51 protein-coding genes and 3 tRNA genes (1 of these 54 running past the window's edge) are annotated in these 57671 nt (G+C 62.4%); 28 read left to right on the top strand and 26 right to left on the bottom strand.

From position 1 onward, the window contains the following. The 3 genes from J7E83_RS15360 to trxA all read left to right on the top strand — a co-directional run. Nucleotides 1-1172 carry the 3' portion of an ABC transporter substrate-binding protein gene (locus tag J7E83_RS15360; RefSeq protein ID WP_214963797.1) on the top strand. It extends 439 nt beyond the left edge of the window, so 1172 of the gene's 1611 nt are visible here — the last part of the coding sequence; its start codon lies off the left edge, out of view; it ends in the stop codon at nt 1170-1172. A gap of 247 nt (nt 1173-1419) precedes the next feature. Then, a complete protein-coding gene (gene trxB, locus J7E83_RS15355; protein ID WP_214963794.1) occupies nt 1420-2376 on the top strand; it encodes a thioredoxin-disulfide reductase in 957 nt (318 codons plus the stop codon). Between the two features lie 37 nt (nt 2377-2413). Then, the gene (gene trxA, locus J7E83_RS15350) at nt 2414-2740 is read left to right on the top strand and encodes a thioredoxin (RefSeq protein WP_214963791.1); all 327 of its coding nucleotides are present in this window, start codon (nt 2414-2416) and stop codon (nt 2738-2740) included. Nucleotides 2741-7742: 5002 nt separating this feature from the next. Here trxA and J7E83_RS15345 read toward each other — a convergent pair. The 8 genes from J7E83_RS15345 to rpmH all read right to left on the bottom strand — a co-directional run bounded on the left by J7E83_RS15345 (nt 7743) and on the right by rpmH (nt 13431). Next, nucleotides 7743-9005, bottom strand: coding sequence for a ParB/RepB/Spo0J family partition protein (locus J7E83_RS15345; protein ID WP_214963788.1), 1263 nt, complete (start codon nt 9003-9005; stop codon nt 7743-7745). 66 nt (nt 9006-9071) lie between these two features. Next, nucleotides 9072-10139 carry a ParA family protein gene (locus J7E83_RS15340; protein ID WP_311379700.1) on the bottom strand — a complete coding sequence of 356 codons (1068 nt, stop codon included), beginning with the start codon at nt 10137-10139 and terminating at the stop codon, nt 9072-9074. A gap of 83 nt (nt 10140-10222) precedes the next feature. Beyond that, a complete protein-coding gene (gene rsmG, locus J7E83_RS15335; RefSeq protein WP_214963785.1) occupies nt 10223-10876 on the bottom strand; it encodes a 16S rRNA (guanine(527)-N(7))-methyltransferase RsmG in 654 nt (217 codons plus the stop codon). A 20-nt stretch (nt 10877-10896) separates the two neighbouring features. Beyond that, the gene (locus J7E83_RS15330) at nt 10897-11463 is read right to left on the bottom strand and encodes a R3H domain-containing nucleic acid-binding protein (RefSeq protein WP_214963783.1); all 567 of its coding nucleotides are present in this window, start codon (nt 11461-11463) and stop codon (nt 10897-10899) included. Continuing rightward, a complete protein-coding gene (gene yidC / locus J7E83_RS15325; RefSeq protein ID WP_214963781.1) occupies nt 11463-12440 on the bottom strand; it encodes a membrane protein insertase YidC in 978 nt (325 codons plus the stop codon). The genes J7E83_RS15330 and yidC overlap by 1 nt, the downstream gene beginning before the upstream one ends. Nucleotides 12441-12456: 16 nt before the next feature. Next, on the bottom strand, nt 12457-12852 hold the full coding sequence (yidD, locus tag J7E83_RS15320; RefSeq protein ID WP_214963779.1) for a membrane protein insertion efficiency factor YidD: 396 nt from the start codon (nt 12850-12852) through the stop codon (nt 12457-12459). After that, nucleotides 12845-13255 (bottom strand): ribonuclease P protein component, encoded by a 411-nt coding sequence (gene rnpA, locus J7E83_RS15315; RefSeq protein ID WP_214963777.1) that lies wholly within the window; start codon nt 13253-13255, stop codon nt 12845-12847. The genes yidD and rnpA overlap by 8 nt, the downstream gene beginning before the upstream one ends. A 38-nt stretch (nt 13256-13293) precedes the next feature. Beyond that, entirely contained in the window at nt 13294-13431 is a 138-nt protein-coding gene (rpmH, locus tag J7E83_RS15310; protein ID WP_003800212.1) for a 50S ribosomal protein L34, read from the bottom strand. A 462-nt stretch (nt 13432-13893) separates the two neighbouring features. Between rpmH and dnaA the strand changes: the two genes are divergently transcribed. The 13 genes from dnaA (at nt 13894) to J7E83_RS15245 (ending at nt 28286) form a co-directional block, all read left to right on the top strand. Continuing rightward, nucleotides 13894-15315: a chromosomal replication initiator protein DnaA gene (gene dnaA / locus J7E83_RS15305; protein WP_214963775.1), complete on the top strand. Its 1422-nt coding sequence runs from the start codon at nt 13894-13896 to the stop codon at nt 15313-15315. Between the two features lie 525 nt (nt 15316-15840). Then, nucleotides 15841-16965, top strand: coding sequence for a DNA polymerase III subunit beta (gene dnaN, locus J7E83_RS15300; protein ID WP_214963773.1), 1125 nt, complete (start codon nt 15841-15843; stop codon nt 16963-16965). 102 nt (nt 16966-17067) lie between these two features. Then, on the top strand, nt 17068-17952 hold the full coding sequence (gene gnd / locus J7E83_RS15295) for a phosphogluconate dehydrogenase (NAD(+)-dependent, decarboxylating) (RefSeq protein ID WP_214963770.1): 885 nt from the start codon (nt 17068-17070) through the stop codon (nt 17950-17952). Between the two features lie 44 nt (nt 17953-17996). Continuing rightward, complete coding sequence (gene recF / locus J7E83_RS15290) at nt 17997-19202, top strand: DNA replication/repair protein RecF (RefSeq protein ID WP_214963767.1); 1206 nt, start codon at nt 17997-17999, stop codon at nt 19200-19202. After that, a complete protein-coding gene (locus J7E83_RS15285; protein WP_214963764.1) occupies nt 19195-19758 on the top strand; it encodes a DUF721 domain-containing protein in 564 nt (187 codons plus the stop codon). Before recF ends, J7E83_RS15285 begins: the two co-directional genes overlap by 8 nt. A gap of 387 nt (nt 19759-20145) precedes the next feature. Then, nucleotides 20146-22230, top strand: a complete 2085-nt coding sequence (gene gyrB, locus J7E83_RS15280; protein ID WP_214963761.1) for a DNA topoisomerase (ATP-hydrolyzing) subunit B — start codon at nt 20146-20148, stop codon at nt 22228-22230. Between the two features lie 60 nt (nt 22231-22290). Continuing rightward, nucleotides 22291-24969, top strand: coding sequence for a DNA gyrase subunit A (gene gyrA / locus J7E83_RS15275; RefSeq protein WP_214963757.1), 2679 nt, complete (start codon nt 22291-22293; stop codon nt 24967-24969). Then, the gene (locus tag J7E83_RS15270) at nt 24966-25565 is read left to right on the top strand and encodes a DUF3566 domain-containing protein (RefSeq protein WP_214963754.1); all 600 of its coding nucleotides are present in this window, start codon (nt 24966-24968) and stop codon (nt 25563-25565) included. The genes gyrA and J7E83_RS15270 overlap by 4 nt, the downstream gene beginning before the upstream one ends. Nucleotides 25566-25663: 98 nt before the next feature. After that, a tRNA-Ile gene (locus tag J7E83_RS15265) sits at nt 25664-25737 on the top strand. Between the two features lie 8 nt (nt 25738-25745). Next, nucleotides 25746-25919: a DLW-39 family protein gene (locus J7E83_RS21535; protein WP_311379699.1), complete on the top strand. Its 174-nt coding sequence runs from the start codon at nt 25746-25748 to the stop codon at nt 25917-25919. 72 nt (nt 25920-25991) lie between these two features. Then, nucleotides 25992-26067 (top strand) — tRNA-Ala (locus J7E83_RS15255). Nucleotides 26068-26424: 357 nt separating this feature from the next. Next, nucleotides 26425-27228 carry a glycoside hydrolase family 16 protein gene (locus J7E83_RS15250; protein ID WP_214963747.1) on the top strand — a complete coding sequence of 268 codons (804 nt, stop codon included), beginning with the start codon at nt 26425-26427 and terminating at the stop codon, nt 27226-27228. A 107-nt stretch (nt 27229-27335) separates the two neighbouring features. Continuing rightward, nucleotides 27336-28286, top strand: coding sequence for a DMT family transporter (locus J7E83_RS15245; RefSeq protein ID WP_214963744.1), 951 nt, complete (start codon nt 27336-27338; stop codon nt 28284-28286). A gap of 43 nt (nt 28287-28329) precedes the next feature. Here J7E83_RS15245 and J7E83_RS15240 read toward each other — a convergent pair whose 3' ends face one another. Together J7E83_RS15240 and J7E83_RS15235 are read right to left on the bottom strand one after the other, a co-directional pair. Beyond that, on the bottom strand, nt 28330-29205 hold the full coding sequence (locus J7E83_RS15240) for a glycosyltransferase family 2 protein (protein WP_214963742.1): 876 nt from the start codon (nt 29203-29205) through the stop codon (nt 28330-28332). Nucleotides 29206-29341: 136 nt separating this feature from the next. Beyond that, the gene (locus tag J7E83_RS15235; protein ID WP_214963739.1) at nt 29342-30307 is read right to left on the bottom strand and encodes a hypothetical protein; all 966 of its coding nucleotides are present in this window, start codon (nt 30305-30307) and stop codon (nt 29342-29344) included. A 154-nt stretch (nt 30308-30461) separates the two neighbouring features. Between J7E83_RS15235 and J7E83_RS15230 the strand changes: the two genes are divergently transcribed. Next, nucleotides 30462-31007 (top strand): peptidylprolyl isomerase, encoded by a 546-nt coding sequence (locus tag J7E83_RS15230; protein WP_214963736.1) that lies wholly within the window; start codon nt 30462-30464, stop codon nt 31005-31007. A 9-nt stretch (nt 31008-31016) separates the two neighbouring features. Further along, nucleotides 31017-31898, top strand: coding sequence for a rhomboid family intramembrane serine protease (locus tag J7E83_RS15225; protein WP_214963733.1), 882 nt, complete (start codon nt 31017-31019; stop codon nt 31896-31898). Nucleotides 31899-32542: 644 nt separating this feature from the next. Here the strand turns inward: J7E83_RS15225 and J7E83_RS15220 are convergent. Next, nucleotides 32543-33871 carry an MFS transporter gene (locus J7E83_RS15220; protein WP_214963731.1) on the bottom strand — a complete coding sequence of 443 codons (1329 nt, stop codon included), beginning with the start codon at nt 33869-33871 and terminating at the stop codon, nt 32543-32545. Nucleotides 33872-34131: 260 nt separating this feature from the next. On the opposite strand from J7E83_RS15220, the gene J7E83_RS15215 reads away from it, so the two are divergent. Next, on the top strand, nt 34132-34599 hold the full coding sequence (locus J7E83_RS15215) for a carboxymuconolactone decarboxylase family protein (protein ID WP_214963728.1): 468 nt from the start codon (nt 34132-34134) through the stop codon (nt 34597-34599). A gap of 218 nt (nt 34600-34817) precedes the next feature. On the opposite strand, the gene J7E83_RS15210 is transcribed toward J7E83_RS15215, so the two are convergent. Both J7E83_RS15210 and J7E83_RS15205 read right to left on the bottom strand, forming a co-directional pair. Then, nucleotides 34818-35432: a DNA-3-methyladenine glycosylase I gene (locus J7E83_RS15210; protein ID WP_214963725.1), complete on the bottom strand. Its 615-nt coding sequence runs from the start codon at nt 35430-35432 to the stop codon at nt 34818-34820. Between the two features lie 7 nt (nt 35433-35439). After that, on the bottom strand, nt 35440-35694 hold the full coding sequence (locus J7E83_RS15205) for a cell division protein CrgA (protein ID WP_214963711.1): 255 nt from the start codon (nt 35692-35694) through the stop codon (nt 35440-35442). 174 nt (nt 35695-35868) lie between these two features. Here J7E83_RS15205 and J7E83_RS15200 point away from each other — a divergent pair, with 174 nt between their 5' ends. Both J7E83_RS15200 and J7E83_RS15195 read left to right on the top strand, forming a co-directional pair. Beyond that, entirely contained in the window at nt 35869-36645 is a 777-nt protein-coding gene (locus J7E83_RS15200; protein WP_214963707.1) for a class E sortase, read from the top strand. Nucleotides 36646-36814: 169 nt separating this feature from the next. Beyond that, a complete protein-coding gene (locus J7E83_RS15195; RefSeq protein WP_214963704.1) occupies nt 36815-37456 on the top strand; it encodes an aminodeoxychorismate/anthranilate synthase component II in 642 nt (213 codons plus the stop codon). Nucleotides 37457-37559: 103 nt separating this feature from the next. Here the strand turns inward: J7E83_RS15195 and pknB are convergent, their stop codons facing one another. The 7 genes from pknB to J7E83_RS15160 are packed head-to-tail and all read right to left on the bottom strand — an operon-like array spanning nt 37560 to nt 47052. Further along, nucleotides 37560-39509 carry a Stk1 family PASTA domain-containing Ser/Thr kinase gene (gene pknB / locus J7E83_RS15190; protein WP_214963702.1) on the bottom strand — a complete coding sequence of 650 codons (1950 nt, stop codon included), beginning with the start codon at nt 39507-39509 and terminating at the stop codon, nt 37560-37562. Nucleotides 39510-39524: 15 nt separating this feature from the next. Further along, the gene (locus tag J7E83_RS15185) at nt 39525-41183 is read right to left on the bottom strand and encodes a protein kinase domain-containing protein (RefSeq protein WP_214963699.1); all 1659 of its coding nucleotides are present in this window, start codon (nt 41181-41183) and stop codon (nt 39525-39527) included. Beyond that, complete coding sequence (locus J7E83_RS15180) at nt 41180-42637, bottom strand: penicillin-binding protein 2 (protein ID WP_214963696.1); 1458 nt, start codon at nt 42635-42637, stop codon at nt 41180-41182. Before J7E83_RS15180 ends, J7E83_RS15185 begins: the two co-directional genes overlap by 4 nt. Further along, nucleotides 42634-44031 carry an FtsW/RodA/SpoVE family cell cycle protein gene (locus tag J7E83_RS15175; RefSeq protein WP_214963694.1) on the bottom strand — a complete coding sequence of 466 codons (1398 nt, stop codon included), beginning with the start codon at nt 44029-44031 and terminating at the stop codon, nt 42634-42636. The genes J7E83_RS15180 and J7E83_RS15175 overlap by 4 nt, the downstream gene beginning before the upstream one ends. Further along, a complete protein-coding gene (locus J7E83_RS15170) occupies nt 44028-45827 on the bottom strand; it encodes a PP2C family serine/threonine-protein phosphatase (protein WP_214963691.1) in 1800 nt (599 codons plus the stop codon). The genes J7E83_RS15175 and J7E83_RS15170 overlap by 4 nt, the downstream gene beginning before the upstream one ends. A 2-nt stretch (nt 45828-45829) precedes the next feature. Next, the gene (locus tag J7E83_RS15165; protein WP_214963688.1) at nt 45830-46312 is read right to left on the bottom strand and encodes an FHA domain-containing protein; all 483 of its coding nucleotides are present in this window, start codon (nt 46310-46312) and stop codon (nt 45830-45832) included. Beyond that, nucleotides 46309-47052 (bottom strand): DUF3662 and FHA domain-containing protein, encoded by a 744-nt coding sequence (locus tag J7E83_RS15160; RefSeq protein WP_214963685.1) that lies wholly within the window; start codon nt 47050-47052, stop codon nt 46309-46311. Before J7E83_RS15160 ends, J7E83_RS15165 begins: the two co-directional genes overlap by 4 nt. 343 nt (nt 47053-47395) lie before the next feature. Here J7E83_RS15160 and J7E83_RS15155 point away from each other — a divergent pair. Then, nucleotides 47396-47478, top strand: a tRNA-Leu gene (locus tag J7E83_RS15155). Between the two features lie 48 nt (nt 47479-47526). On the opposite strand, the gene J7E83_RS15150 is transcribed toward J7E83_RS15155, so the two are convergent. From J7E83_RS15150 to J7E83_RS15140, 3 genes are all read right to left on the bottom strand, one after another. Beyond that, complete coding sequence (locus J7E83_RS15150; RefSeq protein ID WP_214963684.1) at nt 47527-48231, bottom strand: FadR/GntR family transcriptional regulator; 705 nt, start codon at nt 48229-48231, stop codon at nt 47527-47529. A gap of 10 nt (nt 48232-48241) precedes the next feature. Continuing rightward, nucleotides 48242-49369 (bottom strand): L-talarate/galactarate dehydratase, encoded by a 1128-nt coding sequence (locus J7E83_RS15145; RefSeq protein WP_214963683.1) that lies wholly within the window; start codon nt 49367-49369, stop codon nt 48242-48244. Between the two features lie 124 nt (nt 49370-49493). Beyond that, nucleotides 49494-50222, bottom strand: coding sequence for a TetR/AcrR family transcriptional regulator (locus tag J7E83_RS15140; protein WP_214963681.1), 729 nt, complete (start codon nt 50220-50222; stop codon nt 49494-49496). A 140-nt stretch (nt 50223-50362) separates the two neighbouring features. On the opposite strand from J7E83_RS15140, the gene J7E83_RS15135 reads away from it, so the two are divergent. The 3 genes from J7E83_RS15135 (at nt 50363) to J7E83_RS15125 (ending at nt 53769) form a co-directional block, all read left to right on the top strand. Then, a complete protein-coding gene (locus J7E83_RS15135) occupies nt 50363-51757 on the top strand; it encodes an NAD(P)/FAD-dependent oxidoreductase (protein WP_214963679.1) in 1395 nt (464 codons plus the stop codon). 101 nt (nt 51758-51858) lie between these two features. Continuing rightward, nucleotides 51859-52341, top strand: a complete 483-nt coding sequence (locus tag J7E83_RS15130) for a pyridoxamine 5'-phosphate oxidase family protein (protein ID WP_214963677.1) — start codon at nt 51859-51861, stop codon at nt 52339-52341. A gap of 129 nt (nt 52342-52470) precedes the next feature. Continuing rightward, nucleotides 52471-53769 (top strand): BNR-4 repeat-containing protein, encoded by a 1299-nt coding sequence (locus tag J7E83_RS15125; RefSeq protein WP_214963675.1) that lies wholly within the window; start codon nt 52471-52473, stop codon nt 53767-53769. A gap of 64 nt (nt 53770-53833) precedes the next feature. Here J7E83_RS15125 and J7E83_RS15120 read toward each other — a convergent pair whose 3' ends face one another. Further along, nucleotides 53834-54445 (bottom strand): DUF6919 domain-containing protein, encoded by a 612-nt coding sequence (locus tag J7E83_RS15120; protein ID WP_214963672.1) that lies wholly within the window; start codon nt 54443-54445, stop codon nt 53834-53836. Nucleotides 54446-54514: 69 nt separating this feature from the next. Further along, a complete protein-coding gene (locus tag J7E83_RS15115; protein WP_311379698.1) occupies nt 54515-55102 on the bottom strand; it encodes a hypothetical protein in 588 nt (195 codons plus the stop codon). Nucleotides 55103-55227: 125 nt separating this feature from the next. Here J7E83_RS15115 and J7E83_RS15110 point away from each other — a divergent pair, with 125 nt between their 5' ends. Next, a complete protein-coding gene (locus tag J7E83_RS15110; RefSeq protein WP_214963666.1) occupies nt 55228-55608 on the top strand; it encodes a VOC family protein in 381 nt (126 codons plus the stop codon). A 96-nt stretch (nt 55609-55704) separates the two neighbouring features. Here the strand turns inward: J7E83_RS15110 and J7E83_RS15105 are convergent, their stop codons facing one another. Then, nucleotides 55705-56109 carry a DUF5997 family protein gene (locus J7E83_RS15105; RefSeq protein WP_214963664.1) on the bottom strand — a complete coding sequence of 135 codons (405 nt, stop codon included), beginning with the start codon at nt 56107-56109 and terminating at the stop codon, nt 55705-55707. On the opposite strand from J7E83_RS15105, the gene J7E83_RS15100 reads away from it, so the two are divergent. Further along, a complete protein-coding gene (locus J7E83_RS15100) occupies nt 56072-56959 on the top strand; it encodes a LysR substrate-binding domain-containing protein (RefSeq protein ID WP_311379697.1) in 888 nt (295 codons plus the stop codon). The genes J7E83_RS15105 and J7E83_RS15100 overlap by 38 nt on opposite strands. A 171-nt stretch (nt 56960-57130) precedes the next feature. After that, on the top strand, nt 57131-57649 hold the full coding sequence (locus J7E83_RS15095; RefSeq protein WP_214963662.1) for a MarR family winged helix-turn-helix transcriptional regulator: 519 nt from the start codon (nt 57131-57133) through the stop codon (nt 57647-57649). Nucleotides 57650-57671: the final 22 nt, after the last annotated feature.

The following is a 57671-nucleotide window of genomic DNA, read 5'->3' as shown; positions in this document are numbered from 1 at the left end:
ACCACCCGGCCGAGGTTGACGCTCACGGGACGGCCCCGGTGGTTCCCCCCAGGCCGCCGGCCCGTCCGACGTCGGCTCCTTCTTCGGGTGCGCCAGGTGCCAGTGCGGCAGCAGGTGCCGCCGCTTCGGGTGCCGCAAATGCCGCCGCTTTCAGTGGAGCGGGAGCCAGCAGGGATGCCCCGGGCGCTGAATCGTCCAGAGACTTCGCTGCCCGGCAGCAGGCCACCGCACCACAGCCTGTCCAGCCGGTTATGCCGCAGGCTGATGCTCCAAGCTCGGAAACCACCGGATCGAACGACGGCCCGGGCCCCGGCTCTCCCAAGGTGTCGCTCTGGTCGGAGGACGACTATGGCAACGCTGCAGCGGATCCGAACGTCGCCGATGAAGAGCCAGCCGAGGCCAGGGAACCACGCGCGGCAGATGGCTCGAAGAAGATGTTTCCTGCTTTTGCCCGGTCCACCTCATCTGAGAGGCCCATGCCGCCCGCTTCGGAGCCCGGGGACGACTACGAGGACGAAGCCGAGCGCGAACCCCGTTCCATGCGCTGGCTTGTGGGCGGCCTTCTCGCCGTCGTCCTGATTGCCGGCCTGGTGTTCGCTGTTACCAACCTTGGCAGCCTCTTCAAAAGCGATCCGCAGGCAAACACCACCTCCGGTGCGTCCTCTTCTTCCACGCCGGGGACCGGTTCTACCGGCCCGACGGCGAGTTCCGCGCCTCCAGCGGCGCCACCAGCCATTGAGAGCATCACCCGGCAGGGGGACTTCGACTTCGCTGCCACTTACGACGGCGATTTGGTGAAGGCCTTTGACGGGAATGCTGCCAGTTACTGGTCGGACATGGAGTTCGCCACGGAAGCGTGGGGCGGGCTGGCCCCCGAAGGCGTACCGCTCATTGTCAAGCTTAAGAACTCGGCCCGGATTTCCTCCATCACCCTGAACCAATTGGGAGCATCCGGCGGAAACATCAGCGTCCTCACCAACGATCGCCCATCCGTGGACGGTGCCAAGCTGGTGGGAACGAACAGTTTCACCTCAACTGACCTGACCATGCCGCTGGCTGAGCCGGTCCAGGCCCAGTACGTCATCATCAACATCAAGGCACTCCCGAAACTGGCTGCTCCCAAGACCCGGTACGGTTACGGGCTTCGCCTTGCGGAGATCAAGATCCAGTAGCGCTGGCAGTTGTGTTCGGCCCCGGGCCGCGTCTATGTTGCGTCGAGTTGCTTCGGCGGTCACAGGACGCGGCTCTGGCGTCTGCAGACGGTAATCTGGTATGGCGTCTTGTAGAGGTGACTCTGTGCCCTGATTCACGGTTCCTCCGTTTCCATGGCGCCCGGAATATTCATCATCAAGATTCAGTTGTGCCATGTGGCCGGCCCTCAAGGCCAGCGCATCGACTAAGGAAGAGGTTCACCGTTCAGTGAGCAACGCAGAAAACACCGCGTCCGAAGTACGTGATGTCATCATCGTCGGCTCCGGCCCGGCTGGTTACACGGCAGCCGTCTACACCGCGCGTGCCAACCTGAAGCCGTTGCTTCTGGCAGGATCTGTCACCGCCGGCGGGGAACTGATGAATACCACCGACGTCGAAAACTACCCGGGTTTCCCGGAAGGCATCATGGGTCCTGACCTCATGGAGAACTTCGAAAAGCAGGCGGCACGGTTTGGGACTGAGATCCAGTTCGAGGATGTCACGGCGCTGCAGCTCGACGGCGACATCAAGACTGTCACCATCGCTACCGGTGAGTCTTTTCAGGCCCGCGCAATTATTCTCTCGACCGGGTCCGCTTACCGCGAACTTGGCTTGCCTAACGAAAAGCGGCTTTCCGGGCACGGCGTCAGCTGGTGTGCAACCTGCGATGGTTTCTTTTTCAAGGATCAGGACATCGCCGTCATCGGCGGAGGAGACTCTGCCATGGAAGAGGCGCTCTTCCTGACCAAGTTTGCCAAGTCAGTTACGGTGGTTCACCGGCGCGACTCCCTCAAGGCCTCCAAGATCATGGCCGACCGCGCCCTGGCCCACGAGAAGATCAGCTTTATCTGGAACAGCGCTGTTGACGACGTCATCGGGCAGGACAAGGTCACGGGACTAAAGATCAAGAATCTCGTGGACGGAACTATCTCGGACCTGGCTGTGACCGGTGTCTTTGTGGCGATCGGCAACGACCCGCGCACTGAACTGGTCAAGGACACTCTGGAGATCACCCCTGCCGGAACTATCGCCGTAGAGGGCCGCAGTTCCCGGACCAGCGTTCCTGGCGTTTTTGCTGCCGGCGATGTCGTGGACCCCACGTACCGCCAGGCCATCACAGCTTCCGGCTCAGGGTGTGTCGCCGCCATCGATGTAGAGCACTACCTCGCAGACCTTCACGCGTAACCCGCGTAACCCGACAATCGAAGAGAGAGACAAGGTTATGAGCAACGCCAAAGACGTAACAGATGCAAGCTTCGGAACAGACGTACTGTCAGCCGAGAAGCCGGTCATCGTGGATTTTTGGGCTGAATGGTGCGGGCCGTGCCGCAAACTTGGCCCCATCCTCGACGAAATCTCCGTTGAGTACGGCGAGAAGGTTAATGTCGTCAAGGTTAACGTGGACGATAATCCCTCCATCGCGGCTGAATACGGAATTACCTCCATCCCCGCCGTCTACCTCTTCCAGAACGGCCAGGTGAAGAGCACTGTTATCGGCGCCAAGCCCAAGCAGTTCTTCGAGAAGGAATTCGCAGACGTGCTCTCCTGAGGACCTAGTCTCCTCTCGGTACCTGAGCACAGCTTGGCAACTTGAGTTTGTGGCCACCGCTTCCCGAAGCGGTGGCCATTTTCTTTGTCCAGTCCGGCTCAATATTTTCCAGCCCAGTCTGTGCCACGGCTAACCGTCTTCTCCTGACCCGTTGAGGACAGCTCTTCGGTGGAAAACAATCCAGTTTGTCTGTATTCGGGCAACTACTTATCGTCGCTGCCTTAGTAGCGGCCTCAGTGCACTTTGATTCGAAGAAGAGTAGGTTGCTTCATTGACTAGCCTGGCGCCGCCACGATGTGGCCTTGTTTCACGTGAAACATCCGAAGACCATGTGCCGCCATATGTTGCCGCGATACGCGAAGCAAGCCCGGGGAGCGCCGGCTGGATGTCGGAGCACCTGCATCAGCATGAGTTCGTGTTTGGGTACGCGAACCGGAAATACCGGCTGTTTCACGTGAAACACGCGATGCCGATCCACACCGGAATGGCGCTTCACGCCCGGCTAGGCAATCTCCAGCTTTATTCTCGCTGGGTGCCAAACTCGGAAGTAGCGGTGTGACAAGCCGCCGAGGCGCCACATCATTCGGGTGGATTTGCTGATTTGCAGAGAATCCCACTCCTGGTGGGTGGACTGTTCAGTGGGACAGGAGCTGTCGCGCTGATCGCCAACTCAAACACTGGTTGTCCGCGATCCCTACATTGGGGATAAACGACACGTACCCCGTTGGTCGTGGAGTATTCGGAAATCACTTCACAACCAAAAGCTGGCGCTTTCATTGACCCACGCCGGACCTTCTCGCACTATTCCTATCACTTCGGTCAGAATCATGAATCGGTTCTGGTGCCTTGGCGTGCGACGGGGCTGGCACCCCGAAGGCAGTATGACGCCAAGGTGACTGAATAGCCGGTGAACCAGCGCAGGCTCTCCAGAAGCAGAATCACGAGGCTCACTTTCGATGAAGCCGGCACCTGAACCAGGGATTAGCTGAATGCGCGGAATCTTGTCGACATCCCGGAGCCCTTCGGCAGGCACCGGATGCCTTGTATAGCGAAGGGGACCTAGCAACCAGAGACGAATCTTCCGACGAGTTGTTTCACGTGAAACGTGGTACTCCAAGCGGCGATCACTCACCTTTGTGTGGACACTCCGAAGAACCCAACACCCGATGGGGCGCTTGCAACAGGATCAAACCAAAGTAGTCTTCCCTCGCTGCCGTAGACGCTTTTTGGCCCCCCTCCCTGGGCGCGCTCTCTAGCGCCCTTGGGTTGCGTGCCAAGTGACTAGTGCCGCACTGAACTGGTAGCCTGGCCCGCACGAAAGTCTCACCAGCTCTAAAGCGCCCCTTAAGCGGTTCCAATCCGCGGATCCTGCCATATCGCCGTTGTTCACGCCGCAAATCGGATTCCACAACCCTTGGAAGCAATGGTGATAGGAGTCTTCGCTGGACGACTGTGCTGGTCATGACCCACGTGCAACTCCAGAATTTGTCTGCCACACCCTGGCGACAATATCCGATCTCCCCACCATAAACCGTCTTATAGGAGCCACCTACAGACCGAAGTATCATCTGCCAGAGGCACCAGCCTAATGGGCCAAAACCACTACCGCCGTCAGGGTGATGGAGGTTCGCGCGAACAGACCGACCGCTCTTGCCCAGGCGACACGCCCACCCGATTCGCTCCAGCCGTTAGTCCTATCGCCTCTCCGCGGCAGGTGCTTTGCCGCTACGCCAACGCCAGCGCGCCTCCGCAACGGCGCTTGGCAAGTCCTGTAACGGATGGACACCGGCGAGAACAAGATCGTAGGAACTGCCGCACGGAACGGCCGCAGGGACATCAGGCGCGGCATGAACTTCGCGTAGGGCTCCTCACATCGAGGTCAGAGTTTCACGTGAAACGGGGGGACTGGTGAGCTGAAGCGCTGCCCTGACCCAGGACGTCATGCCAGACCACACGCGGGCTGCCTACATGTCGTCTGCAGTCTGGGTCGGAACCACCCATGACAGGCGGGGGAGCAGATCACGCCGAAGCTGGATCAATGCGGGGTGTCCGAACCGATGGGAGGATTTGCCGCAGAGCGTAACGCTCAATAGCGAACCTCTCATCCTGAGCGCAACGGACGGAGGCTACTCGGTGGCTCAACCACGGCCGTCGAACCAGACGCCCCAGTGGCCGGCGTTGTACTCCGCAGTGCCCAAGCCAAGGAGTTCTGGCCAAGGAGCTCTAGGTGCGCGACAAGGCGTCTCAACCTAGCTATCCGAGGAGCCCACCTCGGAACCTAAAGAACGCAGGACGACTTGGTCCGCCACTGTGAGTCGGTCCTCGCAGACGGGAGACACGATTTCGGTGCCGGAATGACACGGACATCCGCGCTCACGGTACGGCCGGACGGTGCCGCCAACAGAAGCATCCAGGAGTTTTCGCCACGTCCACTACGCCCGGAATCCCTGTGCTGGGCGGCTGTGTGAGAGTTATCCCCAGAAGTTATTCACAATGTTATCCACAGGCCCGCCAAGGGGGCGCGGGGTGGAATTCGTCTGCCGATGAGCCAGCGTCGCAGACGACGGCGAGGGGAAGTGGCGGCCGTCAGTTCAAGACATCGGGAGGTGGGTGATTCGACAGTTGCCCCGGGCGTGTCACCACTCATAAAACGCGACGAAATTCTCCTCTATACGGCGATTTAGCCCCCTGCGAAGAAGCCGGGTCGCACTGACCACACCGTTTCACGTGAAACAAAAGTGATGCCGGCAAGGGACCCATCAAAAGGGGGACATTGTTGTACGAAGTCCCCAACTCTCCTCTTGCCAGCAGCCGCCCCCTAAGCTCGCATTATCCACAAAGTTATCCACAGCGATATCCACCGGATAATTCACAGCCAGGCACGGGGTTCTTGCTAAGGGAGGGCGGTGGCGGAAGCGCCGCGGCTGCACAATGTGGGGCTTGTACTAGGGTCCCAGATGAATCCTCCAGCAGCGCAGTATGAGGAGACATCTGCGGGTATCGCCAAGGCGTTACGCTGGCGCAGGCCCAAGGTGCGGAACTACACCGGCGACGGCCCGGTCACAATGATCGCCAGCCCGATCTGCCCCGACAGTCGTCGCTCTGATCGCCACGTATCCAAAATGCCTTGGGGGACTCTAGCCATGTTGCCCCACTAAGCTAGTGAGCCGACCCCACCATCAAACTGTACGGTGAAGGGTCGTGACGTTCGTAGGCGTTGCTGGATAGCGGCAGGAGGCTCCTCTGGGTCGTTGTTCATGTCGCAGGCATGCCGGGACTGGCAACCCGTGAAAGCGAGCCGGGCCAGCCCTGGGGGCGGTCCAGCGAAGCGAAGTGGACCAGCACTGGGGTCGGCCCAACGAAGCGAAGTGGACCAGCACTGGGGTCGGCCCAACGAAGCCGGGCCAGCCCTGGTGCTCGGCCCGCCAAAGCGACTCGGGCCAGCCCTGGTGTTCGGCCCGCCAAAGCGAGTCGGGCCACGCCTGGAGGGACAACGGGACCGCGCCGGCAGACAGCTGGCCAGTAGGGCGGCCTGCTCCCAGGAAATCTGCGGAGGCCATCAATCCGTCCAAGAGGCAGCCGCAGAAGCGAACCGGCGGATGGTCAACGCGGTCTAGACGACTGCCCAGCGAAGATCCAGTGCTCAAGGAGCCGACGCATACTGAGCCGGTCCGAGCTCGTACAAATGGTCATCAGGTTGGCCGCAGTCAATTGTCTGATGCGGCGGGCGGAGCGTCGAGGGTGATGCCGCAAGGGGTGAAATCAGTGAGCGAGCGGGTTCGATTTGTCAGCCTACCCGTCGCCCCGCTGACCGCAATGTCGCCCGCCGCCATATTGGCAACCCAACGCCAAAGAGAGGGGATGCCGGTCCGCTGGAGACGGAGTGACTCCCGATATCCACTTCCCGGCAGCCGTTCGAAACCGGCGGACCCTGGGCGCATGGACACCGGTCACTCCAGTAAATGGGCTGCCAAGACGACCCGTATATCGACTACGGCGGTCTCCTGTCGGCCCGGCATACTTCATTCTCACAGCTGACTCTGTCGATCAGCGTGAGCGACTTATGCTCGGTCACCTTTACCCAGTCACGAAGTATCCCAGATGACTAGCTCTTCTGCCTACCCCTGTGGTGATAGGCAAGCAGGCAGTCACCTAGTGGAGGCGGTCACCTAGCGACTCGGCCCAGCATTTCCATCAAGGGTAGCTAGACCCGAGTCCCACCATGGCGCCATCCGTGGCTCTCCTAAATGCGGTCCCAACTCCCAGACCGTCTCCCAAGGTACCCCACAACCCTCACTGCGGAAGCCGATAGCGCCGGGGGTCAACCGCCGATCGTAGTATCCCGTCCAGAACAACCTGTCTCGTTTCACGTGAAATAGGGACACTACATAACAAGGACCGTCCAACCGTGCCGCAAGAAGGGGAGCGGGAGCAGTTATTCCCACTCGAATCGCCACCCCCGACGGGACTCACGGCGCATTCCGCACCCCGCGCTGCTGCGCCCACACGGACCCACCCTTCGTTCACCTCCGTCGACCGGCGTTTCACGTGAAACAAGTACCGTTCCACCCGGAACTCGCACCGGCTCTCGCGTTCTTTGAAGAGGGAATCTATACCACCAACATCAAACCAGCCCTGTAAAGGGCTCTTCGGGCGAAAACAATCATGTGGGGGCCACCGTACTACGGCAGTGGAACTGCTGGGTGGAACTGCTGGGTCGGCGGATCCTGCGGCTCGACAGTTGAACCTGCGAGCAAAACCCAAGCCGCGATCAAAAACGTACGTAGCGAGACAGGAACAAGAGACTATTGTTTTCGGAAAGCGTTCCAGTCCTCACTGGGGAACGCGTCAACGGCAACCATGAAACCATGACTGGCAGAACATGCGGAATAGTGCGATAGGAGACAGAGGAACAATACCCAATCGGCCTGGCCTCTCCGCCGATAAACAAAAAGCGGGCCTGTTTCACGTGAAACAGGCCCGCAATTGACTCCTAGTCGGGCTAGCTCTCGGCACCAGGAGCCAAGACCTCCATAATACGGTTCAGGTCTTCGACGCTGGCGAATTCGATGCTCACACGTCCCTTACGGACGCCCAGCGAAATCTTGACGTTTGTGTCCAGGCGATCAGACAGAGAAGAAGCCAAATAATCCAGGCGCTCGTGACGTGCACCAGGCCTCGGAATGTTGTTCTTAGCCGGCTTTGCAGGATCCTGATAAAGCGTCACTGCTTCTTCAGTGGCACGAACCGACATGCCTTCCGCCACGATCTTCTGCGCCAGCCGTTCCATGGCTGCAGCGTCCGGAAGAGCGAGCAGTGCGCGGGCGTGGCCGGCAGACAGAACGCTGGCCGCTACCCGGCGTTGGACCAGCGGGGGAAGCTTGAGCAGCCGCAAGGTATTCGACACCTGAGGCCGTGAGCGTCCAATGCGGTCAGCGAGCTGTTCGTGGGTAGTTCCAAAGTCTTCGAGCAGTTGCTGATATGCGGCAGCCTCCTCCAGGGGATTCAGCTGGCTTCGGTGAAGGTTCTCCAGCAGTGCGTCGCGGAGGAGATCATCATCAGTGGTGTCACGCACGATCGCGGGGATTGTTGCCAGGCCAGCTGCCTGTACTGCCCTCCACCGGCGTTCGCCCATTACCAGCTCATACGGTTCTCCACCTTCTTCGGTTGAAGTCCGCACCACAATTGGCTGGAGGACGCCGATTTCTCGCACCGAGTGAATAAGCTCTGCCATGTCGTCCTCATCGAAGACGGAGCGCGGCTGTTTACGGTTGGGATGGATGTCCGTGACAGGGATTTCAGCGAAACGCACGCCGGGGACTTCCACGAGGTCTACACCATTGTCCACACCGGCGATCTCGCCGTCAGCGTGCACGGACTCCGTAGCTCCAGGAGCGCCCGCACGCCCACTGCCGTTGGTCGAGGCCTTTGCAGCAGTCCGGTCAGTCGCGGCAACCTTGGGTGTAGCCGGCTTCTCTGCCCCCTTGCCGGTTGCTTTGCTGGCAACCTTCGCCGTTGAATCCGCGGCCGTCTTCACTGCAGCTGCAGGCTGAGCGTCGGAGCCAAAGGGGGAGGCGGGAGACGGTGCCCCGGTTTCATCGGTATCGACGGAACCGTCGCCTGGAACCACTTTCTTCCGGCCTTCCGGAAAGAAAAGGTCCACCGGCCGAGAAACGGCCGTCCCGGTGCCAGACCCGGTGCCAGCGGCGGAACTTGGAATGAGTGCGCCAAGACCGCGGCCTAAGCCCCGTCGCTTTTCGCTCATGGATAAATCCCTCCAGTGGACGAGCCCGGCATTGCCTGACTCCGGTTGTTGCAGTTCTTGAAGATTCTAGCGCTCAGCGATTTCGGCTGCGGCTTCCAGATAAGACAGGGCTCCGCTGGAGGAAGGATCGTAAGTCATGACGGTCTGCTGGTAGCTGGGTGCCTCCGAGATCCGCACCGAACGGGGGACCACGGCCCCCAGAACCTGATCCGGAAAGTGCTGCCGCACCTCGGCTGCCACCTGTGCCGCCAGGTTGGTGCGGCCGTCGTACATGGTCAGGAGGATAGTAGAGACTTCAAGGTCAGCGTTGAGGTGCTTCTGGATCATCTCGATGTTCTTCAGCAGTTGACTCAGGCCCTCGAGCGCGTAGTACTCGCATTGAATGGGAATCAAGACCTCACCAGCGGCACAGAACGCATTGACGGTGAGGAGGCCCAGACTCGGCGGGCAGTCGATGAAGATATAGTCCAGCCGCTCTTCGCCGTTTTTTTCGCGCACCTTGGAATACACATCGATGGCGCGGCGTAGCCGCTGCTCCCGGGCCACAAGCGAGACGAGCTCAATCTCCGCGCCGGCCAGGTGGATGGTCGCTGGCGCGCAAATCAGGTTACTGATGTCCGGGCACGGAGCCACCACGTCCGCGAGCGGAAAGTCGTTGATCAGGACGTCATAGATGCTGTCCACGTCGGCATGATGCTCGACGCCCAAGGCCGTAGAGGCATTTCCCTGAGGGTCGATATCAATGACCAGGACGTTGAGTCCGGCAGCAGCCAGGGCCGCCGCGATGTTTACTGTGGTGGTGGTCTTGCCGACGCCACCTTTTTGGTTAGAGACCGTAAAGATTCTGGTCTTCTCCGGCTTGGGAAGCTCCCGCCCTAGGAGCCGCTCCCGGCGCTTGGTCTCATGCGCTAGTTCCCGGGCGATCGGGCTTGAGTCATCCATCGTGTCGATAACGTTCGTCCTACCGGATGAGGTTGTTTCACGTGAAACAGCTGACAGTACGGCAGCATCTGAAACCGGATTTGGATGATTGCCGCCACGCCCTGGTACGAGGCCCGCCCCAGTTACTGATCGTGCTGACCCCAAGGACACAAACGGCGGGATCCGTTGTGTGGAGGCTTCGCTACTGGTCACTGGGACACACTCACTCTCGTTCAGCTTCTGCTGCCGTTGTCTAGCCTAACCGCTTACACCTTCGGACCGACGTTAGCGGGCCCTCAGCCCGCAATCTTTTGGGACTTGTCTACAACGATGCGTACCACCGTGGTGGGTTCTTCGAGGAGATCTCCACCGACCGTCCGGACGGATGTCTGAACCCCGCCAAGCCTGCGGATGACCCTGGCCGCCTTCTCTATTTCTTCGTTTGCACTGCGGCCCTTGATGGCAACAACTTCGCCCTTCCCCGCAAGGAGGGGGATGGTGAGGCCGGCGAGGTTGATCAAGGCCGAAACGGCACGGGCAGTCACGACATCAGCGTCTACGAGCCCCACAGCCAGTTCGGCGCGGGTCCTCATGACGGTGACATTGTTTAGTCCCAGATCATCCACGACCTCCTGAAGCCAGATCACGCGGCGCTCCAGGGGTTCGATGAGAGTCAGTTCCAGATCCGGACGTGCGATGGCGAGGCACAGTCCAGGAAGGCCAGCGCCGCTGCCGACGTCTGCAACGTGGCTGCCGTGCCCAATTTCACTTTCAATAACTGCGCAGTTAAGCACATGCCTGCTCCACAGCCGCGGGACTTCGCGCGGGCCGATGAGTCCACGTTCCGTCCCGGACGTCGCCAGGTGCTCAACATAGCGCTTGGCGAGGTCCAAGCGTTCGCCGAAAATCTTCTCGGCCGCCAGCAGTTCAGCTGCCGTGATATCAACCATGATTAGCGGATCAGCATTCTCTAGTCAGCGGATACTACGATGTGTCGTCCGGCGCCTTCGCCCTCGGACTCACTAACCAGACCGAGGTCGGCAACCGCGTCGTGGACAATCTTGCGTTCGTAGGCACTCATCGGCTCAAGGGCAACAGCGTTGCCGCTCGCTTTCACAGACGCGGCCGCATCCTCTGCAATTTGTTGCAGGTGTCCGGCACGCTGCTTGCGGTAGCCATTGATGTCCAACACCAGGCGAGAGCGGTTCTCCGTGGCTGAAAGGACAGAAAGCCGGGTCAATTCCTGCAGAGCCTCCAGCACTTCGCCTTCTTCACCCACGAGGCTGTCAAGGCTGTCCGACCCTTCCTCGGCAACGATGGAGATGTATGTCCGTCCGTTCCGGACTTCGATGTCAATGTCACCATCGATGTCCGCAATATCCAGAAGCTCCTCCAAGTAGTCGGCAGCAACGTCGCCCTCTTCTTCCAGGCGGCTTGCAGCAGATCCTTTAGGGGACGCGGCAGCGTCACTCACGGACTCGTCCTGATCGTCAAGGACCCCGTCTGAAATGGCGTGGTCGGTGCTCTCGGCTGACATTACTTCTTCTTCCTGTTCTTGCGTTGTGGCTGGGTGCGCTGACCCTTGGTCTCTGCAACAGCAGCTGCGGCAGCAGCCTCGGCTTCGACGTCGACCTTCTTACCACCAAGGATAGGCAGGACCGGCAGGCCCTTGGCGGCCCTGCGCTCGGCAAGGGCCTTGGCAGCCGGTGATCCTGGCGTGGGCATGCGTCGGATGACGAAGAACTGCTGGGCCATCGTCCAGAGGTTGGTGGTGGTCCAGTAGATGAGGACACCGATGGGGAAGTTGATGCCGCCCACGCCGAAGACGAGGGGCAGGATGTAGAGCATCATTTTCTGTTGGCGCATGAAGGGGCTGGCCATGGCCTCTTCGGACATGTTCTTGGCCATGATTTGCTTCTGCGTGATGAACTGCGATGCCGTCATGGCAAGGATCATGATGATCGAGAGGATGTTGACGGCCATCTGCCCGCTGCCGCCGCCCCCGTGCAGGAGAGTCGCTGAGAGGGGGGCACCAAAAATGCTGGACTCATCAAACTGCGTGACCTGCTCGTGGCTCATGGCACCGATGCCGGCACCCTGGTCCTTGGCCTGGGAGATGCCCGAGAGGACCTGGAAGAGCGCAAAGAAGAACGGCATCTGGATCAGCATCGGCAGGCAGGCCGAGAACGGGTTGGTCCCGTGCTTCTTGTACATGGCCATCTGTTCCTGCGCCATTGCCTGGCGGGACAACTGGTCAGTCTTGCCCTTGTACTTATCCTGAAGCTTCTTCAGGTCCGGCTGCAGCAACTGCATGCCGCGCTGCGCCTTGATCTGCTTAACGAAAACCGGGATTAGGGCGGCGCGGATGACCAACACCAGCCCGATGATGGACAGCGTCCAGGTCCAGCCGTTGGCGGCAGGAAGGCCAATGGCACTCAGCCCGTCGTGGAATCCGACCATGATGACGGACACCAGCCACTTGAACGGGGCCATGATTGTTCCAAAGAAGTCCATACGATATCCCTATTCGTCAGGCCGCAAGGCGGCCTTCTCCATCAGTCTGAGCAGCCAAGTACTTGTCCGGATTGTTCAGCACAACAATTGTGGGGGTCTGGTTTTCAGGCCATTCCCTGTGCCCGGCGGGGACGTGGTCCACTCCGCCGGCGTTCCATGGATGGCAACGTGCAAGGCGGCGGGCAGCAAGCCAGCTTCCCTTAACGGCACCGTGGACAGTGATCGCTTCAAGGGCATAGGCCGAACATGAAGGAAAGAAGCGGCAGACTTGGCCGTACAAGGGGGAAATCACCTTGCGGTAAGCAAGCAGCAGCAGAATGAGTATGTTCCGGGGCAAGTTCCAGGCAGCCCTGCCCAGGATGAAGGCCACAGGGTAAAGATAACGGACGACGGCGGCTGTCACGTTACGCACGCTGTGTCCCTTCCTGTGTTGTACCGGTTGAACCGTCTACAGCAGCCCGCGGAAGGCGGCTGCCCAACCGGTTCATGGTCGATTCCAATGCAGCGTTGTAATCCGCCAGCAGTTGATCCCAGCTGGCGGATGCGGATGCGGGCAATGCCCGAACCACTATGGCGAACCCCGTACCGTACTCATTCAGCGAGGCGGCACCGGCTTCCCTCAGTCTCCTCTTAACGAGGTTCCTGACCACAGCGTTCCCGACACTCTTGGAAACGATGAACCCGATCCGGCTGGGTTCGTCGGCAGCAATAGCCGCCGCATATAACACTACGTTCCGGCGTCCATTGCGGACACCGGAACGTACAGTTGTTGAAAAATCGGTTGCAGTCCTCAAGCGGTTGCGGGTGGCCAGCACCTTAAACTCGCATAGAAATGTAAACCGACGAGTCAGATCTAGGCCGACAGTTCGGTGCGGCCCTTGCCACGACGGGCTGCCAGGATGGCACGGCCGGCACGGGTACGCATACGAAGGCGGAAGCCGTGCTTCTTGGCTCGACGGCGGTTATTCGGCTGAAAAGTCCGCTTGCTCACGTTAGTTACTCCAGTGGATCAAAGGTGCGCCCACCCGATCAAGGGGAAGAACTGGCCGACGCTAAGTTTTGTATATGCACGCTTCCCCGGCTGCTCGAACGCATTGCGTCTGAGACGTCAAGATGGGGCCAAAAGCGGACACAAAGGACTTCACAACGTTAGGGCAAAATGCACCCCTGAGTCAAACCGGCCGGGGCCGGGATACCTGTCCCCAACTGTGATTAAGCGCCCTTCACAGGCTGTGGATGAACTGCCTCACAGCACCTGTTTTCGAACCACAACCGTGTAATTATCCACAAGCTACTTCCCAGCTATCTTCTAGCGTTTTGATCCCCTAGAGTGGCTCAGTAGCCGATTATCCACGGACTGTGCATAACCCTGTGGATTAAGCTGGGCCAGCATCCTGGTTCCGGACTTGGGGCTGCAGGTAATGCAGGCAAGCAAGTTTTGAGGAACTCTTTGATGACAGTAGACGAAGCCAACCACGCCAATACTGTCGGAAGTTCCTGGCGCCGCGTTGTCACCCTGCTGGAACAGGACGACCGGGTTACGCCCCGGCAGCGGGGTTTCGTCATCCTGGCCCAGGCGCAGGGCCTGATAGGTTCCACCCTCCTGGTGGCCGTGCCCAACGAACTCACCCGCGAAGTCCTTCAGACCCAGGTCAAAGACGCCCTGGACGACGCCCTCCACAACGTATTCTCCGAAGACATCCGGTGCGCCATCGATGTGGATACCGATCTGGTTCCCGTACACGTAGAGCCCGAACTCGTCGTCGAGCCGTCCTTTGCCTCGGATCAGCTCATCGAACAGAAGCCCCAGCCAATGCTGCCGAGCACATCGCACGAATTCGGCAGGCTGAACCCCAAGTACGTCTTTGACACGTTCGTCATCGGCTCTTCCAACCGCTTTGCCCATGCTGCAGCGGTGGCCGTGGCTGAAGCGCCGGCCAAGGCCTACAACCCACTGTTCATTTACGGTGATTCCGGCCTTGGCAAGACGCACCTGCTGCACGCCATCGGCCACTATGCGCGCCGACTCTACAGCGGAATCCGCGTCCGTTACGTGAACTCCGAAGAATTCACCAACGACTTCATCAACTCCATCCGCGACGACGAAGGCGCCAGCTTCAAAACCACGTACAGGAATGTGGATGTGCTGCTGATTGACGACATCCAGTTCCTGGCCGGCAAGGACCGGACGCTGGAGGAGTTCTTCCACACCTTCAATTCGCTCCACAACAACAACAAACAGGTGGTCATCACCTCGGATCAGCCACCCAAACTGCTGGCAGGATTCGAGGACCGGATGAAGTCCCGCTTTGAGTGGGGTCTCCTGACAGACATCCAGCCGCCGGAACTCGAAACCCGCATCGCCATCCTGCGGAAGAAGGCCCTCAGCGAGGGACTGTCGGCACCGGACGACGCCCTCGAGTACATCGCTTCCAAGATCTCCAGCAACATCCGCGAACTCGAAGGGGCCCTCATCCGGGTGACGGCGTTCGCAAGCCTCAACCGGGAGGCTGTCGATGTCGCCCTCGCAGAGATGGTCCTGAAGGACCTCATCACCGACGACGGCGCCCAGGAAATCACGTCGAGCCAGATCCTCACGCAGACAGCTGACTACTTCAAGCTCAGCATGGAGGAACTCTGCAGCAAGTCACGTACCCGGACCCTGGTAACGGCCCGCCAGATCGCCATGTACCTCTGCCGTGAACTGACGGACATGTCTCTCCCGAAGATCGGTCAGGAGCTCGGTGGTCGCGACCACACCACTGTCATCCATGCGGACCGCAAGATCCGCGAGCTGATGGCAGAGCGACGTGTGATCTACAACCAGGTAACCGAGCTCACCAACAGGATCAAACAGCAGCAACGGGATTCCTGATCCCGCGCACTCCTCCCTTATTAACAGGGGGGTGTGGACAACCCTGTGGATACTTAAGGGGACAACCGCGGTTAATGGGCTTAAAACCCTTAAGGCGTCTGTGGACCGGCGAAACCCACCAAAACGTTATCCCCATCCACACCCTGTTTAAAACCTGCGCCACCCACAGTCCATGAACAGGCCTTAACCGCTGGATCCCGCACTGAGATCCAGTTATCCACAGTTTCCACAGCAGTTATTAACACTACTAATCCCAAAAAATTGATTTCCCTCAAACAACAATTTCGATCCGCACTGCCGACCATGCCTGGGCCGGTGCCCGTTGAAGGGCAGGATCCTTACCGAAGATGGGTTAATCCCCGATCTTGCGGCTAAGCTGTCAGCAGCGCTCCCATCCTTGGGTTTCTCTGTGGTTCGGCAGGCACGGACCATGCAGGTTCAGGTTTTTGGGGCAACTACTCTGAGACTCCCTGACGGAGTTTCCAGTTCAGACATGGCAGCAGCAATGAAAGGCGGCACCCCTCCGTGAAGTTCAGAGTCGAACGGGACGTCCTGGCAGAAGCCGTCACCTGGACAGCCCGGTCGTTGTCTCCGCGGCCGCCGGTACCCGTCTTGTCCGGCCTGCTCCTCAAAGCCGAAGCCGGAACTGTCAGCCTTTCAAGCTTTGACTACGAGACGTCCGCACGGCTCGAAATCGCTGCTGACATCACAGACGAGGGCACAATCCTGGTGTCAGGCCGGCTCTTGGCCGACATTTGCCGCAGCCTGCCATCCGCTCCCGTGGATGTGGAAACCGAAGGCAACAAAGTCACGCTTACCTGCCGCCGCAGCAGTTTCCACCTCGCCACCATGCCCGAGGCAGAGTACCCGCCCCTTCCTGCTTTGCCGACTATCAGCGGCACCGTCCCGGGGGATGCCTTCGCCCAGGCTGTTTCCCAGGTGATCATCGCCGCCAGCAAGGACGACACGCTTCCCATCCTCACCGGCGTCCGGATGGAAATCGAAGATGACCTCATCACTCTCCTGGCCACCGACCGCTACAGGCTCGCCATGCGCGAAGTGCCGTGGAAACCAGTCACTCCCGGCATTTCCACCAGCGCCCTGGTCAAGGCGAAAACCCTGAACGAGGTCGCCAAGACGCTGGGCAACAGTGGAAACATCAATCTGGCCCTTGCTGATGACGACAGCCGACTCATAGGCTTCGAAAGCGGCGGGCGCACCACGACGTCGCTGCTGGTTGACGGTGACTATCCCAAGATCCGCTCGCTCTTCCCTGATTCCACACCGATCCACGCCACCGTGCAGACGCAGGAATTGGTAGAGGCAGTCCGCCGCGTGTCACTTGTGGCCGAACGCAACACCCCTGTCCGCCTGGCTTTCACCGAAGGCCAGCTGCACCTGGACGCCGGAACCGGAGAAGATGCACAAGCCTCCGAAGAGCTGGAAGCACAGCTTTCGGGCGACGACATCACCGTGGCCTTCAACCCGCATTACCTGGTCGAGGGACTCAGCGTGATCGAAACCAAGTACGTCAGGTTCTCGTTTACCACCGCACCCAAGCCGGCCATGATCACTGCCCAGGTGGACGCCGACGGCGAGGACCAGGACGACTACCGCTACCTTGTGATGCCTGTCCGGCTCCCCAACTAGGTAGCAATAACTGTCGTTGTCGGACACCAAACGACAGTTACTGCGACCTAGCCGCGTCCGCTTCCAACACCACCACTGTCAGCGCAGAAAAGAGTTTCCACCGTGCATATCGGACTGATCGGCCTTGGAAAAATGGGTTTCAACATGCGCGAACGCCTGCGCAAGGGAGGAATCGACGTCACCGGTTTCGACAGGAACCCCGATGTCACTGATGTGGAATCGGTGGATGAACTCATTGCGGCGGTGCCCGCACCACGCTTAATCTGGGTAATGGTCCCTTCCGGCGGAATCACTGATGCGGTCATCGCGGAACTCGGGGACAAGCTCGACACCGGCGACTTAGTTATCGACGGCGGGAACTCGCGCTTCACGGAAGACCAGAAGCACGGCGCGTTGCTGGCCGAAAAGGGTATCCGGTTCGCTGACTGCGGCGTGTCCGGGGGCGTCTGGGGACTCCAGAACGGCTACGGACTAATGGCCGGCGGCGACGCTGCCGACATCGAACGAGCCCTGCCGGTCTTTGACGCCCTCCGACCCGAGGGGGAACGGGCGGACAGCTTCGTCCACGTGGGCGGCATAGGGGCCGGGCACTACGCCAAAATGGTTCATAACGGCATCGAATACGGGCTGATGCAAGCCTACGCAGAAGGCTACGAACTTCTCGCGGCCAAAGACATCGTTACCGATCTGCCGGGAACGTTCCGGGCCTGGCAGAAAGGTACAGTGGTTCGTTCCTGGCTACTGGACCTTATGGTCAAGGCACTGGATGAGGATCCGGGCCTGCAGAGCATCGATGATTATGTCGAGGATTCCGGTGAGGGACGCTGGACTGTTGAGGAGGCCATCGCCAACGCTGTTCCCGCCCCCGCCATCACGGCCGCCCTCTTTGCCCGTTTTTCATCCCGGGAAGACAACTCCCCGGCCATGAAGATGGTTTCAGCACTGCGCCACCAGTTCGGTGGGCATGCCACCCGTCCCGCCAAGTAATAGCCAGCCCGGAACCTGTGGGTTCCGAGAATTCTGAAGACAGCGTGTACCTAGAACACCTTTCGCTGACTGACTTCCGCAGTTATGCCCAGGTTGAGCTCGCCCTGGAACCCGGTGTGACAGTGCTGGTCGGTTCCAACGGCATCGGCAAGACGAACCTGATGGAGGCCATCGGGTATCTGGCCACGCTCAGTTCCCACCGGGTCAGTTCAGACGGTCCGCTGCTGCGTTTCGGAATGGACCGTGCCCTGGTCCGGGCCCGTTTGGTCCGGGGCGGACAGACCACGGTCCTTGAGCTGGAGATCAACGCCAGCCGGGCCAACCGCGGCCGCATCAACCGTAGCAATCCGGTGCGTGCACGCGACCTCCTGGGAATCTGCCAGACGGTGCTTTTCGCGCCCGAGGACCTCGCCCTCGTCAAGGGAGACCCCTCTAACCGCCGCCGTTTCCTTGATGAACTGCTGGTGAGCCTGGTTCCCCGGCACTCCGCGACACGCAGTGATTATGACCGTGTCCTTAAACAGCGCAATGCCTTGCTGAAGTCGGCCCGGGCCGGAAAATTTACTCCCGGACATGAGGCCACCCTGGATGTCTGGGACCAGCACATGGCCCGGGCCGGTGCCCAGCTTCTCCACGCTCGGCTGGAACTCGTGGAACGCCTGCGACCCCACTTGGCAAAGGCATACGAGCAGCTGACCGATAAATCCAAACAGGCAGGCGCCGTTTACAGGTCCACCCTCCAGAACCTGGTGGACGATGACGACGGCGCCCCGGCTTTCCGTGCCGGCGGCGGAACTGATGGGGAGAGCGCTACCCCGCCCGAAGACCTTCGGCAGCTTTCTGTCGACGACCTCACCGAACGCTATGTTGTGGCATTCCGGGCGTCCCGCCGCAAGGAGCTGGAACGCGGAATTTCACTAGTGGGGCCACACCGGGACGAACTGGAGCTGGTTCTTGGCGAGGCCCCCGCCAAGGGTTATGCCTCGCACGGCGAAACCTGGTCCATGTGCCTCTCGCTCCGCCTGGCCTCCTACTACGTGATGCTCGATGATGCGCGGACCGGCGGGTCCGCCCCGATCCTCATCCTCGACGACGTTTTTGCCGAGCTGGATGTCCAGCGGCGGCGTAAACTGGCGGCAATAGTCTCCGGCGCGGAACAGGTCCTGGTGACCGCCGCCGTCGACGCCGATATTCCGGAAGAGCTTTCCGGCCGGCGGGTGAAGGTTATCCCGGGAGGAATCGATGGGTAGGGACGACGGAAACCATGGCGGCCTGCAGCCCGGCCGTGATCCGGATGACATCGATGCGCCGCAGGCGGCACTGAACAGAATGCGCGAGGCAGCAGCTGCCCGCGGCGAGATCCGCCGCGCCGCCCCCAGGGCAGGCAGCGCCTCAAAGGCCAAGCGTGGAATGAAGGACACCCGCGGCTTCAGCCAGTTCCATTCGACCGGACGTGATCCCTTGGGACTGGGCAAGGTGGTGGGACGGCTGGTTGCCGAACGTGGCTGGACCTCGCCGGTGGCGGTGGGATCCGTGATGGCCGAATGGGCCACTTTGGTGGGGCCGGAGATCTCCGCCCACTGCACCCCCGAAAGCTTCACCGACACCACGCTCCACGTTCGCTGCGATTCAACGGCCTGGGCGACCCAGCTGCGGCTCCTGAGCATCAGCCTGTTGGAGAAGTTCCGGACCGAACTGGGCGATGGTGTTGTCACCAGCATCCAGGTGCTTGGACCGTCGGCACCCAGCTGGCGCAAGGGTGGCCGCAGCGTGAATGGCCGCGGCCCACGCGATACCTACGGATAGGCGGGGTCCTCGACTCTTGAATATTCGTCCGGCGGCGTGTAGAGCGCTGGAACGCCCAGGGGGCGTATAGGAACCCAAAGACGGGACCGTTGGGGCGCCCTAGGCGGGATCAATGGCCTCACACGGGCACATTGGAGCCCGGCGTGGGCCCAGGAATGCGGGTTTAAGTCCAGATTCACGGTAGAATCACATCAGATAACTGGGCGCCGGTGAAACGTTGACTGAGTCCGTTTTCCGCACGCTAACAGCCAAGCGGATTGCGGTTCCGCACGTCGACCAAGTAGCCAGCGCCATCAGTTTGTGCCTGTTGGCGGGTACCTTCCCTCTGATGAACCGTGGGGATGGGACCGGCCGGCCACCATCGAAACAGAGGAGTCGACAGCGCCTGTGGCTAACGACAATATAGATATCCAGGCAGTGGAACCCGCAGTTGAGGATGCCCTTTCACCTGACACCCCGGCTGAAACTGTGACACCGCGCGAATACGGCGCCAGCGACATTACCGTGCTGGAGGGCCTCGAAGCTGTTCGTAAACGCCCCGGCATGTACATCGGTTCCACCGGCCTGCGCGGACTCCATCACCTGGTGTATGAAGTGGTGGACAACTCTGTTGATGAGGCGCTGGCCGGATACTGCACGCACATCGAAGTGGTTCTCCAGGCCGACGGCGGCGTCAAGGTGGTTGATGACGGACGCGGCATCCCGGTGGACATGCATCCCACTGAGCACAAGCCAACGGTTGAAGTAGTGATGACCATCCTGCATGCCGGCGGAAAGTTCGGCGGCGGCGGCTATGCGGTTTCAGGCGGCCTGCATGGCGTGGGCATTTCCGTGGTCAACGCCCTGTCCAGCCGCGTCGATACAGAGGTCCGGCGCCAGGGTTACGTCTGGCGCATGTCCTTTGCGGACGGCGGAAAGCCTCAGGGCGGATTGGTCCGGGGTGACGAGACAGACAGCACCGGTACCACGCAGACGTTCTACCCGGACGCCGGAATCTTCGAATCCACTGAATTCGACTTTGAGACCCTCCGTGCGCGCTTCCAGCAGATGGCGTTCCTCAACAAGGGCCTGCGCATCACGCTGACGGACGAGCGCACCTCCACGGAGGACACTGACGACGATCTTGACCTTGATGCCGTGGTTACCGAAGGTGAAGTCACCGCGGAACACCGAACAGTGGTTTACCAGTACGACGACGGCCTACTGGACTACGTTAAGCATCTGAACTCCGGCAAGAAGGTTGACGTGGTCCACGAGGACGTCATCGCCTTTGAAACCGAGGACAAGGAACGCCACATCGCAGTGGAAATGGCCATGCAGTGGACCAGCGCGTACTCCGAAAGCGTCCACACCTACGCCAACACCATCAATACCCACGAGGGAGGAACCCACGAAGAGGGTTTCCGTGCCGCGATGACTTCCCTCATCAACCGCTACGCGCGGGAGAAGAGCATCATCAAGGAAAAGGACGATAACCTCACCGGTGATGACATCAGGGAAGGCCTGACCGCCGTTATTTCGGTCAAGCTCGCCGAACCCCAGTTTGAGGGCCAGACCAAGACCAAACTGGGCAACTCGGAGGTCAAGGGCTTTGTCCAGCGTGTGGTTACCGACCAGCTGGGTGACTGGCTGGAGCGGAACCCGGGACCGGCGCGCGATGTCATCCGCAAGGCGATTTCTGCTGCCCAAGCGCGCATGGCGGCCCGGAAGGCCCGCGACAACGCCCGGCGCAAGAGCCCCCTGGAATCTTTCGGCATGCCCGGCAAACTGTCTGACTGCTCCTCGAAAGATCCCGCCAAGTGCGAGGTGTACCTGGTGGAGGGCGACTCCGCAGGCGGCTCGGCCAAGCGCGGCCGCAACCCCGAAACTCAGGCCATCCTGCCGCTCCGCGGCAAGATCCTGAATGTGGAGCGGGCACGGTTGGACAAGGCCCTCGGCAACGCCGAGGTCCAGTCCATGATCACCGCCTTCGGTACGGGAATCGGCGAGGACTTCGATCTGGCCAAGCTCCGGTATCACAAGATTGTGCTGATGGCCGATGCAGACGTTGACGGCCAGCACATCACCACGCTCCTCATGACCCTCCTGTTCCGTTATATGAGGCCGCTCATCGAGAACGGGTACGTATACCTGGCGCAGCCCCCGCTGTACCGGATCAAGTGGTCCAACGCTCCGCATGACTATGTCTTCAGTGATAAGCAGCGTGACGCAAAACTCCTGTCCGGTCAGGCAGCCGGGCGCCGCATCCCTAAGGACAACGGGATCCAGCGTTACAAGGGCCTAGGCGAGATGGACTACACGGAACTGTGGGACACCACCATGGATCCGGACCACCGGACGCTCCTGCAGGTCACCATGGATGATGCCCTGGCTGCAGACCAGATCTTCTCCGTGCTCATGGGGGAAGACGTGGAATCGCGCCGGAACTTCATTCAGCAGAACGCCAAGGACGTCAGGTTCCTGGATATCTAAGGCTCAAGGCCTTGCTGATATCCCGCACCCGACATATACCTGAAACGGAAAATATAAACTATGAGTGACGAAATACCCGAGAACCCAGCGGAACCCGTTGGTCTTCCCGAGGACGTTCTTGAAGGCGACCTGCTGGTCGACCGCGTGGAGCAGGTGGACCTGCAGACCGAAATGCAGCGCTCCTACCTCGACTACGCCATGGCCGTCATTGTCGGCCGCGCCCTCCCTGATGTGCGCGATGGCCTGAAGCCAGTGCACCGCCGGGTACTCTACGCCATGTTCGACGGCGGCTACCGGCCGGACCGCTCGTTCAACAAGTGCGCCCGTGTGGTGGGCGAAGTCATGGGCCAGTACCACCCCCACGGTGATACCGCGATCTATGACGCCCTGGTCCGCCTGATCCAGGACTGGACCATGCGCTACCCGCTCGCCCTTGGCCAAGGGAACTTCGGCTCGCCCGGCAACGACGGCGCGGCTGCCCCGCGGTACACCGAAACCAAGATGGCGCCCCTTGCGATGGAAATGGTCCGGGACATCGACGAGGAAACCGTCGACTTCCAGGACAACTACGACGGCAAGAACCAGGAACCCACCATCCTGCCGGCCCGGTTCCCCAACCTGCTGGTCAACGGCTCGTCCGGCATCGCCGTCGGCATGGCCACCAACATCCCGCCGCACAACCTCCGCGAAGTTGCCGATGGCGTCCAGTGGTACCTGGCCAACCCCACGGCCAGCCGCGAGGAACTGCTGGAAGAACTGCTGCTCCGCATCAAGGGACCCGATTTTCCCACCGGAGCCACCATCCTTGGCCACAAGGGGATTGAGGACGCGTACCGGACGGGGCGCGGCTCCGTCACCCAGCGCGCCGTGGTCAATGTGGAGGAACTCCAGGGCCGGACGTGCCTGGTTGTCACTGAACTTCCCTACCAGGCAAACCCGGACAACCTTGCTATCAAGATTGCCGAGCTGGTCAAGGACGCCAAGATCCAGGGCATCGCTGACCTTCGGGATGAAACATCGGGCCGTACTGGCCAGCGCCTGGTGATTGTGCTGAAGCGCGACGCGGTGGCCAAGGTGGTGCTGAACAACCTCTACAAGCACACCGAGCTGCAGAGCAACTTCTCCGCCAACATGCTGGCCATCGTCGACGGGGTTCCCCGCACGCTGAGCCTGGACGCGTTCATTCGTCACTGGGTGACGCACCAGATGGACGTTATTGCCCGGCGGACCCGTTACCGCCTGCGCAAGGCAGAAGAAGAGGCGCACATCCTGCGTGCCCTCCTCAAAGCGCTGGACATGCTGGATGAGGTCATCGCGCTTATCCGTGCGTCGAACACCACAGAGGCCGCGCGCGACGGGTTGATGCAGCTCCTGGACATCGACGAACTGCAGGCCCGGGCGATCCTGGACATGCAGCTGCGCCGCCTCGCCGCGCTGGAACGGCAGAAGATCCAGGACCGGCATGCCGAGCTGGAGGCCCTGATCGCCGAGTACAACTCCATCCTTGCTTCCGAGGAGCGCCAGCGCGAGATCATTAGCAACGAGCTGGCGGAGATCGTGGCCAAGCACGGTGATGACCGCCGCACCAAGATTCTGATGGGCTTCGACGGTGACATGTCCATGGAGGACCTGATCCCGGAAGAGGAAATGGTTGTCACCATCACCCGTGGCGGCTATGTCAAGCGCACGAGGAGCGACAACTACCGCTCACAGCAGCGCGGCGGCAAGGGCATCAAGGGTGCTCAGCTGCGTGGAGACGACGTGGTTGAGCACTTCTTCGTGACTACTACCCATCACTGGCTGCTGTTCTTCACCAACCTGGGCAGAGTGTATCGCGCTAAGGCCTACGAGCTGGTGGAAGCCGGGCGGGACGCAAAGGGCCAGCATGTGGCCAACCTGATGGCATTCCAGCCCGACGAACACATCGCCCAGGTTCTGGACCTGAAGGACTACCAGCACTCGCCTTATCTGGTGCTCGCCACCAAGCGGGGCCTGGTGAAAAAGACCCGTCTGGAGGACTACGACACCAACCGCTCCGCCGGGGTGATTGCCATCAACCTCCGGGACGAGGACGAGCTGGTGTCCGCGCAGCTGGTTTCCGAGACGGACGACCTTCTCTTGGTGTCCCGCAAGGGCCAGTCCATCCGCTTCACGGCCACTGATGACGCGCTGCGGCCCATGGGACGGGCCACCTCCGGAGTCACCGGCATGAAGTTCCGCGAGGACGATGAACTGCTGGCGGCCAACGTGGTCACCGACGGATCATTCGTATTCATCGTGACCGAGGGCGGCTACGCCAAGCGCACCGCGGTGGAAGAGTACCGGCTGCAAGGCCGCGGCGGCCTCGGAATCAAGGTCGCCAAGCTGGCCGAAGAGCGTGGGGACCTCGTAGGTGCCCTGATCGTCCAGGAAGAGGATGAGGTTCTGGTGGTCATGGAAGGCGGCAAGGTTGTCCGTTCGTCGGTGGCAGGCGTCCCCGCAAAGGGCCGCGACACCATGGGTGTCATCTTCGCTAAACCGGACAAGAATGACCGGATCATCGAGGTGGCGCGGAACAGCGAACGCGGGCTCGAGGGCGATGAAATCCTGGAGGATGACGTAACGTTGGCTGAAGAGGCCGGATCCCCCGAGGGGTCCGCAGGGTCAGAGGCAGTGGCAGAAACAGCACCGGCCGTTGAGTCAGAGGACGCCTCCGGCGACGCTGAGCCGAATGAAGACTACACCGGAGGTAACGAGTGAGTAATCCCGACTCATATCCCAAGCAGGGCAGCAATGCTCCCGGCGCTACGCGTGAACCCGCGGCCGCTCCCCGGGTGAACGCCCCTGTTCGTCCCCAGCAGCGACCAGCCGTGCCGGCACAAGGCCAGCGGCCGACCCAAAGCCAGCCAGGACAGGGCCAGAGACCAGGCGCTCCCGGTCAGCGGCCCGCCCAGGGTGCTCCCGGACTGATCAAGCCGGCACCCAAGGCGAAGGTCAGGCGTGCACGGCTGCTCGTCAGCAAGGTCGATCCGTGGTCAGTCCTGAAGATGGCTTTCCTCCTCTCCGTTGCGCTGGGAATCGTGACGGTGGTGGCCGCCATCGTGCTTTGGACCGTCCTGGACCTCACTGGCATTTTCGATCAGGTGGACAGCCTTCTGGGAACCCTGGCAGGTTCCGAAGGCGGCGGTTTCGAGCTGAAGAAGGTCGCCTCCCTGGGACAGGTGGCCTCCTTTGCCACCATCATCGCCGTAGTGAACGTGGTTCTGCTGACGGCACTGTCCATGCTGTCCGCTGTGCTGTACAACATCTCGGCAACGCTCGTAGGCGGCATTGGCGTCACCCTCACGGACGACTAAGATCCCGTCACTTTCCGGAGATTTTCCGGTCAAATGCCTCGATTTGAGATCGGGCCGGGATGTACTGTAAAGTCGTATCTCGGCCCGATGAGGCATCGGGGCGTATAGCTCAGGCGGTTAGAGCGCTTCGCTGATAACGAAGAGGTCCCAGGTTCAAGTCCTGGTACGCCCACGGAACCTGTGCAGGTTCATGGAGGTTCGGTTTACGCAAGTAGGCAGAGCCGGAACGGGGTGCATGTGAAGAAGTTGCTGGTACTTGCAGCTGCGATCGCAGGCGTCCTGCTTTACAAGAAAGCACAGGAATCCGAGGCCCGGAAAACGGTCTGGAGCAAGTCAACCGACACGGTTCACTAGGCCGGACTCCCGGACCTGGAGCTGGCAAGAGGCTTCCTGGTTCTAGGGTATGATTGACGGGTTACTTCTTATGGGGGCATGGCGCAATTGGTAGCGCACCTGCTTTGCAAGCAGGTGGTTCGGGGTTCGAGTCCCCGTGCCTCCACCATAAGAAAGGCCCTGATCTGCGGAAACGCACGATCAGGGCCTTTTGTTTTACTGGTGGCGTTTGCTTGATACGCCTATAAACTGTGATGAGCATCTGGTTCAGTGACAGGTGGACGGGCAGCAAGCATGCCCAAGCCTTCATTCCGTGTCCCTAGTGCTCCTCAACCTCGCTGAGGGCCAGTGACATCGAGGCCGTAGCCGGTGCCATTTGGTTAGTCGGCATTGTTGATGCATGGCATGTCCACCAAGAACAGGCCGAGAGTAGCTGAATGCAGTGTGACCTAGTCTTTTGCTCTGGCACGAAGAATGCGGCGTCTTATGGCATATAAGCCTTGGCTGATCGTGTGGCTGTAAAGCCATGAGAAAGCAACTGATTGCGGCAGCGGGAGCGGCCACGTTTCTGCTGGCCGGTTGCGCAGCCCCGCAGTTCCGTGATCTGTTGCCCTCGCAGACAGTGAGTGTAACCCCGGGAGCTGCGCCCACGTCCAGTGATGGCACGCAGGCTGCACAATTGCTGAACTGGGGGCCGGTTACGAAGGGCGACGAGTTCAACTACACCGGGGCACCTGACCCGGCAAAGTGGAGCGTCTACGACTCGGTTGGGCATGCTGGCAACGGGCTGCGGGTGCCAACGGTGTGGAATGCTGACGGCGCGGTCATGCGCGTATCCGGCGATGCTAATGGAAGCACTGGAGGCATGGGCGCAAAGTTCGATGTGGGCACCGTATACAACCGTGTGGAGACACGTATGCGGACCGGTGTGCGCGACCAGGAGTACCACCCTGTGTTGATCGTCTGGCCTGACGGCGGCTGGACCTCAACATCATGCCCGGAGATTGACTATGCGGAGGGCGGTGCTGATACAACACTGATGCAGACGTTCCTGCACTGGCCCAACACTTGTGCGGGCCAGTCCACAGAGTCCAGGGTGCTTGATACAACGCAGTGGCATAATTATGCGGTTGAATGGACGGCGGCGGGCGTCAAGACGTACATCGACGGGGTGCTGCTGTTTGCGGACACCAATGCCGCGCATATCCCTACCGGGCCGATGCACCAAACGATCCAGTTGGACTGGTTCCCTGGTGACAGCGCGGCGACCAATCCACAGCCGTCATGGATGGAAGTTGACTGGACCAGGGAGTACGGGCCTGCCAGCTAAAAGCGCGGCCAATAAGACGCTTGGCCGCACCTAAAGCAACACGTCTCTGTCCGGGACTTTTTGTTTTGGTGTGACCCTCTGATGAACCGGACCAGTAGGGTTGGACCGTGAACTTCTTGGTGGCAGCGCTCGGCGTTCTGGGTGTTGCCTCGTCCGGGCCTCTGATCGCCGCTACCCTCGGCGCCACCACGGTGGGTCCGCTGGCTATAGCCTTCTGGCGCAATGCCATCGGGGCAGCCGTGATGGCATCCCCCACCCTGATCCGCGGACCGCGGCAATTTGGCCGGACCACCCGCCGCGAGTTCCGCTGGTCCCTGCTGGCCGCCGTCGCCCTTGCCCTGCACTTCGCGTGCTTCATCACCTCCCTGCAGCTCACCTCCGTTGCGGCTGCTACGGCACTGGTTTGCCTTCAGTCCGGGTGGATTGCCGTTTTCCAGCTCCTCCGCGGCACGAGGCACCGGTGGCAGGTGCTGGCGGGCCTGGGCATGGCCTTTGGCGGCGTTGTGGCTATCACGGGCTTCGATATGGGTTCCTCCTCCGGTGCGCTGATGGGAGACCTGCTGGCGGTGGCCGGCGGGGCTTTGGCCGGCGTCTACACCCTGGCAGGAGGCAGGGCCCGGCAAAGCATGTCCCTGGGGATGTACACCACGCTCTGCTATGGGATGTGTACGGCCCTGGTGGCTCTGCTGGCCCTCTTCAGTGGCCAGCCACTGGTAGGGTTCGACGCCGCTGGGTGGCTGGGCATCGCGGCCGTCACCATATGTGCCCAGCTGGTGGGCCATACGGCGTTCAATCACCTGCTGGCCACCATGAGTCCGCTGCTGGTGTCGATGATCATCCTGCTGGAAATTCCAGGGGCAGCCCTCCTCGCCGCCCTGTTCCTGCACGAAACACTTCCGGCCGGTACGTACGCGGGATTGGCGCTCATCCTGGCTGGACTCGCCGTCGTAGTAATGGGCCAGAAGTCTGGCATTGCCGGACGCCGCGGCGCCGCGCAGCACAACTATGACGGCGAACCGCCGTCGAACAGGCCTGTCGCCGAACTTGGAACGGACTGACCCCCACACAGCGAGGGACTGGGACTCCCGGGTGGGACTGGGCCTACTGGCCGCCGCGCCGGACGGGCTGTGCCGTGTTTACCGTGTGGATGGCGCGCAGGAGCTTTGCCGGGAAATAGACGGAGAAGAACACCACCATGGGTGCCTTGAGCGCCATCTTCTTGACGTTGTGCGCCTTGTAGGTGCGGTCGAAGCGGGTCACGTAGTAGCGGTAGTCCCGTGGTGAGTCCTCGAGCCGGCGGGCGGACATACCGGAGACCATCTGCGGCGAGTACTGAACCTTGAGCTCATGGTCGGCGAGATGCAGCGAGAGGTCGATGTCCTCGTGCATCTCGTCCTTTTCATCCCGGCAGGTTTCATCCCGGATGGTTTCCCATGCCGACGCGCGCAGGGCCATGTTGGACCCGAACAGGAAGTGGTACTGGTGCTTGGCCAGCTTCAGCATCAGTTGGCGCATCTTGTCGTCGGCCTTCAGTCCGAACCGCCGCATGGGCATGTCGTAATACACAACGGGACCGGTGGCCGCCTGCACCGACTGGTCCAGGAACGTGTTCTGCACCTGCTCGACCCAGTCCGGCTCCACCACTGAATCGGCGTCGATACGTCCCAGGACGTCTCCGGTGGCGTGGTTGAGGCCAAAATTCCGGGTGGGAATGAGGCCCTGGCATTGGTCCTGGCTCAGCAGGATGATGGGGCTTTCGGGGTATTCCAGCTGCATCTGCCGGACGATGCCCGCGGTGCGGTCCGTGGAGAGATTGTCCACCACGATGATTTCGTGGGCCGGAACCGATTGGTAGATGGCAGCGATGAGGCACTGCCGAATCACGCTTTCCTCGTTGTAGGCCGGGATGACAATGGACACGCGGGGCAGCAGTGCTGCGTCGTTCAAGGTATCCCCGGAGGGTTTATCGGCTGACATCCCTCCAAATTTAGCATCGTTGGCCTCCCGCCCCTCCGGGGACGGGTCGAAGACCGGACAAACATTGGGAAAAGAATGAAGGGGTCCCGCACGCGCGGAACCCCTTCAATGCGCCGCTTCCAGCGGCATGGTGGTGCTAGTTGGTGCTCTTGTCCGCCGAACCGTTCATGTTGGCAGCAATGTTCTTCATCGCGGTCTTGGCATCCGTGGCAGCCTTCGCTGCCGCTTCCGACGCATCGTCAGCTACGTGCTTGGCCTTGTCCTCGGCATCATCTTCCGCAAAGTCCTCGGCTGTGTCCGGGACGGCCTCTACGGCAGTAGCCGTAGGGACTTCAGCGGAGGCTCCCGCGTCGGCCGCAGAATCCATGCCCTCGTTCACTGTGGTCGCCGGAACCGGGGCCGGCGTGGGCGTGACGGGCGACGGGGTCTTCCAGGGGTCTTCCACAGGCTTGGAGGCCTTCCAGGCAGCCACGCCAGCGGCCACGGCCGCAGCGATCACGCCAAACACCAGCCAGCCACGCTTCTTTGGCTTCTCTGGCTGGGCAAGCTGCACTCCCACTGCCTTGCCCGCCTGGCTGGCAGCAGCCTTGATCTGGGTGCCGGCTGTCTGCGCCTGCTCCTGGAGGGCATGCACAATGCCGACGTCGCCGAGCTTCTGCGCAACGGCATCCACGTGGGCCGGGGCGTTTTCCAAAGTTCGGTGAACGGCGTCGGAAGCTTGGCCGATCTGGTCCGAGAGGCGCGGCAAGTACTCCACCACTACCCGGTCACGTGCGTTCTGGATCACCGGGGTGGCCTTGTCCAGCGCCTCGTGGAGGCGCGGGGTGGCGTCTTCAACGGCGTCGTGGATCTTGGGGGCGAGCTGCGCCAGTCCGTCCTGGATGCGCGGCGTGACTGTTGCGACGCCGTCGGCCAGGTTGTGGGCCGCTGTCTTGAGCCCCTCCTGAATCTTGGGGGATGCGGTATCCAGGCCATGCTGGAGGCGGGGAACTGCCCAGTCAACTGCTGCTTCCACGCGGGGAGTTGCCCAATCCTTGGCGTTCTCTACTGCGCTGCTGACTGATTGCTCAAGGTCACGGGCAATACGATCCGATTTCTTCACAACTACCTCCCAATTAATGTGACGGTCTGTTGTTAGCCTACGTGGATTGGTCTTCACCGGCTATTCTCCCCACTCAATTCCGGTCGATTTCACCCAGCGCGGAACTGTCCTTCCCGCCGCTTCCGCTTTGACCCGCCGTGAAAGAATGGGCGGTATGACTGCCATCGCAACTGCAAAAGCAACCATCCACACCAGCCTCGGCGACATCGTCGTTAGCCTCTTCGGCAACCACGCGCCCAAGACGGTCAAGAACTTCATTGGACTCTCCACCGGCGAGCAGGCCTGGACCCACCCGGAAACCGGCGAGGACAAGACGGGCACCCCGCTGTACAACGGCACCATCTTCCACCGCATCATCAAGGACTTCATGATCCAGGCGGGCGACCCCCTGGGCCGCGGCATCGGTGGACCGGGTTACAAGTTCGATGACGAGATCCACCCGGAGCTCAGCTTCAACCAGCCGTACAAGCTGGCCATGGCCAACGCTGGCGTCCAGATGGGCAAGGGTACTAACGGCTCGCAGTTCTTCATCACCACCATCCCTACTGACTGGCTCCAGGGCAAGCACAGCATTTTCGGCGAAGTGGCGGACGACGAATCCAAGAAGGTCGTTGACGCCATCGAAGGTGTCCGCACCGGCATGGGCGACCGCCCCGTGGAGGATGTCACCATCAACAGCATCGACATCGAACAGCTCTAGTTTCGTCGCATGAGTTACGGAATCCCGTCGGCCGAGCCGTCCGCGCAGGTTCCGGTCTGCCCCAGGCACCCGGACCGGCCCTCCTACGTGCGCTGCCAGCGCTGCGGGCGCCCTGCGTGCCCGGACTGCCAGCGGGCGGCCGCCGTCGGGTTCCAATGCGTCGACTGCGTCAACGAAACAAAACGTGCGCAGCCAGGAGTCCGGACCGTCTACGGCGGCGCCGTGGCAACTGGCAGACCCCTTGTGACGTTCGGCATCATCGCGCTGTGCGCCGTGGTTTACGTCCTGCAGTGGGTGATCCCCGGCCAGGCCGTGTACGAACAGTTCGCCTACAACAACTTTTTCATCAGCCCCGCCCTTGGCGCCTTTGAACCGTGGCGCATGCTGACGGCAGCGTTCCTCCACTCGCCCGATTCCATCCTGCACATCGTGCTGAACATGTATACCTTGTGGATCTTTGGCCAAGCCTTGGAGCCGTTGCTCGGGCGCATCCGCTTCCTGGCTGTTTACCTGATCTCCGCCCTCGGCGGCTCGGTTGGGTATCTGCTGCTCAATCCCATCTTCGTTCCCGGGCAGCAGCTCTCAGGCCTGGTGGGTGCCTCTGGTGCCATCTTCGGGCTCTTCGGCGCCATGCTGCTGGTCCAGCGGCAGCGGGGCGGGGACACCAGGCAACTGTGGGTATTGATTGCCATCAATGGCGTGATCGGCTTCCTGATTCCACAAATCGCGTGGCAGGCGCACTTGGGTGGCCTCCTCACGGGCGGCCTGTGCGCCGCCGTGATCGCCTACACTCCCCGTGGGCCCCGGCAAGCCGTCCTGCAGGCCTTCGGGCTAGCCGCTGTTCTGGCCCTGCTCCTGGTGGTGACCTGGGTCAGGGTTACCGCAGGCTGAGCAGGCGCCGCCAGGCTGACAGACTGGCGAACCCGGGTTGAACCGGGGGATTGAACCCGAACGAGACAGAATTCAGGACCCCGGTGCGCAGTGCACCGGGGTCCTGCGCTCTTTAAGCAGACCGCCAGGACGATAACGCGCCTTTGGGTCCCTGTAGGTAAGTCCGCCGTAACCAGTGACCAGCGACTTATCCACAGAGGTTATCCACATTGTTGGTAACTTACACAGTTGTAGTTCGACAGGCAGGAGGTAAGACTTCCCGCAGGCCAGCGGCTATTCAAACGGACCTGTACTGGATTTCCACAATTGTGGATAACTGCTGGGGAAGCCCCTGTGGTTAAGTGGACAATTACTCGTGAAATGGGTGCCTTGTGGACAGCCAAGCTCCGTCTGCCCACGGTATGCCCTGAAACGCTAAGTTAGCGCAGGATTTCCACAGGATTATTCACAGTGTTAATAACTTACAAGCAGGTAATTCACATCGGATGATGGCGCGCGGGCGCTGTCGTCCCCACTGGGTCCTCACTCCTGTGGATTGTTGTCCACAGCTGTGGATAAGTTGTGGGTAGTCGGGTGTTAGTAAGTGGAGAACCCTTGCCACGGCTGGTTCAAGAGAGGTTTGTGGCGGTCTTGCTACAGAGTTCTTAGCGCGCCGGAGCGCGGTTGATCCATAAAGCGGTTCCGAGGGCGGCGATGCCGGCCCCAGCCCAGGCTATTGCTGTTCCGTGGATTGGGCCGAGACTGATGGTGGAGGCCACCAGGACCAGGGCAGCTACTCCGATGGCTGTGCCAAGTTGGGCCCCGGTGTTCAACACGCCAGAGGCGCTGGCGGCCAGGTGATCGGGAACGTCGGTACCGATGTTGGTGCCTGCGACAGAGGAGATGCCGATTCCCGCACCGGAGACGGCTGCGCCGCAAACGATGCCCCACCAGGTTCCGTAGGTGATGACTAGGATGGCGCTGCCTACTGCGATGGTCCCCAGTCCGAGGGCTGCCATCCGGTAGGGACGGATCGATTCGGAGAGGGGCCTGGACAGGTATGATCCGACGATGACGGCGACGCTGAAGGAGATGAGCGACAGCCCGGCCTGAACCGGCGACGCGTCGAGTCGATTCTGCAGTAGCAGGGTCGCAAGCACCATTGTGGAGCTGGTGGTCGCGGTATTGACGAAAGACACTACGGTCCCGGCCCGCAAGTTGGGCGACACAAATGCTTCGACCGGGATCAGCGGCTCGGCGGCCAACCGTTGGCGAATTACGAAGATGGCGCCGAGGGTGCCGCCAGATGCAACGAGGACGATACCGACGATTCGGAGTGCTGCTGCCTCGATCAGCGAACCGCCCGCCACGATCGCCGTCACTGCCGCAATCATCAAAGCGGCGCCGACAACATCGAGACGCTGCCGATGGTTCTCGGGAGCCAATGCCGGTACCGAAGTCAGGATGCCGATGATGAGCAGGCAGCCAACGGGGGCGTTCACCCAGAACACGGAGGGCCACCCCCACGTCTGGGCCAGCACGCCGCCAACGATGAAACCTAACGCGCCGGCCGCGGCTCCGGAGGCACTCCATAATGCCAAAGCCACCTGTCGGATGCGCTCGGAGGTGGCTGAGTGCAGCAGCAGGCGAAGGGCGGACGGCACCGAGAGGGCGGCGGCCGCCCCTTGGAGCGCGCGAGCAACCAGAAGCTGCCCTATGCTGGCCGCTGTCGCTCCAACAACGGAAACGAGGGAGAACAGAAGGATCCCAATAAGCAGCAGGCGACGATGCCCGTACTTGTCCCCGAGCCTGGACCCCAGGATCAAGAGTCCGCCGAAGAACATCGCGTAAACGGTGGCTACCGGGGCGGCGGCGGTGTCGGGAGCCTTGAGACCGTGCAGGATGGCGGGAATCGCCGTCGTCGCGCTCGTCACGCCGAGCACGTCGACGAACTGCACCAGGCACAAGATGACGAGGACTAGGCGTCGGCTCATGCAACCAACGTATAGGACACCCGACAGCCGGGCGGCCTCAGCCAGGATCCGGAGAAGATCAAACCGCCGCCGGCCCCCGCCTGCTATCTACTGGGGCAGACACGGACCTTCATCGCCGGTCAGATGATGGGGGGCGGCGGCGGCCCGCTACCGGCAACCGAGATCGCTGCGTGAGTGAGATCCACGTTCGCGCCCAGCACGATTGGCGGCCCCACGGTTACGATCTGTCACAGTAGAACTTCCCGGCCAGGAGGACACCCATGAGCGACACCACGCAGCACATCTTCATCGACAAACAGCACCCTGCGGTCTGGCGGGCGCTGAACGGCCTGGGACTTAAAGCCCGCGAGGCGGCAGAGGAGGCGGGCATCGACCGGAAGACCATCGAGCTTCTCTACATGCGGATCTCCCAGATCAACGGCTGCGCTTACTGCCTGGACATGCACGTGCAGAATGCGGTGGATGCCGGTGAAACGCCACAGCGCCTTGCCGTCCTGCCAGCATGGCGGGAAACCGCGCTCTTCACCGAGAAGGAAAGGGCCTTTCTCGCGCTGGCCGAAAGCGTCACCGAGCTGCCGGATCACTGCTTCCGGGAACAAGACGAGGCATCGGCGCGTGAACACCTCAGTGCGGACGAATTCTCGGCGGTCAACTGGCTGGCAATCACCATGAACGCCTTCAACCGGGTGTCGATCGTCAGCCACCATCCGGTGAGGCGTCATCGATGACGCTGACGGCACCCGCTCCCTGAGCGATTCGGGCCGATATCCACAGGAAATCCACACTGTTAATAAGTAGGCTCCCACGGGCATTTTTCCCGGAGGCTTGCGGGGAGGGCGCCGTTTCCTCCTGGACCGTCTTCGGGAGGAAAGTTATGCACGCTGTGGATAACTTTTCCCCACAGCTGGGGAGAAGTTCTCCGCTTACTATGCCCTGACGTGAACGCCTACGCCTGGCTGGAAGGCCACACTCCTGAGGAGTCACGGCGGTGGCTGTCCACCAGATGCGTATCGATCATGCCGATGGCCTCCATCAGGGCGAACATCGTTGTGGGCCCCACGAAGGAAAACCCCTTCTTCCGCAGCGCCTTGGACAGCGCTACGGACTCCGGGGACTGGGTAGGGACATCGGCGTGAACGTAGGGCTCCGGTGTTGCCTCGGGCTGGAACTGCCACACGAAATCCACCAGGCCGCCCTCGCTCCGCAGCGCCACAGTGGCCCGGGCGTTGGTGATCGCCGCGCGGATCTTAAGGCGGTTGCGGACAATGCCCGCATCCTGGAGCAGCCGCTCCGCGTCGTCGTCGGTGAAGGCCGCTACGGCGTCAGGCCGGAAGTCGTGGAATGCTGCACGAAAGGCTGGGCGCTTGCGCAGGATAGTGGCCCAGGAAAGCCCCGCCTGGAAGCCCTCCAAGCAGATGCGTTCGTAAAGTCCCTGCTCGTCCCGAACAGGCAGGCCCCACTCGGTGTCGTAATATTCGCGCAGGAGCGGATCCACCGAGGCCCACGGCGGCCGGGCCAGTCCGTCGTCGCCAATAACCGTGCCGATACTGCCGGGAGTCATGCGCGAACTAGGAACGCCAGCGGGTGGTCATCAGGAAGCCGACGATGGCAATGCCGAACCCGGCCACGATATTCCAAGAGCCCCAGGCCTGCACCGGAAGGATGCCCTCGCTGATGTAGAAGGTGATGATCCAGAGCAGGCCAATGATCATCAGGCCGAACATCACGGGCTTGAACCAGACAGCGTTGGGTTTGTACGCCTGGGTTGCCGATGCCGGCTGCGCGGCGCGGGAAGTCTTCTTGCGTGGCTTTGACTCGGGCACGTGCTCTCCTTGGCGGGCTGAAACAAGCTCGGCGGCCAGGGCTTGATATCCTGCAAGAAGGAAATTGCCAGCGGTCTGCGCGATCTTGGTCAAATCTGGATTCTTACTAGCAGCCAATTCTAGCCGTACTTCAGGGCCCACGAACGCCCACATGACGGCCCCAAAGGAGAACGCGTGGTATTGCAGGAGAAGGCGAGGTCTGCCGCTGCGCCGGCCACCGGCGTCGTCATTCTGCGCGGGACCGTTCAGGTCCTGGGTGAACTGCTCATCACGGCCGGCGTCATCCTGCTGCTCTTTGTCGCCTGGCAGCTGTGGTGGACCAACGTGGAATCGGACGCGAAGCAGCATGAGGTCATTAAGGAATTTGCCCAGGGCCTGGGTGGCACCGCGCCTGTGCGCCCGGACCCTGCCGCTCCAGAGGATTACGGCGTACCTGTGTTATCGGAAGCCCCAGGGCATGGCGGAACCATTGGGATCATGTACATTCCCCGCTTCGGCCCGAATTACACGCGGCCCATCGTCCAGGGAACCAGCAGTGACGTCCTGGACACGCTCGGGCTGGGCCACTACAACAACACCGCCATGCCGGGAGCCGTGGGCAACTTCGCGGTGGCCGGCCACCGGCAGACCCACGGTGCCGTCCTGGACAACATCCACACCCTGGTCCCGGGCGATAAGATCTACGTCCAGACCAAGGACGGCTATTACGTCTACGTGTTCCGGAACAACCAGATAGTGCTGCCCTCCCGCACCGACGTGCTCGAACCGGTTCCCACCCAGCCCGGTGCCAAACCGACGGAAAGCTTCCTCACCATGACCAGTTGCAACCCCCGTTTCGGTTCGCAGGAACGCATCATTGCGTACGCCCTGCTGGACAGCTGGCGGCCTGCCTCCGCCGGCCCCCCGGCTGAAATCGCCACCCAGGTTGCTGCAGCGATCGGGGGTAACTGACCTTGTACGGCTGGATCTTCCGCCACCTTCCGGGCCCACTCTGGCTCCGAATCCTCACTTCACTGGTGCTGTTAGCGGCGGCGCTGGTGATGATGGTTCAGTTCCTCTTCCCTTGGATGTCACAGTTCACCCAATTCACCGACTCAACGATTGGTTCCGCAAGTCAGCCATGACCACAACTAAGATCCTGGTCGTAGATAACTACGACAGCTTTGTCTACACCCTGGTGGGCTACCTCCAGGAGCTCGGCGCGGAAACCACGGTGGTGCGCAATGACGATGTCACGCTCGCCGAGGCCATCGAGATGGCCGAATCGCGCGACGGCGTACTCATCTCGCCCGGCCCCGGCAACCCCGCCGAAGCGGGCGTCTGCATCGAGCTGATCAAGTGGTGCGGCGGCAGCACCAAGCCGATGTTCGGTGTCTGTTTGGGCCATCAGGCACTGGCAGAGGCCTACGGCGGCAAGGTGACCCATGCCCCGGAGTTGATGCACGGCAAGACCTCACTGGTGGAGCACAGCGGGACCAGCGTCTTCGCCGGTCTCCCCTCTCCCGTCACCGCCACCCGCTACCATTCGCTGGCGGCCGTCCGCGAGACCATTCCCGATGTCCTGGAGATCACGGCGGAAACGGCGTCAGGCGTGGTCATGGGTCTGCAGCACCGCACTGCTCCGCTCTGCGGTGTGCAGTTCCACCCTGAGTCTGTGCTGACCGAGGGCGGCTACCAGATGCTCGGCAACTGGCTTGAGTCCTTGGGAATGGCCGGAGCGGCTTCCAGGGCCGCGAAGCTGAGCCCTCTCATCCAGCACTGACCTCAATCACGCCACCCTAATGGGGGGTTCCTCATCGCCCATGTTCCACAAATGGATGGGCGATAAGGGACCCGGGACCCCGCGTTGCCTTAAGGCGGCAGGGTCAGTCCTTTTTGGTGGGGGTCGGCGTCGGGGTAGGGGTAGGGGTCGGCGTCACAGGAGGTGCTGGCGCCTTTGCCACGACAATGTTGATGGTCTTGCCCTGGGCAACGGCAGCGTTGACCGGATCACTCTGATCCGTCACCCGGCCTGCTTCTACCTGGGAATTCTCCACTTCCTGGACATTGGGGACCAGCCCCAGCTCCTTGAGGGCAGCCTCCGCTTCAGCGCGCGTGCGGCCCCGGAGCTCGGGCATGGAGACCTTGCCGGTGGAAACAACGATCTCCACTGTGCTGCCCGGTGCCACCATCTGGCCCGGCGCGGGACTGGTGGTTATCACCCTTCCGGCAGGAACTGTGGCGCTGTCGGCCTCGGTGGTCGACGGAGCACCCACTAGGCCGCTTTGGCGCAGCACATCGCGGGCGGCAGCCTCCGTCTGGCCCGGAATGTTGTCCGGGATCTTGATGGTGCTGGGACCTTCGGAGATGTTCAGCACCACCTCGGAGTTGGGATCGAGCGAAGCTCCGGCAGCGGGGTCCGTGCCGATGGCTGTCCCCTTGGGCACTGTGTCGTTCTGGATGCGCTTGATCTGTGGACGCAGGTTGGCCCCGTAGAGCTCCTGCAGCGCCGCCGACTCGGTCAGGGCTGCGACCGCAGGGATTTGGACCTTGGGAGGCGCGGGCGCGGGACGGTTCACGATGGTGTACACCCAGAGTCCACCGCCTGCCAGGACCAGCACAGTGAAAATTACCAAAGTGGTGACCCAGGCACGACGACGGGACTTCTGCCGCGGGGTCCGCTCAACTTCCTGGGGGAGGCCCAGGGGCAATTCGTCCGCCTCTGAGGGTTCGTAGACGGCGGCCGGCTGGTCGGAGACCCCGTTTCCGTCACCAAGGGTGTTGCCCGTGGACCGCAACCTGCCAGCGGGTGCATCATCCAGGAAGCTGGCGCCGGTGTAGGCGAACGCCTCCGTCGCCGGCGTGCGTTCCCGCGTCGGGACATGGTCGTTCGGGTCCGTAGGAGCCTCCGTTGCCGGCAGATCCGGGACCGGGACGCCTGCCCTGGCGGCGCGCAACGCACGCCGGAAAGCAGCAGCATCCTGGAAACGGTCTGCGCGGTTCTTTTGAAGGGCCTTGGCCAGGACACTGTCCAGGGCCGCGGAGACCTCGGGGTTAACGCTGCTGGCCGGCTCGGGGATTTCACGGACATGCTGGTAAGCCACGGACACCGGGCTGTCGCCGACGAACGGCGGACGTCCGGTCAGCATTTCATACAGCAGGCATGCGGCGGAGTACAGATCGCTGCGTGCATCGACGGTTTCACCGCGCGCCTGCTCCGGTGACAGATACTGCGCCGTCCCCACCACAGCCTGGGTCTGCGTCATGGTGGCCGAAGAATCCGCCATGGCCCGGGCAATGCCGAAGTCCATGACCTTCACCGAGTTGGAGGCCTCGCAGAACATGACGTTGGCCGGCTTGATATCCCGGTGGACAATCCCGGCCTTGTGGCTGTACTCGAGCGCTGACAGTACGCCGAGGGAGAAGTCGATGGCCTGGTCGATGCTGACCTCGTTGGCCCGGATCAGGTCCCGGAGGGTGCTGCCCTCGACGAATTCCATCACGATGTACGGAACCCGGACGTTGTCCTCCGAACCGTCGGGAACCGCATGCTCACCGGTGTCGTAGATGGCCACAATGGACGGGTGGTTCAGCGCCGCAACAGACTGAGCTTCCCGCTTGAACCGGGCCTGGAACTGCGGATCCCTGGCCATGTCGGGGCGGAGCAGCTTGACGGCGACGGTGCGCCCCAGCCGGGCGTCCACTCCCCGGTGGACGTCCGCCATCCCGCCCCGGCCGATGAGTCCGCCCAGTTCGTAGCGGCCGCTGAGGACACGCTGGTTATCCACCGGGAGGGTGTCCTCCCGGTGGGACGGGGTGCGAGGCGAGTCAGTCACTGGTGGTCCTGGCGGCTACGGCTTGCAGGTGGGAGGCACGCCCGGCAGTTGGCCGGTGGTGCAGTTGGGCAGGGAGGACGGGCTGGCCGATGCCGACGGCGGCGGCGTGGTGGCCGGCGCGGTCGTGGCGGGCGGTTTCGGCACGGCGTACATGACCACCACCTGGGTCCCCTTGGCTACGGTGCCCACGGGGTTCAGTTCGAGGACTGTACCCGGGGTCTCAGCGCTTTCCTGAGGCAGTACTGTCACAGCCAGCCCCATGTTGGCCAGGGCGTTCTGCACTTCCCTGTAGTCCTTGCCCAGGTAGGCGGAGGCGATGATGTTGACCGTGGTAGGCGTTGGTGTCGGCGTTGGAGTGGCCTTGGTGCTGGTTGCACTGGGAGTAGGCGACGCGGAGGTCGTTGACGGGCTGGCGCTGGTGGATGCCGGGCTGGATACTGTACTGCTGGTCGCATTCTTCGATGGGAACAGGATGCCCTGCTGTGTGAGGAAGAAGCCCACCAGTGCAAACAGCACCAGCAGGATCAGGGCGACGAGCGGCCAAGTCCATGGGCTGCGGCCGCGGCGTTCCGGCTCATCAGCCGGCTCCTCGTCGTATGTCTCTTCTTCCCGGACCCAGCTGCGCTCGGCAGCCAGCGCGTCAGCACGCGACAACGTGCTGCCAGGCCCGGTGTCGCCGGCGTCTGCCGCACCAGCGCCGAGTACCGGCAAGGCGGAGGTCGCCGGCGTCGAACTGTCTTTTTGTCCGGCGATAATGCCGGTGGGCGCCGTGGCAACATCCACGGGAGCAGTGATCGGACCCGTGGTTGCCTCGAAAAGCAGCATGCCAGGGACGGCCGCATGGGCAGCATTGATGTCGCCGTTGCGGATGGCCTCGGCGGCCTCGGAGAGCTTGATGGCGTTGGCCGGGCGGTTCTTGGGATCCTTGGCGAGCATCGACATCAGGAGCGCGCGGACGGGCCTGGGCAGCGTGTCCGGCAGCGGGGGCGGAGCGTCATTGACCTGCGCCAGGGCTATGGCAATCTGGGACTCGCCGGAGAACGGCCGGTGACCTGTGAGGCACTCGTAACCGATCACGCCGAGCGAGTAGATGTCCGAGGATCCCGTGGCAGTCTGTCCCGTTGCCTGTTCGGGCGCGAGGTACTGCGCGGTGCCCATCACCTGACCGGTCTGCGTGAGCGGGACCTGGTCAGCCAGGCGGGCGATGCCGAAGTCGGTGACCTTGACCCGGCCGTCCGGGGTGATCAGCAGATTGCCCGGCTTGATGTCGCGGTGCACGAGGCCCTGGGCGTGGGCGACGGACAGGGCGCGGGCCGTCTGGGCCATGATGGACAGGGTTCGGTCCGGGGACAGCACCTGTTCGTGCTCGATGATGCTGCTCAGGGGCTGGCCGGGAACGAGCTCCATCACGAGGTACGCCGAGCCCTCCTCCTCGCCATAGTCAAAGACATTGGCGATGCCCACGTGGTTCAGCAGTGCAGTGTGGCGTGCTTCCGCGCGGAAGCGCTGGAGGAAGCCGGGGTCACCGGTGTACTCCTCCTTCAGGACCTTGATGGCGACTATGCGGCCCAGGATAAGGTCTTTGGCCTTCCAGACCTCTCCCATCCCACCGATCGCAATCCGCGTGGTCAGCTGGAATCTGCCGCCGAGGGTGATTCCCGTTGTAGGCCTCACTTATTCAACACCGCCTCAAAAATCTTCTTCGCGTTCGGACTGGTTAGCTTTGCTCCCGCGTAGATGTCAACGCCTTCCATGACGATGGTGACAGCCACTTGCGGGTTGTTCGCCGGAGCAAACCCGGTGAACCATGAGTTGTTCAGGCCGTTGCCCAGTTCGGCCGTGCCGGTCTTGCCGGCGACTTGGACTCCCGGGACCGCTGCACCGCTGGCGATTCCCTGGTTCACAACGCTGGTCATCCATTCGGTGATTTGCTTGGCGATATCAGGGGTGGTGGAGGTCCGGAGGGGGGTCGGCTTGGGTTCGTCGATAACCCGGAGATCCGGGGACCGTACGGTCTTGATCAGGCTGGGGCTCATTTGTACGCCCCCGTTGGCGATGGCCGCCGTCATCAGGGCGATCTGCAGCGGCGTGGCGCGCACGTCCCTCTGGCCGATGGCAGACTGCGCGAGTCCTGGTTGGTCCAGGTTATCGGGGAAACCGTTGCCCAGGGCGTAGCCGAGCTTCAGTTGGTCGCCGAGGTCCTGGCCCAGTCCGAACTTTTCGGCCTGTTGAGCGATGGCGTCCCGGCCGAGGTCAAGCGCGATGCTGGCGAACGGAGTATTGCAGGACTGCTGCAGGGCAAAAGCGAACGTGGCGGTGTTCTGGGTGTAGCAATTGCCGCCCGCGTAGTTGGGCAGCTTGTACTGGATGCCGTCGAACGGCATCTCCGCGGGATTCGGCAGGACGCTGTCCTTGTTGTACTTGCCTGAGCTGAGGGCAGCCGCGGTATCAACAAGCTTGAAGACGGACCCGGGCGCAAGAAGCTCGCCCGTAGGGCCACTCAGGCTTTGGTTCAGATTGATCCCGGGGATCTTGTTGACGTCGTTGTAATTGGCGGTCTCGGCGGCAGAGTCCTGGGTTGCGATGAGGTTGGGGTTGTAGGACGGCTTGGACACCATGGCCAGGATTGCTCCGGTCTTGGGATTCGTGACCACAATGGAGCCCCGTTGGCCGTCCGGAATGAGGCTGTAGGCGAGCTGCTGGATTTTGGGATCGATGGTCAGTTCCACCGATGCACCCTTGGCCTGGTTGCCGAGGAAGAGCTGGCCGACCCGGTCAAGGAAAAGCTGGTCCGAACTTCCCGCGAGCTGGTCGCGCATGGCCTGCTCGAGGCCGGTGGCCCCATAGTTCTGCGAGAAGTATCCGGTGATGCCAGCATAGAGTTCGGGCTGCGGGTAGGTCCGCTGGAACTTACATGCGTCTGAACCCTCCACCGATTCGGCCACCGGTGTCCCGCCCACGATGATGGCGCCGCGGTCGTTGCAGTAGTTCTGCAGGATGGCGCGTTTGTTCCACGCATTGGCGTTGAGGTCGTCGGCGCCTACTACCTGGACGTAGCTGATCGCGCCGAAGATCAGTGCGAACATGGCGATCGCCGCCACCCATGAATGTCTGATTGCCTGGTTCACAGGTGCTTCACCGCCTCGGTAGGTGTGTCGATGCCATCCGCAACTTCGCCCGTCGCTGGCGGCAGCGGAGTAGTGTCCACCGGGCCGCGGGCCGTATGCGAAATCATCAGCAGCAGCCCAACGATGATCCAGTTCGCCAGCAGCGATGAGCCGCCGGCTGCCATAAAGGGCGTGGTCAGGCCGGTCAAGGGAATAAGCCGGGTGACGCCGCCAATCACCACGAAACACTGCAGGGCGACGGCGAAGGACAATCCGCATGCGAGGAGCTTGCCAAAGGCGTCACGTGTTCCGAGCGCAGCCCGGAAGCCGCGGGTGAAGAGCAGCAGGAACATCATGACGATGGCGAACAGGCCGATCAGTCCCAGTTCCTCGCCGTATGAGGCAATGATCATGTCACTGTTTGAAAACGGCACTAGCTCGGGCCTGCCCTGGCCCAGTCCCGTGCCCACCAGGCCCCCACTTGCCATCCCGAACAGCCCTTCCACAATCTGGAAACTGCCGCCGTACTGGCGTCCGTAGACCTCGTCCGTGAAGGCGTTCAGCCAGCCGTCGATGCGGAGGCCCACGTGGGAGAACACCTTGGAGGCAACAAAACCACCACCGAGGAGCAGGACCAGGCCGATCACCACCCAGCTGATGCGGCTGGTGGCCACGTAGATCATGACGATGAAAAGGCCGAAGAACAGCACCGAGGTCCCGAGGTCCCGTTGGAAGACCAGCACGCCAATGCTGACCAGCCAGGCCATGATCATTGGGCCCATGTCCTTGACGCGAGGGAACTGAAGGGGGCCGACTTTGCGTCCGGCCAGCAGGATGAGGTCACGGTTGGACGATAGATAGCCGGCGAAGAATATGGCGAGCGTGATCTTCGCGACCTCGCCCGGCTGGAAGGTCATTGGCCCGATCTTGATCCAGACCTGCGCGCCCAGAATGTCGCCGGCGGAGATCCCGGGAATCAGGGGCAGCACGAGCAGAAGCGCGCTGGCCGCCAGCGAAATGTAGGTGAACCGGCGGAGGATCCTGTGGTCCTTGAGGAACCAGATCACCGCGATCGCCACCGCCATGGCGATCAACGTCCAGCGCAGCTGGTTGTTGCCGGTGTCATCGCCGGGCGCATCCAGGCGGTGGATCATGGCGAGGCCCAGGCCGTTCAGCGCCACCACCAGCGGAAGCATTACTGGATCGGCATACTTTGCACGGATGCGGAGCACCACATGGAACGCGAGGGACGCAACTGCCAGCAGGCTCGATTGGAACCAGAAGTCAGTGTCCAGCGCTTTTTGCTGGCCTGCGCCAGCAAGCATGCTGGCGCCGATGCCGACAGCCAGGGCAAGGATCAGCAGTGCCAGTTCAACGTTGCGCCGCGGTTTCGGAATGGTGCTGAGCTGGCTCATTGGCCCCCCTCGCAGGTGGTGGCAGTGGGGCTGGAGGACGGTGGCGGCGTGGCGGAAGCCGCCGCCGGGTCTGACGGGGCAGGTGGTGGCGCCGTTGTGGCCGGCGCTGTAGTGGCCGACGGAGACGGCGACGGCGTCAGGCATTCATCGGCTGGTGATGTAGTGCCCGTGAGCTCCAGGTTCTTCACAATCCGCTGGGCGTCATAAAGGTCCCGCGCGGGGACAGTCTGCCGGACCCGCTGCTGGGAGAACGGGGGAAGGGAATCCATCCGGATCTCGGTCACTGCTTCCAAGCTTGAAAGCTCGATGGGGCCAAGTCGCTGCGAAACGCCGTTGAAGATGGCAACCTTGGAATCATATTCGCCGATGTAGTAGCGGGTCTGCGTCCAGGCATAGCCCAGCCAGAGTCCAACGGTGAGGACTATCAGCACGGAGGCGGCGATGGACACGGTGACCCAGCGGCGCGGGGGCCGTGCCAGGGGGTCATCGGCCTCCAGGGCAGGCGTTTCGGCTTTATGCGTCAGGACGGTTGCGGCCCGGCGGGCAACGGTGCGCCCGGCGATGGTGGGAATCGATCCGGACTCGGCTGCCGAGGCCGCCGCCCCGACCAGTTCGTGCGGACGCGAGGCGAGCTCCTGCCGCAGGACCTCGGCTGAAAGGTGCTCGCCCAGGTGCGGGTCTGTGGAGGACGAGGAATCGGAAGCGCCGGAGCCCCCGGAGGTGGTTGCACCAGTATCAGAGTCTGCATCATCGGAATCTGCCGTACCGGAGTCACTATCGGAGGCGGACGGGGCACGGAAGGTTGTTGTGTCGTCGGCAGGCTTCCCAGCGGCTGGCGCGTCCTCTGCCGGTGCATCATTGAGTGGCGCAGCCTTCGGTGGCGGATCCTGGGTCGTCTCGCCCGCATCGTCAGGCTCTACGGCCGGCGACGAGGCAGCTGCCCCGACAGTCGGTCCACTGGCGGCGGCTTCGGTGACCGGTGCGGCGGGAACGACGTCGACGGCGGCGGTGTTGACGTCGTCGGGCGTTTCCTCCACGATTTCCACCATCACCACGGTGACGTTGTCCGGGGAGCCGGCCTCTAGGGTCAGGTCAACGAGCGTTTCCACACATTCGCGCAGGTCCTTCGTTTCGCGGACCGTCCGTTCCACCACATGGCCGGCGACATAGTTCAGTCCGTCCGAGCACAGCAGCCAGCGTTCCCCTGGCTTCACGTCCAGGGTGTCGAGGTCGAGTTCGGGGCTCGCGTCCACATCGCCGAGGACGCGCATCAGGACGTTCTTATGGGGGTGGGTTTCGGCTTCTTCGGGGCGGAGCCTGCCCTCATCGATAAGCCGCTGGACGAAGGTGTGGTCCACGCTGACCTGTTCGAATACACCGTCACGCAGGCGGTAGGCGCGGGAATCGCCGATGTGGGCGAAGTGGAGCTTTCCCTCAGCCAGCAGCAGTGCCGTGACCGTGGTGCCCATTCCGGCAAGTTTGGGGTTGATATGCACCAGTTCAGACAAAAGCGAGTTGGCCGTCTGGATCTCGTCGGCGAGTACGGTGCCGGCGTCGTCGTCGTCGTAATCCCCGCGGTCAAGGTGGAGCATGTCCAGGACGGTGGCTGCAGAGGCCACGTCGCCGCCGGCGTGGCCACCCATGCCGTCCGCAACCACGGCAAGATGGCGGCCCACATAGGCGGAGTCATCATTCTTCGCGCGGATGCGCCCCACATCGGAGCGCGCTGCATAGCGCATGATGAGGGGCCGCTGCACGGGCTGGTCCTCGTTTGCGGGAGTTTCAGGGCCGGCCATGGTTATGGCCTCAATTCGATGACCGTCTTGCCGATTCTCACGGGTACGCCAGGTTCAACGGGCAGGGCCCGGGTAAGTTGCTGGTCCGCCAGGTAGGTGCCGTTGGTGGAGCCGAGGTCCTCGATGAACCAGCGGCTGCCCTGCGGGAAGAGCCTGGCGTGACGGCCGGAAGCGTAGTCGTCTTCCAGTACCAAAGTGGCTTCCTGGGCCCTGCCCAGCAGAATGGGGCTGGCAGCCAGCGGGATGGTGGTGCCTTTGAGTGGCCCCTCGGTGACTACGAGTTGCCGGGCCTGCTGCTTCACGGGCTGGGCAGGTCCTTCGGCCAGTTCCGGATTCTTGCGGACCTGCCGGGCCGTGGGGGAACCGACGGCGGCCTTGCGCCCCACCATCAGGTCCCGGCGCATGGCCGAAACGATGCTAAAGATCAGCACCCAGAGCAGAAGCAGGAACCCGAAGCGCAGGGCCGTGATGGTCAGTTCGCTCATGGGCGGCCACCGGTGTTGGCGGGAAGCAGGCGGAAGATGATCTTTGTCCGTCCCATCGTGATGGTGGAGCCGTCAGTAAGTTCGGTGCTTCCGGACACTTTGTGGCCGTTGACGTAACTGCCGTTGGTGGAGCCCATGTCCACTGCGCTGGTGGTGCCGTTTGCCGTGCGGATTTCGAGGTGGCGGCGTGAAACGCCGGTGTCATCAACAAGAATGTCGGCCTCTGAGGACCGGCCCAGGACGATGGAGGGGGCATTGAGTGAATACCGTTGGCCATCGATGTCCAAAACGGGCTGAAGGCGGACCGGCTGACGGCTGGGCGCAGCGGGCACATTGGGGCGGGGCGTAGGCCTCCCGGGCGCGCCCGTGGACTTCTCGGTGGAGGAGGCGATCTCGAAGTCGCCCGCCCGCAGTTCCTCGGCCCGGCGGAAGGAAATCCGGACCGGACCCTGCAGGGTGTAGCCCTGGCTGCGGACATGGTTGATCACCACGTCGCAAAGTTCCTCGGCCAGCGGCGTGCCCCATTCCTGGGCCCGTTTGAAGTCATCGTCGCTGAGCTTCACGTCGAAGACGTTGGGTGCCAGAGTGCGGCCAGCGGCGATGGTGATGGCCTTGTGGTCCACTTCCCGGCGGAGCCGGCTGGCGATCTCCACGGGCTCCACTTGGGCCCTTGAGCCGGTGGAGAAGACACCGCGGACGGCCTTTTCGATGCCGCGCTCGACCTTATCCAGCAATCCCATGGTCCTTCTCCTTTCCCCCCGGCTGCGGGGCAGTCTTCGTTCCGGAACGCAACGAGCAACAGAATTCACAACACAGTCGCAGGCCCGCCAACGGCAGGCACTACTACATCAGATACTACTGGGCGGGGCTGTGAATGACCTTAATGCACAACGGCTGGGCCGCGGGAATCGTTGAATCCACTCTGTCTGCTGGCGGCTTAGGCGTGGCCCTTCCCAGGGTCTGGGTGGGCGCCTGCCAGGGCCAATTGGTGTTTTGCCGCCGGTGTCCGTTATGCTTGATCTCGCTGCTTTTGCAAGGTTGCGGTTCCGGGAATCCGGCCATGACCGATGGAAAAGAAGTTGCGCGCGAGTGGCGGAACGGCAGACGCGCTGGCTTCAGGTGCCAGTGTCCGAAAGGGCGTGGGGGTTCAAATCCCCCCTCGCGCACGCAAACACAGGAAGAGCCCCGGTCTGAGGACTGGGGCTCTTTTGCGTCTAGCTGGAGGCGCGGGCGGAAGCCTTGAACCGCCGTCGTGAGTTGGCCAAATGGCTGCGCATGGCGGCCGCTGCTGAGGTTTCATCGCGGTCGCCGATCGCGGCGGAAATAGACCGGTGCTCGTGTACTACCTGGTCGAAGTGGTCGCGCGCATAATGCTCAGCCCCGGTCATCAGCCGGGTGCGCGGCATCGCTATCATGGTCTGGCCGAGGGCGGCCAGGCAATCCGAATAGAACGGGTTGCCGGAGGCGGCAGCGATGGCCCGGTGGAACTCGAAGTCAGACTTCATGGCGTGCGCGGGATGATCCGCGCTGGCCGCGAACTCCTCCAAGGCTGCATTGACTGCCCGGAGCTGGCGTTCTGTATGGTTGCGGGCCGCCAGGGCCGCGGCTTCAGCCTCCACGCCCATCCGGAACTCCAGCATGTGGAGGCGGTCCTCCATGCTCACCACGGGCCGGGCGCCCGGCCCGGCCTGAGGTCCCTCCGCGGGTGGCGTCAACGCGAAGCTGCCCCGCCCCCGCTCGGTTTCGACGAGCCCCTCCGCCTGGAGCCGGGTAAGGGCCGAGCGCACCACTGTCCGGCTGACGCCAAATTCGCCGATCAGGCTGTTTTCGCTCGGGAGTTTTTCCCCGGGCTGGATCGCGCCGTCCACAATGCGGGTGCGAAGGTCTGCGGCGAGGTCCGCAGTCAGGTTCCGGCTCATGGCTTCAAGGTTACGCGCCGAACTCCACACACTCGGTGGTCCAGGCGCGTGCCTGCTCACTGAGTGTGACGCCCAGGCCGGGACGGTCCGGAACGATCATCCGGCCGTTCTTGGTTTCAAGACGCTCGTTGAACAGCGGATCCAGCCAGTCGAAGTGCTCCACCCAGGGCTCGCGCGGGTAGGCGGCCGCGAGGTGGAGGTGGATTTCCATGGCGAAGTGGGGCGCAAGGCCAAGTCCGCGCTCGTCCGCCAGCGCAGCGAGCCGCAGGAATTGGGTGATGCCGCCGACCCGGGGTGCGTCCGGCTGGATGATGTCACAGCCATTGGCACCGATCAGGCCTTTGTGCTCGGCCACGGAGGCCAGCATCTCCCCTGTTGCGATGGGGGTGTCCAACACAGCCGCCAGGTGGGCGTGGCCTTCAAAGTCATAGGCGTCCAGCGGTTCCTCGATCCAGATGAGGTTGGATTCCTCCAGCCGGCGGCCCATCCGCAGGGCGGTGGCGCGGTCCCACTGCTGGTTGGCGTCTACCATCAGGGGGACATCCCAGCCGATGTGTTCGCGGATGCCGGCAACGCGACGCAAATCCTCCTTGCTGTCTGGGAGGCCCACCTTGATCTTGATGCCGCCTATGCCGTCGTTGAGGGACTGGGTGGCGCGGGCCTTGACTTCGTCCAATGAGGCGTTGAGGAAGCCCCCTGACGTGTTGTAGGTCTGTACGGAGTCCCGGTAGGAACCCAGGAGCTTGGCGAGCGGTAGGCCGGCGCGCTTGGCCTTGAGGTCATAGAGGGCGATGTCGATGGCGGCAAGGGCTTGGGTGGCCACTCCTGACCGGCCCACGGAGGCACCGGCCCAGAGGAGCTTGGTGTAGATCTTCCCGATGTCGTTGGGGTCTTCGCCGATGGTGCCTTCGGCCACCTCCCTGGCATGTGCGTACTGGGCAGGTCCGCCGGCGCGCTTGGAGTAGCTGAAGCCGATGCCATGGTGGCCCTGTTCTGTGGTGATTTCGGCAAAGAGGAAAACCACCTCAGTCATCGGCTTCTGGCGCCCGGTGAACACCTTGGCGTCGCTGATGGGAACGACCAGCGGTAGTCTCGCGGTGGAAAGTCTGACGTGCCGGATCAGGTCGACGCTGCTCATGGATTCTCCTAGGAAGATGTAGGGCCGCATCGCCCATCTACTTAGGATATAAGTTGTTAACTTGTATGACAAGAGGGAAGCTGCGCGGATGGAATGCGTCAAACCGCGGCACGCTCCGCTTTAGCTAGCCCCGCAGTGCCCCCAAGCCGGCGATAAGCGCCTCGAGTCCCAGGCGGAAGGCGGCGTCGGCCGGACGCTCGTGCCCCTGCTCCGCGAGGGTCTGCACTGCGGCGGTGAAATGCGGCGTCGAGCCAGCCATGCTTCCGGCGTCGAAAATGTCCGCCGGTGCCGTGACGTCATAGGCCGAGCCGAAGATGAAGGACTCCAGCGCCACGATGGAGGAGACGATGCGCTCCTGCGGGAAGCCTGCATCAAGGAAGCCCCTGCTCACGGTCTCGTACATGGCGAGGGTCTGGGGCGCATCCGTGACGGGAAGGACTGCAATCACCGGAATCAGGGGAGTGTGCTGGGCGAAAACGTCGCGGTAACTCCAGGCCCACGTGCGGACTGCGTCCTCCCAGCTTCCCGCCCCAAAGCCGGAGACGTCCACCAAAGCGGCGAGATGGTCTTCCACCAGCAGGAGTACGTCCTGCTTTGATGTCACGTGGTTGTAAAGGGCCGACGGCGCCACGTCCAGCAGCCTCGCCAGCCCGGCCATGGTGAGGCCGTCGTAGCCATTCCTGCTAATGAGATCGAGCGCCGCAGCCGTGATGCCCGCTTTGTCCAGGACCGCAGACGAAGGCCGTCCGGCCCGCCGGCGGATGGTTGCCGGGGTGTTCCCGGACGGTGCTGCGGCGTCACGCGTGCGTTTGGTTCCGGCGGGACTTCCTGGTGCGGCTGATGCTGCCGGCATTACTGGCCTTTCGGTGGGTTCTCCAGCATTATTCCATCAGCCTCTTCCGGCTGGTGGCGCGAACAGCTATAGTTCTAATAAATGAATGACATTCATTTAGTGGTCCGCATCACGGACGCGGCCACAGAGAGAGGAACATCATGCTTAACCTTGACCGCGACGTCGTTGTCGTCGGAGCCGGGCCGTCGGGACTGACAGCTGCCCGCGAACTGAAAAAAGCCGGCCTCAGCGTTGCCGTGCTGGAGGCCCGGGACCGGGTGGGTGGACGCACCTGGACCGAGACCGTGGATGGCGCCATGCTGGAAATCGGCGGCCAGTGGGTCTCGCCGGACCAGACAGTACTCCTGGACCTGCTGGACGAACTCGGCCTCAAGACCTATTCCCGGTACCGGGACGGTGAGTCGATCTATATCGGCGCCGACGGGAGCCCCTTGCGCTACACAGGCGACTCCTTCCCCGTCGACGCCGCCACCGCCGTCGAGATGGACAAGCTGATAGCGCTGCTGGACGGGCTTGCCGCGGAAATCGGACCCACCGAACCTTGGGCTCACCCCAAGGCCCGTGAACTGGACACCATCTCCTTCCACCACTGGCTGCGTGCCCACTCGAACAACGAGGAAGCTTGTAAGAACATCGGCTTGTTCATCGCCGGCGGCATGCTCACCAAGCCTGCGCACGCATTCTCAGCGCTCCAGGCCATCCTGATGGCGGCCTCGGCGGGGTCCTTCACCCATCTGACGGACGAGGACTTCATCCTGGACAAGCGGGTCATCGGCGGAATGCAGCAGGTCTCCCTGCTGCAGGCGCAGGAGCTGGGGGACGACGTCGTCCTTAATAGTCCGGTGCGGACCATCAACTGGGAGCCGGCGGCATCAGGCGATGCCAGCAACTACCGCGTGAGCGTGGTTTCCGAGCGTGCCACCGTGAACGCGCGGTTTGTGATCATGGCCGTGCCACCCAACCTTTATTCGCGCGTGTCCTTCAATCCGCCGCTGCCGCGACGCCAGCACCAGATGCACCAGCACCAGTCGCTGGGCCTGGTCATCAAGGTCCATGCCGTCTACAGCACACCGTTCTGGCGTGAAGATGGATTGTCCGGTACCGGCTTCGGCGCCGGTTCGCTGGTCCAGGAGGTGTATGACAACACCAACCACGGCGATTCGCGTGGCACTCTGGTGGGCTTCATTTCCGACGAAAAAGCCGACGCCGTCTTCGAGCTGAGCGCCGAAGACCGTAAGCGCGTGGTGCTTGAGTCACTTGCCGGTTTCCTGGGGGATAAGGCGCTGGAGCCGGAGGTCTACTACGAATCCGACTGGGGCTCCGAGGAATGGACGCGGGGCGCCTACGCCTCAAGCTACGATCTGGGTGGCCTGCATCGCTACGGCAAGGACCAGCACGCACCCGTCGGACCGATTTACTGGTCTTCCTCCGACCTCGCGGCGGAGGGATACCAGCACGTGGACGGTGCCATCCGGATGGGCCGCCTGACCGCAGCCCGCATCTGCGAGGTGGCCCGCGTTCCCGCTCCCGCCTAAGCCTGCGGACTGGCTGGGCACGCTCGGGCTGGAATATAAGCATGCTTACCAATAGGCTGGCCGAGGGATCTTCCCTGCATGGATCAGAACGAGGTGAGTACATGACTGAAGCTGAAAACATCAACAAGGTTACGGAGATCATCAATGACTCCCACATCGGAATGCTGACCACGATCAACGAGGAAGGCGCCCTCGTCAGCCGGCCCCTGGCTGTCCAGGAAGTGAAGGATGACGGCGACATGTGGTTCTTCACCGGGCTCGGCACCTCCCAAGTGGCCCATGTCCGGGCTGATCCGCGGGTCAACGTCTCCTTCGGAAAACGCACCGAATGGGTTTCCGCGGCCGGAATTGCCGAAGTGGTCACCGACCGCGCCAAGATCCGTGAAATGTGGAACCAGACGGTTGAAGCCTGGTTCCCCGACGGACCGGACACCCCTGAAGTGTGCCTGCTCCGCGTGGACTCGGATTCTGCGGAGTACTGGACCAGTCCCGGCGGTACCGCGGCCACGGTCTTCCAATGGGTGAAGTCCAAAGTGACGCACAGCCGGATGAGTGTTGGCGAAAGCGGCACGGTTGAGCTGTAACTGACCGGCGGGGCCGGGCGCGTATGCGCCAGCCCCGCCGTCTGCGTGGGCGCGCCCTGTATTCCGGCAACCTCGTTGGCTAGGATGTTCGGGATCGATTTTTGAAACGATGCAAGCCGAGGAACTCCGATGCCGAATGCTCCTGTACTCCTTAACGACAACGGCGCCTGGTGCTGGTTCCAGGACGAGCGGGCCCTCATCGATCCCGCCAACAACACCTTGCTGGTGGGATCGGTGGCCGCCCCGGAAGGTGCAGGCGGTCCGGTCAGGGGCGGCAACATCGAGGTGGCAGTCCTTGACCTGTCCACGGGCGAAGCGACGGTCCATGTCCTGCACGAGCAGTTGGAATCGGACGACCACAACGCACCGGCACTCCTGATCAGGCCTGACGGCCGGTACGTTGCGATGTACGCCAAGCACAAGACGGACAACTTCTCCCGTTGGCGCATTTCAGTCCGTCCTCACGACGCCTCGGAGTGGGGCCCCGAGGGAACGTTCGATTGGACCGAACTCGCAGCCGGCCGGGGCGTCACGTACTCGAACCTGCACCGGCTTTCGTCGGAGGGCCGGACCTACAACTTTGTCCGCGCCATCAACGACGATCCCACACTGATCGTCTCGGACGACGACGGCACCTCCTGGGGCTATGGCGGCAAGCTCTTCACCCGGCCCAAGATTGGGTATGTCAACGGTTACACCCGCTACTGCTCCAACGGTACGGACCGGATTGACCTCATCACCACAGACCACCACCCGCGCGATTTCAACAACAGCATCTACCACGGCTACGTGCAGGGGGACGCGCTGCACGACGCCGACGGCCGCGTCGTCGGCAAGCCGGTGATTGGCTCCGCCGGAGTCTCCCAGGCCGGGCTGACCACCATCTTCAAGGCCGGCACCGAGATGAACGGAGATGTCCTCACCCATGGTTGGACCGCGGATCTGCGCGGCCAAGGGACGCAAGTGGCCGCCGTCTTGACTTGCCGGGCCAACGACGTCAGCGGAGTCATTACGCAGAGGCAGCAGCTCGACGTGGACGATCATCGCTTGCTCTATGCCCGCTTCGACGGGGCGTCCTGGAGCCTGCACCCGCTGGCGGTTGCCGGTGCAGCGCTCCTGCCGCATGAGCAGGACTACACCGGGCTCGGTGCCATCAACCCGCACGATCTGGACCAGGTGTACATTTCCACGCCCGTGGATCCGCGCTCCGGTGAGCCCACCGACCACCACGAGATCTACTCAGGGCGCACCTCCAACGCAGGTGCCACGTGGGCCTGGGAAGCCGTCACTGAAGGTTCGGACGTGGACAATCTGCGGCCCATGGTAGTTCCCGGCGATCCGGGCGTGCACGCCGTGTGCTGGTTCCGCGGCTCGATGAGTTCCTCGCAGGCCTACGTCGCGGAAATTGTGGCGGCGATATCTACATAGCGGCGTCGTACAGCCGCGACCGCCGGACCGGGACAACCAACCGTGGGACGCGCTGCATCGACTGCTAAATCGGCGCTTGCCGTGCCCTAAGCGCGGATTGTATGGCCGGCAGCAGGACGTTATTGCGTCCCCAGATCGGGTCCAGGATTTCTACGTACCAGGAATCGGCGAGCAGGAGTGCCAGGGTTTCATTGGACTCATCCGCCCAGCCCTCGATCTGGTCCTCCTGCACAGGATTCTCGCTGGACCCCAGGACGGTGACCACCTCGCGGCCATCCAGGGTCACGGGGATTGCCGCGCTGCTCGACTCGCCAGGGGCATGCGCCACCGTGACCAACTCGGTCCGGGTGGAAAGGTTCAGGAGCTCTGCTGCCGTTTCGGCGCTGCAGAAGCCGGTAACGTATTGGCGCTGGGCGCTGCGGGGGGACTTGAGTCCGGGTTGTGATTCCTTGGTGAACAGGCCATTCCTGTTGAGCGCGGCGAGCTCGGCAGCGATGGGACCCGTCTCGTCGTCGTAACCGGGCGTGAACGTTGCCGCCTGGTACTGGCTGGTGCCTTCGAGCCAGCGGGCCGTCAGTTCGCCGGCGGCTTCAAGAGTGGTGGCCTGCCGCCAGGCCCCCTTGTCTTCCAGTCGTCTGCCGTACTGATCACGAAGTTCCGCTTCTGTGGGTTCCATCTTCGAAGGCTACGGGGGTGCCCCTGCCCGGTTCCAGCCATGAGGACACGGCCCTTAACATGGGCCGCGTCAAATGCCGCGGACTGGAATGCCAGCAGCCTTCTCCGCAGCCAGCAGTGCCTGATCCAAACGGTCGACGGCGGGAAGGTAGCCCAGGTGCCGCGCCGCCCTGAGCTGCTCTGCCTCGCGCATGGCCCTGATGAGAGCGGAGGTTTCAGGCAGCCGGACATCGGTCATGGCCGGGTAGTCGATACAGGAGGCCGGGTCCAGTTCGTACTGCCGCCAGCGTTCCAGCAGGGCATCGTGCCGTTCAGCCGCGGCCCGGTTACGCGGCTGGTCCTGGCGCTGTTGCCGGCGGAGGGACTGCCATGCCATGATCCGCGGGTGGCTCCGGTAGGCCGCAAAGCCTGTTGCTCCGCCCAACGCAGCAAGGGCTACGCCAGCCCAAGGCGACGCCAGCGTGGGGATGAGGATCGCCGGGACCGCCACGGCCGATCCCATAAACAGGTCCCAGAACAACGTGTCGCCGCGCTCCCCGGACAGGGAAATGTGACGTCGAACGGCGAACACCGTGACGGCAACCGTGCAGACCAGGATGGCACCCCAGAACAGTGCGGTCCAGGCTCCCAGCACGATGGATTCTGTAACGGCTGGCACCACGCACCTCCAAGCATCAGGGTCGGCCCATGGAATCTGGGGGCCGCTCCTTCCATTGCAACCCCTGCGGACGCGTCGGTCAATGGCTGCTGTTTCGGCGCGTTGCGGCCGCGTAGCGTAGGACCATGAGACTCAAAATGTGCAGCATCCACGTCCAGGATCCGGCCGCGGCCCATGCGTTCTATACGGGGACGCTGGGCTTCGAAACGCTGCTGGTTGTGCCGGAATACAACCTGTTCATCATCAAGGATCCGGGAGCAGATACGGGTTCAGTAGGGCTGCTGCTGGAGCCCAGCGACAACCCGATCGGTGCGGCCTACATGAACGGACTGCATGACGCGGGGATCCCAGCCATCGTCTTTGGCGTGCCGGACGTGGAGGCGGAATACCGCAGGCTTGTTGGCGCCGGAGTGATTTTCCAGGGCGAACCCAGCAACGGCCCGTCCGGGACCACAGCAGTGTTCGACGACGGCTGCGGCAACTTCGTGCAGCTGCACCAGGACTGACGGTGCACCGGCTGGACGGTCCTAACCTCGTCCGGCGGATCCTGACCGTTAAGGTATGGACGGGCGGACAGGCATAGGACTTCGCACCGGCAGGGCCTACTCAGCCGAGGCGCGGGCCTTCTTGGCTTCCTTCTTGGCCGCCTCGTCCTTGACCCGCTGGGCCTCGGCGCGGACGGCAGCGTGGGTGGAGCGTTCGGCGACCAGCCAGGCCGGGGGAGCCTGCAGCAGCGCGGTGATTTCCGCCGTCGTGAGCGCGTCCTCAACGCCGCCGCGGGCCAGGCCGCTGATGGAGACGTTCAGCTTCTGTGCCACGACGGGGCGCGGGTGCGGTCCGTTGCGACGCAGTTCGAGGAGCCACTCCGGCGGGTTGGCCTGCAGTTCGGCGAAATCCTCGCGGCTGATGGTTGAATCCTGGAACTCCTGCGGTGTCGCGGGCAGGTAGATGCCAAGCTTCTTGGCAACGGTGGCCGGCTTCATGGACTGGGAGTTTGCAGAGGTCATGCTTCAAGGGTATCCGGCTGCCTGCTCGCAGAGCACCAAAGCAGCACCAGAGCAGCACCAGCCAGGCAACCCGCGGCTGTCCGGGCGGTACTGTGAAGACGTGCCCGCAGACAATGATTCCCCGCAGAGCCCCAGCCCCTCCGAATCCTTCGAGCCGGCTGCCCCCCGCGTGCTGCGGTTCGCCTACGTTGCCGGGGTGACGCCGGGCAAGTGGATCCGCCGCTGGGAAGAGCGCGTATTGGATATCCCGCTGCAAGCATTCATGTCCGACGACGGCGCCCAACTGGACGTGTTGCGTGACGGTGCCGCTGACCTCAGCTTTGTCCGGCTTCCGGTGGAGCGTGAAGGCCTCAATGTCATCCCGCTCTACGAGGAGCAGCCAGTGGTCGTGGCGCCCAAAGGGCACGAGATCTCGGTGTTTGAAGAAGTGGCGTTGGCAGACCTGGCCGAGGAGACGCTTTTGGACGTCGCCGCGCTGGGTGGGCCCGAGGCTGCCATGCATATTGTGGCGTCGGGTGCCGGCCTGGTGGTCCTGCCCATGTCCGTGGCCCGGCACTTCAACGTCAAGGACACCGTGGCACGCCGGCTCACGGGTGCCCCCGTTACTGAAATCGCATTGGCCTGGCCAAGCGATTCCACGGACGAGGTCATTGAGGAGTTCATCGGAATCGTCCGCGGGCGCACGGCCCAGAGCTCCCGCCAGCCGTCCGCCCAGCAGGAGAAGCCCAAGAAGGAACCAAAACCGGACAGGCGGGGGACCGGAGTCAAGAAGCCGAAGGTGGCCCAGCGCTACGCGCCCAATCCGGACAAGGGTCGGGGCAAGGGCTCCCGGAAAAAGGGCAAGCGCTAGCGTTCATTGGCCGGTGGGACCGGCCGCGGAAGCGCTCGTGAAGCGAATCAGCAGGCAAATTAGTAAGCATACTTGCAAATCAGTTGCTAAGCATGCTTATGGTAGAGACTGTAGCGACGCATGGAGGGTGAAGGTGCCCTGATCCCGCCATCCACAGGAAGGCCGCGGCCGATGACCAGCAGTGTTGATCCAGATGCCCGGAACAGCTACCGCTTGCTGACTGTGGCCGCCCGCATGGTGCAGCGCCGGCAGGATGATGCCCTGGCTCCGCTCGGACTGACCCGGGCCGCTGTGATCGCGCTCGAAGGACTGGCATTGGGGCCGTTGAATCAGGAACAGCTCGCGTCCGTGGTGCATGTGCAGAGCCAGACGCTCGGCCGGGTCCTGACCCGGTTGGAAAGCACCGGCCATATCACCCGTACCCGCCACGCTTCAGACCGAAGGCAATTCAAGGTGGAACTGACAGCGGCCGGCGAGGCGGCACTTGAGGCTGCACGCCAGGCCGAGATAGACGCCTACCCGACTGATCCCGACATCAGCTGGAGAGTCCTCTGTGAGGAACTCGCCAAGTTCGTCACATCGATTCCGTCACCCCACCCGGGTACAGACGTCGAACCAAGCGAAATAGGCCAGCGCAGGGCTTTCCGGCGCCTGGGCAAGCGTGCCACCAACCTCCGGAGCCTGGACTAGTTGTACTGCCCAGGCAGGTTGG

Origin of the sequence: Arthrobacter sp. ISL-48, from assembly GCF_018613805.1 — a bacterium.
GTDB lineage: Bacteria > Actinomycetota > Actinomycetes > Actinomycetales > Micrococcaceae > Arthrobacter.
The sequence above is the reverse complement of the archived record's forward strand: the minus strand, read 5'-3'. Positions and strand labels throughout refer to the sequence as shown.

What these genes read in the sequence shown, in the direction of transcription:
- trxA (WP_214963791.1), top strand. Translation starts at nt 2,414, where the DNA reads ATGAGCAACGCCAAAGACGTAACAGATGCAAGCTTCGGAACAGACGTA.
- J7E83_RS15345 (WP_214963788.1), bottom strand. Translation starts at nt 9,005, where the DNA reads ATGAGCGAAAAGCGACGGGGCTTAGGCCGCGGTCTTGGCGCACTCATT.
- rsmG (WP_214963785.1), bottom strand. Translation starts at nt 10,876, where the DNA reads ATGGTTGATATCACGGCAGCTGAACTGCTGGCGGCCGAGAAGATTTTC.
- J7E83_RS15330 (WP_214963783.1), bottom strand. Translation starts at nt 11,463, where the DNA reads ATGTCAGCCGAGAGCACCGACCACGCCATTTCAGACGGGGTCCTTGAC.
- yidC (WP_214963781.1), bottom strand. Translation starts at nt 12,440, where the DNA reads ATGGACTTCTTTGGAACAATCATGGCCCCGTTCAAGTGGCTGGTGTCC.
- dnaA (WP_214963775.1), top strand. Translation starts at nt 13,894, where the DNA reads ATGACAGTAGACGAAGCCAACCACGCCAATACTGTCGGAAGTTCCTGG.
- J7E83_RS15285 (WP_214963764.1), top strand. Translation starts at nt 19,195, where the DNA reads ATGGGTAGGGACGACGGAAACCATGGCGGCCTGCAGCCCGGCCGTGAT.
- gyrA (WP_214963757.1), top strand. Translation starts at nt 22,291, where the DNA reads ATGAGTGACGAAATACCCGAGAACCCAGCGGAACCCGTTGGTCTTCCC.
- J7E83_RS15250 (WP_214963747.1), top strand. Translation starts at nt 26,425, where the DNA reads ATGAGAAAGCAACTGATTGCGGCAGCGGGAGCGGCCACGTTTCTGCTG.
- J7E83_RS15240 (WP_214963742.1), bottom strand. Translation starts at nt 29,205, where the DNA reads ATGTCAGCCGATAAACCCTCCGGGGATACCTTGAACGACGCAGCACTG.
- J7E83_RS15230 (WP_214963736.1), top strand. Translation starts at nt 30,462, where the DNA reads ATGACTGCCATCGCAACTGCAAAAGCAACCATCCACACCAGCCTCGGC.
- J7E83_RS15225 (WP_214963733.1), top strand. Translation starts at nt 31,017, where the DNA reads ATGAGTTACGGAATCCCGTCGGCCGAGCCGTCCGCGCAGGTTCCGGTC.
- J7E83_RS15220 (WP_214963731.1), bottom strand. Translation starts at nt 33,871, where the DNA reads ATGAGCCGACGCCTAGTCCTCGTCATCTTGTGCCTGGTGCAGTTCGTC.
- J7E83_RS15215 (WP_214963728.1), top strand. Translation starts at nt 34,132, where the DNA reads ATGAGCGACACCACGCAGCACATCTTCATCGACAAACAGCACCCTGCG.
- J7E83_RS15210 (WP_214963725.1), bottom strand. Translation starts at nt 35,432, where the DNA reads ATGACTCCCGGCAGTATCGGCACGGTTATTGGCGACGACGGACTGGCC.
- J7E83_RS15195 (WP_214963704.1), top strand. Translation starts at nt 36,815, where the DNA reads ATGACCACAACTAAGATCCTGGTCGTAGATAACTACGACAGCTTTGTC.
- J7E83_RS15175 (WP_214963694.1), bottom strand. Translation starts at nt 44,031, where the DNA reads ATGAGCCAGCTCAGCACCATTCCGAAACCGCGGCGCAACGTTGAACTG.
- J7E83_RS15170 (WP_214963691.1), bottom strand. Translation starts at nt 45,827, where the DNA reads ATGGCCGGCCCTGAAACTCCCGCAAACGAGGACCAGCCCGTGCAGCGG.
- J7E83_RS15165 (WP_214963688.1), bottom strand. Translation starts at nt 46,312, where the DNA reads ATGAGCGAACTGACCATCACGGCCCTGCGCTTCGGGTTCCTGCTTCTG.
- J7E83_RS15160 (WP_214963685.1), bottom strand. Translation starts at nt 47,052, where the DNA reads ATGGGATTGCTGGATAAGGTCGAGCGCGGCATCGAAAAGGCCGTCCGC.
- J7E83_RS15150 (WP_214963684.1), bottom strand. Translation starts at nt 48,231, where the DNA reads ATGAGCCGGAACCTGACTGCGGACCTCGCCGCAGACCTTCGCACCCGC.
- J7E83_RS15145 (WP_214963683.1), bottom strand. Translation starts at nt 49,369, where the DNA reads ATGAGCAGCGTCGACCTGATCCGGCACGTCAGACTTTCCACCGCGAGA.
- J7E83_RS15140 (WP_214963681.1), bottom strand. Translation starts at nt 50,222, where the DNA reads ATGCCGGCAGCATCAGCCGCACCAGGAAGTCCCGCCGGAACCAAACGC.
- J7E83_RS15135 (WP_214963679.1), top strand. Translation starts at nt 50,363, where the DNA reads ATGCTTAACCTTGACCGCGACGTCGTTGTCGTCGGAGCCGGGCCGTCG.
- J7E83_RS15130 (WP_214963677.1), top strand. Translation starts at nt 51,859, where the DNA reads ATGACTGAAGCTGAAAACATCAACAAGGTTACGGAGATCATCAATGAC.
- J7E83_RS15125 (WP_214963675.1), top strand. Translation starts at nt 52,471, where the DNA reads ATGCCGAATGCTCCTGTACTCCTTAACGACAACGGCGCCTGGTGCTGG.
- J7E83_RS15120 (WP_214963672.1), bottom strand. Translation starts at nt 54,445, where the DNA reads ATGGAACCCACAGAAGCGGAACTTCGTGATCAGTACGGCAGACGACTG.
- J7E83_RS15110 (WP_214963666.1), top strand. Translation starts at nt 55,228, where the DNA reads ATGAGACTCAAAATGTGCAGCATCCACGTCCAGGATCCGGCCGCGGCC.
- J7E83_RS15105 (WP_214963664.1), bottom strand. Translation starts at nt 56,109, where the DNA reads ATGACCTCTGCAAACTCCCAGTCCATGAAGCCGGCCACCGTTGCCAAG.
- J7E83_RS15095 (WP_214963662.1), top strand. Translation starts at nt 57,131, where the DNA reads ATGACCAGCAGTGTTGATCCAGATGCCCGGAACAGCTACCGCTTGCTG.